This window comes from Dysgonomonas mossii DSM 22836 (assembly GCF_000213575.1).
Taxonomy (GTDB): Bacteria; Bacteroidota; Bacteroidia; order Bacteroidales; family Dysgonomonadaceae; genus Dysgonomonas; species Dysgonomonas mossii.
In genome coordinates this window covers 672,846-730,516 of the sequence record NZ_GL892004.1, presented here as the reverse complement: position 1 = coordinate 730,516, position 57,671 = coordinate 672,846, and the positions used below count along the sequence as shown (strand labels likewise).

Genomic DNA, 57,671 nt, shown 5'->3' with positions numbered 1-57,671 from the left:
ATCTTTTAATACCATTTTCACAGGTTTATTCTGATTGTTCTTCACTGTGAGCCTATACGTAAAAACCTGTTTCACATCATTACCCAAAAATCGGGTACTGCTATAATCTTGCATTTTCTCACGCTTAACAGGCACTCTCCTATCCGATCCAAGAGTGAGAGTCAGCTTTGAATGAGTGGATCGAGTATCGATAAACGACTCACCTACATAAGTTCCATCATAGGTAATATTCGCTTTTCCACTTAGCAGATTAAGTTTCTCCCAATCCGATATTTCTGCCAAAAGATAAGTTTCAGTATCAAGCTTTGGTGCAGAATAATATTTGTATTCAGCTGTGGTTTCTTTTGCCTGTAAATCTATTGTTTGCTCTTTGCCATTACCGGGAATTGTATACGGCATATCAATATTGTAAACGACATTCAGCTCATTATCTTTTTGAGTAATAAAATCGTCCATTTTGCTTTTCAGCGTTATTATCACTGCTCCATTCGAAGCACGAGAACCGTACATCCCTGTTGCAGAATTGCGATCCAAAACCTCTGTATTCTTTATCGATAAGGGATCGAGTGACTGAGCATAGCGGGCATCGACAGGTACACCATCCATTATATAAAGGGGCAATTGAGCTTCTTTTTTCAACATATCTCTCCCACTTTCTTCCGCTACCATACTTCCATTAAGCACTTCACTCACTTCTAAAGACCGAGCTTCTTTCATTGCATAGGAATAACTATTCTGCGCCATTTCGGCACTCAAGCGTGGTTCAGGTCTATAATTTTCGAGAAACCAAGCACTGAACAATGGTGCTACTTTTCCATTACTCGGAGTAGCTGTAGAAAGCGTCAACTTTACCCTTTCCCAATCCAGTCCCGTCGTCTGACGCACTTTCGATTTTGATAGTATTTTTATAGGTTTATCTGTCGATTCTATATTAATATCGTAGAATGGCACCCAACTAGCAGCTGATGTATAATAAGATATCGTAAAGTTACAAATACTAGCCAATGGCGAAGCTAGACTCAATTTGAGCACACCTGAGGTCTTATCGTTTTTCAAAGCCTCCTGGCTTAGTTGTTTATTTAATCGAGTTATTGCAATATCACAATCATTTTTCTTCTTATTATTTACAGCTTGCACAGCCTGCAACTCCGCCGACTTTGTTTTATAATAGTCCATCGTTTTTACCAATTCATCTATACCCAAGCCTTTTTCCGAACCGGCAACATTTTTATCCGTGCCCTTTTGCAATAGCGCAATAAGGTTTGTCGTGATATTGATGTCTGTATTTACCTGCTGCAGCTTCTTTTGATAGAAGTCGATAGAATCCTGCAATTTTCGGGCAACAGCACTTGTCGATTTATTCTCTGTGAGAAAATCAACAGAAAATTCATAAGCTGATACAATAACGCCATTGGATGCTTTGATTTTCAAACTATTTTTATCAATATTGGAGCTCAGTCCTTCTATATAAATTTCGTTATCGCCTTTCAACAAAGAATAGGACGCCGTGTGTACCAATTCTGCTCCTTGAAAAAACACAGTTGCATCCTCCAGTTTTGACTTTACGGTCTTCTCATCCTGAGCCCAAATGTGAAGAGAGAAACAGACTGATAAAGCCGTAACGAATAGTAGTTTTGTTTTCATAGATATTTATTTTTTACAAAAGTTGTGTTTAGACTTTATTTAATACATTATTTATGCGAACGTCCCAAATAATAAGATACAACAAGCGAACCAACCTGCAATCCCATTAAGAGCCAAAATGCATTTCTCCTCCTATTTTTACGCTTCAGAGCCTTTAATTCCTGGATCTGCTTTTCATTCAATAAGTCACATTCATGATTTTCCATATTCTCTATTTTTTGTATATTAACTATTTATGTAACAAAATAAGGCTCGATTTGATTGCCTATTTTTGATAATTTATAAAATTCCAACCATTCTTTATCTTCAGGCTATTCATATCATTTTACCAAAAGAGCTATTGCCACGGCAGGAACAACAAACTTAACTACATTAAATATTTTTTTACTCATTGGCACCTGCCTTGTTGGAGCTATCCCCGATCCTTGATAGTACGTCTCCATATCCTGAGCAAAATTTTCATCCCAAAATTCACGGGTGGTAGAGTCGGGAAAATAAAACAGCTCTTGACAGAAACCCGACAAACGCCGATTGCGCATCTGCTTTTTTTCTACGACACCTTTAAACTCAACATCACAAAAGTAAGTGATCTCATCTACTTTGCCAAATTCATCCCGGGTCTGAAAACGATAGTAAGTATAGCAATCAGACATATAATACTTATCTCCTATCTTTTTGAAAGAGAAACGACCGACCTTTCTCTTTATTTTAACCCGGTTTCCCATATACCGCTTATACGGCTGACTAGCCAAGACAGAGTCGATAGATTCTATCTCCATAGAAGCAATAGTCATATCATCCTTATTAATGAATATCTCGCCTCTTGCCCAGCCATCCTTACCTTGCAGAGGCTCTATTTGCAAAACGATATATGAACTATCAGATGTGAAAGAACGTGTAGTTTCATTATTCTCACTTTTACCAAAAGTAAATAGATGTGAAGCATGATATTCTGCCCCGTACAATTCAGAAGTGGGAGTCACTGTTCGTTGCACACGCTTTATATCAATAATATTGAGCACGTAAGGAACTCTCTCTCTTTTCATATTTTTCTTCAGATCCTTCTCTTTCAGAGTCGTTGCATACTTCATATATATTTCGTTCTGCAATGTATCCGACTTTTTTGTCTGTAGAAAATGCAATAAGTACCCCAAATGGAGATCGAGCAAAAGTCTCTTTTTCGTGTTTTGCATTGCCTCATCCAACAGAGCATCTGCATCTCCCGGGCTAATAACAATCGGGTTAAGATATACAGGATTCAACTCCATCCGAACAACAGCGTTTATCAAAAGTGAACTTTTAGCAACAGATTTCAGTTTATAACCAATACATTGGAAATGAATAACATCTTCGCTTACAGTCGGAATAGTATATCTGCCTTTCGTATCTGTATTAACATAGTCTCGCGAAGTGGCTCCATACTGTACTATCACATCCGCTATAGGTTTGTTGCTATCTTTATCGATGACTGTTCCTTGAATTAAAGTTTGTGCAAAAAGGTAACTACCCGTAAAAGTCAACACGGCTAGCAAAAGACATTTTTTCATATAAAAGTTTTGAGTAAGTTATGCATACATGGAACCCTATTTATAAAAACGCGATTTTCAATCGAATCATATATTTACACAGCAAACAGACAGTAAAAAACATTTAACGAAAACAAATTCATATATTTTAGTATGGAATACAGTAAATGTACATTGTATTTTTGTACCTTTATCGCGCAGTTATTAAAATTCTATTTTTAATAGCATTTTTTAATAAATCGCTATACATAAAACTATCATACAGTTACCATGTCTATACTCTATCAAGCAGAGGAAGTAAAACTTCCGTCTATAAAGAAACGTAAAACTACAGACTGGATAAAACTGGTTGCCACATCTTATGGTAAACAGGTTGGAGATATTTCATTTGTTTTTTGCTCCGACAAAAAAATACTTGAAGTAAATAACCAGTATTTGCAACACGACTATTATACTGATATTATTACATTCGACTATACTGAAAATGATATAATATCGGGGGATATCTTCATCAGTGTGGATACAGTCAAAAGCAACTCTGAAACGTTCGGAACGAATTACGAGGAAGAGCTTAACCGTATTATAATACACGGAATACTACATCTGTGTGGGATCAACGACAAGGGCCCCGGAGAAAGAGAATATATGACCGAATGCGAAAACAAAGCATTAAAAATATTGGAGGCATAGATAATCGTGCAAAAGTTTCTGAGCAAATTATATTATATCGTACCAATCTGCTGTTTCTTCCCGTTCTTCTCAGCACCGTTGGCTTTATTTCTCGGTATAATACTCGCTTTTTTTTATAAAGGGGAAGAAGTTGTTAAAACAGGAAAGCTAACAAAATACCTACTGCAAGCATCTATTGTTTGCATGGGTTTTTCCATGTCGATGCATGAGGTTATTCAAACAGGAAAAACAGGATTTATGATCACTGTGGGCTCTGTTGTGATAACGGTTTTGGCAGGTATCGGACTCGGATTATTACTCAAAGTAGGAAAAAACACAACATTACTTATATCCAGCGGAACAGCTATTTGTGGAGGAAGTGCCATTGCTGCCGTAGCTCCGGTTTTGGGTGCAAAAAACAATGAGATAAGCTTTTCGCTCGCTGTTGTTTTTGTATTAAATGCTGTAGGGTTATTTATTTTCCCGGCTATCGGGCATCTGCTTCAAATGGATCAGATCCATTTCGGATATTGGGCTGCCATAGCGATACACGACACCAGTTCGGTAGTAGGAGCATGTTCGGCATACGGAGAACAGGCTCTGCAAGTGGGTACAACGGTAAAACTAACACGTACACTCTGGATTATACCGCTTGCGCTATGTATTGCGTTCTTTAATAAAAATAAAACCTCGAAAATAACAATCCCTTGGTTTATATTTCTGTTTGTTGTTGCCATCGTTATAGGAAACTATATTCCCGGAATGACAGAAACAAACGAGCACTTAAGCTGGCTTGGAAAAAAAGGAATGATGATTTCCTTGTTCTTTATCGGGGCCTCTATCAATCTGGAAGAAGTAAAAAAAACAGGCTTAAACACCTTTCTTCTAGGCATTCTTCTTTGGTTTATAATAGCTGTATTATCTTTATATTGGATTAAACTAATGTTTTAATGAATAAAATTGTAGACAAAGAGTATTTCTCTGAAAACGTAGTTAAGTTTGAGGTTGAAGCACCTCTTATCGCTAAAAGCCGTAAGGCCGGCCACTTTGTCATTGTACGTGTTGGCGAGAAAGGCGAGCGTATACCTTTAACCATTGCAGCATCTGACCTTAACAAAGGAACTATCACTATTGTTATTCAGGCTGTAGGAGCCTCGTCAAAAAAGATTTGCGAACTGAATGTGGACGATTACATAACCGATATTGTTGGCCCGCTAGGACAAGCAACCCATATCGAAAACTACGGAACGGTTATCTGTGCCGGAGGTGGGGTCGGTATTGCGCCGATGCTTCCAATTATAGAAGCGATGAAAAGAGCCGGAAATAAGGTTATTTCTGTCTTGGCAGCACGCACCAAAGATCTTGTGATACTCGAAAAACAAGTAGCCGAATACTCGGACGAAGTAATAGTAATGACCGATGATGGTTCGTACGGACACAAAGGATTGATTACAAATGGTGTTGAGATGGTAATTAATCGTGAAAAAGTAGATCTATGTGTAACCATAGGCCCTGCTATTATGATGAAATTCGTTTCTTTACTAACACAGAAATACAACATTCCTACAATGGCTTCATTAAATACCATTATGGTAGATGGTACGGGCATGTGCGGTGCTTGCCGTGTATCGGTAGGAGGAAAAACAAAATTTGTATGTGTTGATGGTCCCGAGTTTAATGCTCACGAAGTAGATTTCGACGAAATGCTAATGAGACTAAGAGCTTATAGTTAAATCAATTATTGGGTAAAATAAAAACATCAGCTCAGTCTTATAGCCTACAACTAATTACTTACAACTTACGACTAAAAAATGACAGAACAAGAATATATACAAGCACGCCGAAGCGAACCATGGAGAGAGGAACTGCGTAAAACCATGAAGGCTAAAGAACGAGGAGAGAAATCTCGTGTACACATGCCTGAGTTGGACGCTGAATACAGAAGTCATTCCCTGAAAGAAGAGGTTAATCTAGGACTTACTGCCGAACAAGCTATGGCAGAAGCGGCACGATGCCTCGACTGCGCAAATCCTACTTGTATGGAAGGCTGCCCGGTGGGAATCCAGATACCAACCTTCATAAAAAACATAGAGCGTGGCGAATTTCTCGAAGCAGCTAAAGTGCTGAAAGAAACAAGCGCCTTGCCTGCTGTCTGCGGACGTGTATGTCCACAAGAAAAGCAGTGCGAAGCGAAATGTATCTATATACAAAAGATGAAAAAAGAGCCGGTAGCTATCGGATACTTGGAACGCTTTGCGGCAGACTATGAGCGTGAAAGCGGACAAGTAGCTATACCGGAACTAGCTCCTGCCAATGGTATAAAAATAGCGGCTGTAGGCTCAGGCCCGGCCGGACTTTCTTTTGCCGGAGATATGGCAAAACGAGGATATGACGTAACTGTATTTGAGGCACTACATGAGATTGGGGGCGTTCTTAAATACGGTATCCCTGAGTTCCGTCTTCCAAACGAAATAGTAGATGTTGAAATAAACGTGCTTCGTGATATGGGAGTTAAGTTCGTTAAGAACTGTATTGTTGGAAAAACGATTACCCACGAGGATCTAAGAGAAAAAGGCTTCAAAGGAATTTTTGCAGCAAGTGGAGCAGGACTTCCCAACTTCATGAATATTCCGGGAGAAAATCTGATTGGAGTGATGTCGTCTAATGAATACCTCACCCGTGTCAACCTGATGGATGCATCAAACCCGGAGAGTGACACTCCTGTGCAAATGGGGAAGAAAGTCGCCGTTATAGGTGCAGGCAACACTGCTATGGATGCGATACGTACAGCAAAACGTTTGGGTGCAGAAAAAGCATATATTATTTATCGCAGATCGGAAGAGGAAATGCCGGCTCGTATAGAGGAAGTAAAACATGCCAAAGAAGAAGGTATTGAGTTCTATACGCTGCATAATCCAATTAAGTACGAAGGTGATGAAAAAGGTCATGTAAAGCGAATGCTCCTACAAAAAATGGAACTTGGCGAACCGGACGCATCTGGTCGTCGTAAGCCTATCGCAATCGAAGGAGCTACTGAATGGTTCGACATAGATGAGGTAATAGTCAGTGTTGGAGTATCTCCAAATCCATTAATTCCTTCAACGTTTAAAGGACTTCAAGTTTCTAAGTGGGGAACAATCATAGTGAATCAGGAAACAATGCAGTCTGACCTACCGGATGTATATGCGGGTGGCGACATCGTTCGTGGAGGTGCAACAGTCATCCTCGCAATGGGTGATGGACGTAAAGCTGCCGCTGCAATGGACAAAGCATTAAAAGGATAAAAAGACCTATTTATATAAGTAAGCCCCCGTTGATAAAAATCAATGGGGGTTTCGTTTTTTATCAAAGAATACAGATAAGATTCTCAATTTATTCCCAGTATAAGTATTATAGAATAACATTCTTTCTCTAGGGAGTTTAATTTCACATTCAGAATCAAAAAGATTGCTCACTTTTATCTTCTTTGTGCAACCCATATAGGTAGTGAACAAAAAACAGAAAGGTTACGTTTTTTTTATGACAAATTGACAATTTTAATATTGTTTTTGTTTATTTATTCGGATATAAAAAGCTAAATTTGTGAGGCTATTAAAGGATTGATATACAATTAATGAATTAATATATTTAGAGTATACATAGCCTGCATTTTATGTTACTCTTATCAGTATAATACCTAAAAAAAGTTATGGGAAGAGAAATTAAATTCAGCCTCGTTTATCGTGACATGTGGCAGTCATCGGGAAAGTACCAGCCGCGTGTTGACCAATTGACACAAGTTGCACCGGTTATTATTGACATGGGATGTTTTGCTCGTGTTGAAACGAATGGTGGCGCTTTTGAACAAGTAAATTTGCTTTACGGAGAAAATCCAAACAAAGCAGTTCGTGAATGGACAGCTCCTTTCAACAAGGTTGGCATCCAAACACACATGCTTGAACGTGGATTAAATGCTCTGCGCATGTACCCTGTTCCAAAAGATGTTCGTCAATTGATGTTTAAAGTAAAACATGCACAAGGGACTAACATCTCTCGTTCGTTTGACGGATTGAATGACCCTCGCAACCTTGAACTTTCTGTAAAATATGCAAAAGAAGCCGGCATGATTTCTCAGGCTGCTCTTTGTATTACTTCGTCCCCTATCCATACTGTAGAATACTATGTAAACTTTGCAGACAAATTAGTAGAGTTTGGAGCTGACGAATTATGTTTAAAAGATATGGCCGGTGTAGGACGTCCTGCTTTCCTTGGTAAATTAGTGAAAGCACTGAAAGACCGCCATCCAAATATTCCGATTCAGTATCATGGACACACAGGTCCGGGCTTCTCTGTGGCTTCTATGCTCGAAGTTGCACGTGCAGGTGCTGACTATGTAGATACAGCAATCGAACCTTTAGCATGGGGAATGGTGCATCCTGATATTATCACAATACAGGCAATGCTCAAAAACGCAGGATTCTCTGTACCTGATATCAACATGAGCGCTTATATGGAAGCCCGTGCATTGACACAATCATTCATAGACGACTTCTTAGGATATTGGATCGACCCTTCAAATAAAATAATGACGTCTCTGCTTGTAGGCTGCGGTCTTCCGGGAGGTATGATGGGATCAATGATGGCCGACCTTAGAGGCATGCATTCGGCTATCAATATGGCTCTTCGCAACAATGGTAAAGCTGAAGTTACACTGAATGATCTTGTAGTACAACTATTCGAAGAAGTAGAATATATATGGCCTAAACTTGGTTATCCGCCACTCGTAACTCCATTCAGCCAATATGTGAAAAATATCGCATTGATGAATATATTCTCGATGGCTCAGGGACAACCTCGTTTCTCTAACATCGACAAAGACAGCTGGAATATGATACTTGGTAAAACAGGTACGCTTCCCGGCAAACTGGATGAAGAAATCGTTGAGTTGGCTAAAGCAAAAGGACTTGAATTCTATACAGGTAATCCTCAAGATGAATATCCTGACGCTCTTGATTCATATCGCAAAGAAATGGATGAAAACGGTTGGGATTACGGACAAGACGACGAGGAATTGTTTGAATTAGCAATGCACGACCGTCAATACCGCGACTACAAATCAGGATTGGCAAAAGAACGCTTCAATATAGATCTTGAAAAAGAAAAGGAAAAAGCCGGAGCTCCAATCATCGTAACACGTCAGGTAGTAGAAGTACCGGCGTTTGATGCGGAAGCGATTAAAGCTAAATACCCGGAAGCAAAACCTCTTCAAGCGACTGTTAGCGGACAGGTTATCTGGCAAGTTGATGTAGACGACGTTTCTACTGCTCCTGTTGTTGGCACATCTGTAAAGGAGGGTGATGTTGTATGTTTTGTTCAGACTTATTATGGTATCGAAGAAGTAAAAGCGCTTACTTCAGGGAAGATTATCCAAATAGAAACAAAACAAGGCGCAAAAGTTCAAAAGAATCAGGTTTTAGCATATATAGACTAAAAGCATCTGATTTCATATATAAAAAAGCATCATTAATAATGATGCTTTTTTTGCATATACCCCATTGAAAGAGATGAACAGACATTATGTGTTATTTAACAATATTAAACCCGAAATAAAGTTATCACAATAGCTCGAAAACATTTATCTTTGGCGAAATTTTGAAAGAAAGTTTCGCGGAAAAATAAAGGGAAAAATGAAAAAGCTATTATTATTTACAATTTTGTTAGGGGCATTAAACATCTACGCCCAGTCTCCAGAAAAAAACAAATACACTATCTTATTAACAGGCGCATCGTTTGCCTCATCAAACAACGGTTGGTTCGAATTAGCTTGCAAAACGCTCGATGCTACGCCCATAAACAAGGCTATAGGGGGAGAGGCTATTGCTGATGCGGCAAATAAATTCTCAGCCGATACGCTTTATACAAAACAGCAACTAGAAGATATTGATGCTTTTGTAATAATGCATGTACACGATGAAGATGTTGCCAGTGAAAACGGTCTTAAAGAAAACTATAAAGATTATAAGACACCGTTCGACAGGTCAAATTACGCAGCCGCATACGATTATGTTATCAAGCATTATATTACAGATTGTTACAATTTGAAATTTGATAAAAATTCAAAGTATTATAATACCCCGAGCGGCAAACCTGCAATCATAGTTCTATGCACGCACTGGCATGACGCACGCATAATATACAATTCAGCAATACGCAAGCTGGCAGACAGATGGGGTTTTCCGGTTGTAGAATTCGATAAATATATTGGTTTCTCTAAAAATCACCTCCACCCCGTTACCGGAAAGCAATATAGCATTTTATATGCTCATAATAACGAGAAGGTAAATGGTGTAGAGTATGGATGGCATCCGTACAACGGGGAAGACAAGTATATACAACAACGTATGGCTGCTATATTCACCGATTTGATGAAAAAAGTTCTACCTTTGAAGTAGAATTATGCTATATTACAAAGAATATATAACTGACTCAACCCTATTGGGAATATGGAAGATAGAGGAAACCAGCCAAGAGCTGTTTTCTCTACTTGCCCATCACGAATGGATTCAGAATATATATACAGTAAAGGTAGAATCGAGAATACTTGAAATATTATCGACGAGGATATTGATAAAGGCACTTACTGGAGAAGAAAAGGAAGTGCGCTACAACACTACGGGAAGACCATTCCTTGCCGATGAATCATATCACATGAGTGTATCCCATACCAAAGGTTATGTTGCTGTAGCTATCAATAAAAAGAAATCCATAGGGCTGGATGTGGAGTATATATCAGAAAAGATAAGAAGAGTACAAAGCCGTCTTATTTCTGACAAGGAATATATTGACAAGGACAATGAACTCATCCACCTCCTACTCCACTGGTCTGCAAAAGAAGCTATGTTTAAGTACCTTGATACCGAAGGTGTTGATTTCCGAAAAAATTTATTTATAAGTAAGTTTACTCCTGAAGAGAAAGGAACATTCAATGCAAAAGAGACTCGTTCGCCACAACATACCCAGTTTAAGGCATATTACAAGGTCGAAAAAGAGTTTGTGTTGGTATGTATTGAGGAGAAAAGCTAAAAGTCATAATATATATAGCGTTTTTTATATTCACCTTTTTTTATAACCCAAATAACGATATATCCTCCAGCCCCATCGCTATTCATACTCTGTAAATAAAGTATATCATTTACTCTATCATAGTTTGCTCTTGTATATCCTAAGGTAGGTTCATACAAATCATCAAATGCAGCTTCGGGAATTTCAACATTTTGCTTTTCCAAACTGATCTTTATTGATTTGTATTCGGTTCTTGGGATATCTCCATCTGTGCCCCAAAACTTTCTGTTGTTTATTTTATAAACGAAACCGTTTTCTTTGCTTATTTTATTTTGCTGGGGAATAAAATCTTTTTGAACTAAAGTAATAACAATAGAATCTTTTTGCAATATAGCTTTATGCTCAGAATTAAAAGTAAGAGGAATTTTCTCCAAACAAGAAAGGGGCATCAATCTGGATTTATGAATATAATACTTACATTCATTTTCTCCCTCTTTAGTAGTATAATAAAGACTCACCCAACTATCTTTTTCTTCAAAAAAACAGACAACCTCGCCCGAAGACAATGTATCTACGACCTGCTTATCCTTGTTACGTACATTCACACGGCCATCTTTATCCATAACAACGGCTAGTTGTTGAGAACATACAATTTGAACACAAAAGAACATTATAAATAAAAAGAGAGATTTCCTCATACAATATCGGTATATATAGAGCTATTCAATAAATATCCTAACTCAAACGACTCACCTCCTTCACACCTTTCACTGTTTTCAGTTTCTTTATCAGCCCGTTGAGCATATCTGTATTATTCAACGTCACCGACATATTACCTTGAAACAGACCATCATTTGAGTCGATGCTGATAGAACGCATATTTATACCCTGTTCTTTGGCTATAATAGAGGTCAAGTTGTTAATAATACCGATATCATCATTCCCTATTATCCTCAGCGTAACAGTATAGGTAGAGCCCGATTTACCCGACCACTTGGCAGGAATCACACGATAAGCAAAACGTGAAAACATATCATGAGCATTCGGACAATTTATTCGATGGATCTTTATTCCCTGCGATGACACAAAACCAAATATCTCGTCACCATATATTGGATTACAGCATTTTGCCAACTTATAATCTACTCCTGTCAGATTTTGATCTATAATTAACTCTTCTTTGCTCGAAGAATCTTTTTTTGTTTCGGGAGTATATACAACGTAATTTTCGGCACTTATAGCCTCATGCTTATCATGCTGTTCTGTTTCTTTTCTCTCTAGGTCAAGATATTGATCTATAACAGAATTGACATCAAGACTTTCTTCTGCTATCTTAATATAGAAGTCGGTGATTGTCTTGAAACCAAGCTTTTTGATCAAACGCATCATTATCGACTCGTTGATCTCTATCTTCCTGTTTTTTACCCGACGCTTCAGTTGTTCCTTGGCAATCTCTACTTGTTTATTCGCTTCTTCCTTGAGGCTTTGGCGTATTTTGTTCTTCGCTTTCGAAGTAGTTACAAAATTGAGCCAGTCTTGTTTTGGAGACTGATTGGGCGAAGTAAGTATTTCTATTTGATCTCCGTTCGACAACTTATGGCGGATAGAAACATTACGTCCATTCACTTTACCCGAAACACAGGTAGAACCAATCCGAGAGTGTATAGAAAATGCAAAGTCTAGCACCGTTGCTCCATTCGGTAATTTATGCAAGTCTCCCTTTGGAGTAAATACATAAATCTCGTCATCGTAGAGATCTAGCTTAAAGTTCTCTAATTTCTCACCCGAATCAAGACTTTTATTTTCGAGCATTTCACGCAACCCGGTCAACCAATCGTCCATCTTCGACTGACTTTTCACACCTTTATACTTCCAGTGTGCTGCCAATCCACGCTCAGCAATCTCATCCATACGACGGGTACGTATCTGCACCTCTACCCAACGGGATTCATGCCCCATAACGGTAGTATGCAACGACTCGTAGCCATTGCTTTTGGGAATAGAAAGCCAGTCTTTCAGCCTCTTTGGATTCGGTGTATAAAGATCGGTTACAATCGAATAGGCTTGCCAGCACTCAGGCTTTTCTTTATCTAAGGGTGAATTTAGTACTATGCGAATAGCAAACAGATCATAGATTGACTCAAAATCTATCTTTTGCTTTTTCAGTTTATTATTAATGGATGAAATAGACTTTACTCGCCCCTTTATATCATACTTCAGCCCGGTCTCTTTCAGTCTGGCATCTATCGGTGCTATAAATTCGGCAATATATTTATCACGAGAGGCTTTACTTTCACTTATTTTCTCTACAATATAGTCATAAGACTCTCTGTCGGTATATTTCAGATAAAGGTCTTCAAACTCCGTTTTTATATTATACAGCCCTAACTTGTGTGCCAATGGAGTATACAGAAACGAAACTTCTACAGCCAATTGCAATCGATGCTGTTCGCTATATTTTTCGGCATTTCGGATACGATGGAGCCGGCTCGCTATTTTTATAAGAATTACCCGCATATCCTCGGCGAGTGTTATCAACAGCTTTATGTAATTGTCCGAAGCCATAGCCGACTCGTTCATTTCCAAAGCATTGATTTTCATCAACCCCGACACAATATTCACTATATCTTTACCAAACATCGCAGATACCTCATCCAGCGATATTGACTTGTGCATTACAGGACGATAGACTAGTAAAGCCAGAATTGCAGGGCTTTTCAGTCCAAGTTCTTCCATAAGGATAATAGATGAACTCACTGTAAGATCTGTAATACTGCCAATCTTCTCATCTTTAGCATAGACTCCATCAGTCAATGCCTTCTTTATGACTTTCCTTATTTTCTCAAATTCATCAGGAGACAGAGTTGAATCTAACCCTCTCTTCAGTCTTTTGAACTTAGAATAAGTCAGGTCTTTATCGTTATATGTGGGGAAATTGTCATTCATTTTCTCTACAAAATATGAGTATATATAATTAAATTGACAAAGACAGGAAAAAATAAATCATATTAATCTCGTATCTGTCTGTAAAATTAACGCTTTTTTGAAAGTGACACGTCTTTTTTATAACAGATGTTTTAATTTTTTCATATTTAGAAACTTTATGCTTTTAGCAGACGTTTTAATAGTCAAAGCATTTTAACTTTGCCTATATTAAATAAATAACCCTGTTTCTTTGTGACAGAAACGGTATAAATTAAAAAAAATCAATTTAGATAGAGCAAATATGAAGGCAAACGACTATGCTAAACTCGAAAAAGACTATGACTTCAAGAGGCATTACTTTAATAACACATTCTGGTGGAAAACGTTACTGATGGTTCCACCTATATGTTTCTTGTTTGTCGGACTTGTAGGAATAATATACTTATTCAACAGTGATATGCTCGTATCATGGTATATTATCCCATATCTTTTGTTATTTACGGTTGGTACTATTTGGCTAAAAGCTCTGAAAAGACACATATTCAAAGCTGCGATGACCACAGAAGGTGCTTTTCATATTAGTCTTGCCGCACCATTGGGAGACAAGGGCGACTATACTTACGCCGCATTTGTAAACAATACACGCAGACATGATAAATACTATATCACAAATCTGGTAAAAGATGTATCCCTTCACGACCTTTTAGCGAAGCATGAAGTATCTTTCAAAAAAGAAGCGATTCTTATACATGACGAAGAAAGCGACAGTGATATATATATAAAAGCCTATCCTAAAAAAGAAATAAACAAACGAAATGCAGGATGGAGCATAAGCGAAGGTTATTTTCCGGTGTTATATATAAACGACAAAAATGTTCCGATAATAAGAAGAAAAGATTTAGTGAGGAAATCATAATTCAATTTCATCTTAACAGGATTTTCACAAGTCTTTTATACCTTTGACACTCAAAATATCAAAGAACGTAATTCATGGTTGAAAAAGACTCCAAAAACAAGAAATTTTCCACCCGCATTATCAGTGAAAAATTTTTCAAAAAAGATGTGCATGGTGCAATATCTATGCCTATTTATCGCAATGCGGCTTTCGAGTTTGCCGACTCTGAAAGTATAGCGGCTGCTTTTCAGTACAAAGAAGAGATCCCTTCACATACATATACACGCATAACGAACCCGTCTGTAGAAAATCTGGAACGGAAGATTAAAACAGCATCAGGAGCAGAAAACGTAATGATGGTAGCATCAGGAATGGCTTCAATTTCAAACACCTTCCTTACCATTGCTTATGCCGGAGGTAATATTGTGACATCACCTCACTTGTTTGGTAATACATTTTCGCTATTTAAATTTACCCTTGCGGCATTCGGAGTTGAGGTGCGCTTTGTAAACACCGACAATCTGGAAGAGATTGCTTCGGCTATAGATGAAAATACATGTGCTTTCTTTTGCGAATTAATAACGAATCCGCATTTAGAGATCGCCAACCTACCCGAAATATCAAAGATATTGAGAGTTAAAAATGTTCCGATGATCGTTGACAGCACTATTATTCCTTGGTGTGGCTTCGACGCCAGAAAAGCAGGTGTAGATATCGAGGTAGTTTCTACTACAAAATATATATCAGGTGGAGCTACGAGTATTGGAGGAGCAATCCTCGATTACGGTACGTTCGACTGGACACACAACAAGCGTTTAGCAAATGTAGCAAAAACAGAAGGTGTATCTCAGTTCTCTTTTAAGCTGAAGCGTGAGATAGCCCGTAACATAGGAGCTGCAATGGACCCAGATACCGCTTATCAGCAATCGTTAGGTATGGAAACGCTGGAATTACGTTTCGAAAAAATGTCTGAAACAGCATACGAATTGGCACAATTCCTTTCTCAACTGGCGGATGTTGTTAAAGTAGGTTATCCAAAATTAACGGGCTCTGCATATAAAAATATATCGGATTCCCTGTTTGTTGGTAATCCGGGTGCTATGCTTACATTTAGCCTGAAAGACAAAAAAGCTTGTTACGACTTCATGGATAAACTTTGCATTATCCGCAGAGCAACAAACCTGTTCGATAATAAAACATTAATTATACACCCGGACTCAACCATCTACGGCACATTCACTCCAGAGATGAAGGAGATAATGGGTATAGAAAGTAATCTTATGCGCCTCTCTGTAGGTCTCGAAGATCCGGATGACCTTAAAGCTGACATATTGCAAGCTTTAGGTAAACAAAACTAATCTTGATTTTTAATTGTTATAAGATTATATGATTCAAAGAAAAAGTAGTACTTTTGTGCTCTGATTATTCGAAACGCAAATAATTGGGGCTAAATAGCTGATATAATGAAGATATTGATACTAAATGGACCAAATTTGAACCTGTTGGGAAAACGTGAACCGGAAGTTTACGGAAACATTTCTTTCGAAAATTATTTTACCCAATTGCAACAAAACTATCCAAATTGTGAATTATCTTATTTTCAGTCCAATCACGAAGGAGCTATTATAGATAAAATACATGAAACCGGATTTACATACGATGGCATTGTGCTCAATGCGGGAGCATATACGCATACTTCCATTGCCATACATGATGCCATAAAGGCTGTAACAACTCCGGTAGTTGAGGTGCATATCTCAAACATTCATACCCGTGAGAATTTCCGACACAAATCAATGATTGCTGCAGCCTGTAAAGGTTCTGTCGTTGGGTTAGGTCTGTTATCATACGAATTTGCTATCGATTATTTTCTAAAAGCAAAGAAAATATAAGATTGCAAGTGCAAATCTTTTAAAGAACTATATATTAAATAAAATTCCATTTATGACTCAGAAAAAAACGAAAATTGTAGCTACAATTTCAGACATGCGTTGTGATGTTGATTTTATTCGTGCATTATATAACGAAGGGATCAATGTTGTAAGGATGAACTCTGCCCACATGACAGAGGAAGGGTTTATCAAAGTAATGACTAATGTACGTGCCGTATCTTCACACATTGGTATTATGATGGATACTAAAGGACCGGAAATACGTACAACAGCTACAGCCTCAGGAGAAAAAATAGTTGTTAAAACCGGAGACAAAATCAAAGTTATCGGTGATATCAACTTCCTATCTACTCCCGAGCAAGTTTCACTTTCATATCCAAGCATTATAGAAGACGTACCTGTAGGTAGTCTATTATTGATTGATGATGGAGAAACTGCACTAAAAGTAATCGACAAAACTCCAGAATATCTACTTTGCGAAGTACAAAACGATGGTACAATCGGTAGCCGCAAGAGCGTTAACATACCTGGAGTAAAAGTAAACCTTCCTTCAATCACAGCAAAAGACAGAAGAAGCATCGAAATCGCTATCAAAAACAAAGCAGACTTCATCGCTCACTCTTTCGTAAGACATAAACAAGACGTGTTGGACGTACAAAAGATTTTGGACGAATACAACAGCCCTATCAAAATTATCGCTAAGATTGAAAACCAAGAAGGTGTTGACAATATCGACGAAATCTACGAAACAGCTTATGGCGTGATGGTAGCTCGTGGAGACCTTGGTATTGAAGTTCCACAAGAAAAAATACCTGGAATCCAACGTTTACTTATCCGTAAAGCCGTAGAATACAAAAAACCGGTTATCGTGGCAACTCAAATGTTGCACACAATGATCGAAAATCCACGTCCTACTCGTGCAGAGGTTACAGATATTGCGAACGCAGTATATTACGGAACAGATGCAGTGATGCTTAGTGGAGAAACTGCTTATGGTAAATATCCGGTTGAGGCTGTTCGTGCTATGGCTCAGATTGCTGCTGCCGCCGAACAATCTAAACTAGAAGAAAAAGCAATGCCGGTTCCTTTCAAAGATAGAGAATACGGAAGAACATCATTCCTAGCTAAGCAAGCTGTTAAATCTTGCAACCAACTTGGGGTGAAAGCTATTGTTACAGACAGTATGACCGGACGTACAGCACGTACCCTTGCCGCATTCCGCAGCAAATGTCCTGTATATGCATTCTGCAACAAAGAAGAAGTTGCTCGTTGGTTATCTTTGAGTTACGGTGTAGATCCTCACTTCCAAGAAGATGCAGGTCTTACTAAGAACCACAAAGAATATTTCGTTAGAGCATTAAACCAACTTCAATTAGACGGAGTATTAAGCTCAGGTGACTATGTTACTTATTTGAGTGGTACTTTCTCTGACGGTAAAGGTGGAACATCTTTCCTTGAAATCGAAAAAGTTGGTGCTGTAATGGAACAAGGCGAAAAATTTTTCGTTCCTGTAGACTAATTAAGGATATAATTCCGAATGAATGATAAAAGGGTGCAATCGCACCCTTTCTTTTTTATTCACAATCTGTTCGGTCATTCGTTGAATCATTATCAGGCTGAGAGACAAGAAGGAAATCGATAGGCTCTGAAGTCTCATTGGCAATATAATGCTTCACCATAGGCTCTATCAAGATGCCTTGCTGCTCGTTAACAACTTCACGTTCGCCTTCAACGTAAAATATTGCTGTTCCTTTTGTCACAAAGAAGAATTGCCTTGCAAGAGAGTGGTAATGTAAAGTTTCTCTTGTATTTGCCGGCATGGTTTCAATTTTCACAGATAAAGAATCCCTACTCATTAGGATCCAACTGCTACATTTATCTCCCCAAAAATAATGGGGCGCTGAATTTTTATCGACTGCTCTTCCCATGATAATTAAATTTAGATGTAACAATATGCTAAATATAAAAAATAAATCGCATAAGAATGCTTTTTTAAGCAACAATTTATAAATAAATATCTTAGTTTTGCAGAATACACCGATATCTGCAGGCTATGACCAGAAAAGAATTGATACAATTAGTAGAACAAATTCTGGATGTAGAGAAATACACAGAAGATCAAATGAATGAGATGTTAGAGTTATTACACAGAAATGTGCCTCACCCTGCAATATCTGATTTGATCTGCTATGAAAATTTATCTTCGGAAGAAATTGTAGACAAAGCGTTAAATTATAAACCGATTCAGTTATAAACCATGTCATTGGAAAAGGACGAAGCTATAGAAAGCTATATTCTTTCTCGCATCGATGAAGAAAGCGAGCTGCTCAAACAATTAAACAGGGACGCCCACGTAAATTTATTAAAGCCAAGAATGTTATCGGGACATCTGCAAGGACGTATGCTCAAGATGTTTTGCAGAATGATGAATCCTAAATATATTCTCGAAATAGGAACTTATACGGCATACGCAACCCTATGCTTGGCAGAGGGAGTAGATGACGATGCTGAAATACATACCATAGAAGTAAACGACGAGCTCGAAGACTTCATTTTAAAGCACCTGCACAAATCGAAACTTAAAGATAAGATACATCTTCATATAGGAGATGCAATGGAAATAATCCCTCAGATAGACCGCACCTTCGATCTCGTATTCATTGATGCAAACAAACGCCATTACATTGAATATTATAATCTCGTATTCGATAAGATACGTCCCGGTGGACTTATCATTGCCGATAACACATTGTGGGACGGGCATGTACTGGAAACTCCAAAACCATCGGACAAACAAACAATCGGGATACAACAATTCAATGACATGATAGCGAAGGATGACAGAGTAGAAAAAGTAATTCTGCCGATTCGCGACGGCTTGACATTGATATGGAAAAAATAAGAGTCAGATCCTTATAGACTCGAATGTACGGATAGATATATTAAAGTTGCTAACGCTTTAAATAGCTTGCTACTTGTAACTATTTTGTATTACCTTTGTAAGCTAAAATAATTAAGGATGGATACGACCAGACAACAAAAGATAAACAGGCTCATCCAGAAAGAGCTAAGTGAGATTTTCAGAAAACAAACCCAACAGATGAAAGGTGTACTTGTAACAGTGAGCACTGTACGTGTAACACCCGATCTTGGACTAGCAAAAGTATACCTGAGTATTTTCCCTTCCGAGAAAGGAAAAGAATTGCTTGAGAATATAAGAACCAATGTAAAAAGCATTCGTTTCGACTTGGGACAAAAAGTAGGGAAACAACTACGTGTAATTCCCGAACTGGCCTTTTATCTGGACGACTCGCTCGATTATCTGGAAAATATAGACAGGCTTCTGAATAAGGATAATAACGAAGTAAAAGAATAAGCTTGAATCTTGCGCTGCACATAGCCCGCCGTTATCTTTTCGCAAAGAAATCGCATAATGCTATCAACATCATATCGATGATCTCGGTATGTGGGATAACTGTTGCCACAATGGCGCTGGTATGTGCTTTATCGGTTTTTAATGGTTTTACGGATGTGGTAGCAAACACATTCAGCGCTTTCGACCCCGAACTACAAATTACTCCGGCCAAAGGGAAAGTATTTGACCCGACAAGTAAGAAGATAGAAGAAATCAAAGCTTTACCCGAAATAGAATTCACATCCAAATCGCTGGAGGACAATGCTTTGATTAAATTCGCAGACCGACAAGAACCGATTATACTAAAAGGTGTATCATCCAACTTCATCAACCTCGCCAACGTAAATAATCTGATTATAGATGGAAAGTTTTCGTTATGCGAAGGTGATATCGAAAATGGAGTTATAGGTGCAGGCATGGCCATGTTTCTTGGCGTAAGAGCCGGATTCCTCGACCCGGTAGAACTATATGCACCCAAACGAAACGAACGTATCAATCTGGCAAATCCGGCAACAGCATTTACTCAGTCAGAAGTATTCGTATCGGGTGTATTTGCACTCAATCAGCAGAAATATGACGATCAGATGTTTATTGTTTCAATAGACTTGGCACGCGAACTCTTCCACTACGACAAAGAAATATCATCCCTTGATATAAAAGTAAAAGACGGCTATAATGTAGACAAAGTACACAATAAAATAAAGTCGATACTTGGGAAGGATGAATTATTGGTAAAGAACAGATTCGAACAACAAGCAGATCTTTATCGGATGGTAAATGTTGAAAAATGGGTTACATTTCTCATTTTATGCATCATTCTTATAATAGCAGTATTCAATGTTATTGGTTCGCTTACGATGCTCATCATAGAGAAAGACGAGGATGTAAGGATATTAAAAAGCCTTGGAGCAAATAATACATTGATTACACGAATTTTTCTCTTCGAAGGTTGGCTAATCACATTTGTAGGAGCTATTGTTGGTGTAACTCTCGGTCTCACGCTTTGCCTGCTACAGCAATACTTCGGATTATTGAAATTAGGCAATACTCCCGGGGCCTTTGTTATAGATGCATACCCTGTGTCGGTACAAGCTTTGGATATTGTACTGATATTTGTTACAGTGAGTATCATTGGATTCCTCGCCGTAATCTATCCTGTAAACAATCTAAGGAAAAGACTATAAGATCAGTTGCCAGAATTCGACATCAATCAGTTTTCCGAATTTGACTCCCGACTCCCTGAAATTACCGACCAACTCAAAGTTAAATTTTCGATGAAGCTTTCGGCTTGGATCATTGGGCAATGATATTACACCAATCAGTGAATGTATGTTTATATTTCGGGCTCTGTTTATTAATTCCTGATATAAAATACTGCCCACTCCGCTTCCTATGGCATTACGATCAAGATATACGCTTGTTTCTAGCGTTATATCGTAAGCTACACGCTCACGCCAATTGTTGAGATAGGCATAACCAATTATTCGCCCATCTTTCTCGTATACAAAATAAGGAAACCCTTTTGCCTGCACCTTATCTATCCGCTTCCGTATATCTTCGGCAGTAACAAGATCATACTCAAAGGTCACAACTGTTTCCTCAATATAATAATTATAGATAGCTGCTATCTGTGCAGCATCAGCGGGCGTTACATCTCTTATCATTCGATATAAAATAAATAATCCTTACTCTCCGGTATAAGGAGGAATTTCTTGTCCTTGACTTTGAATAGCAGGACTAGCAGCCACAATACTGTCTACAATAAACTTTGTATATCCCCGCCAAGGCAAAGCCCCATAATATTCTTTGTAGTGTAGCTTCACATTCTGTCCGCTGAGAGACATCAGTTTTATAGCCAACTCTTTATTCTCTATCGAAAATTGAAACTCATTGGATTGCAAACCTTGCTGCCCGGGACGAAATCCCGATTGAATCAGCTCTCCTTCGTAGGTCTTGAATATAATCCCCTTATGCTTTACATTATTAAGCATGCCGGCTTTCACCCCCGAATCACTATAAGGCACATAATACCGGATATACAGGAAGGTAAAAAGACCTGCTACAAGGACTGCTAAAATTATAAGAACAACTCTTTTTGCCATAATATTATAAGATGTAAGATGGAACAAAAATTGTAGATGTTTTATTCTGAAAACAAAGATATTCATATTTTTAAACTATTTTTGTTCTACAGTTTAAAAACATAACAGTAAAAACCGAATATTCTATGAATATAGAAGAACTCAGAGAATACTGTATATCTGTAAAGGGCGCATCGGAAAGCTTTCCTTTCGATGAATCTACTTTAGTCTTTAAAGTCATGGGAAAAATGTTCGCATACACAGGCTTAGATCCGAAAGATGGGCTCTTCAAGGTAAATCTGAAATGTGACCCCGAAAGATCGGCTGAACTACGTGCAAGATACGAAGGAATAACACACGGAACTCATACACGAGGCCTCTTATGGAATGCCGTTTATCTTGCGAGTGATGTACCCGATAAACTGATAAAAGAATTAATAGATCATTCTGTAGAAGAAGTTATAAAAAAGCTACCGAAGAATAAACAAGCAGAATATCGAAGTTTGTAAAAGAAATATAAAGCAATGATAATAAAAGACGCTCAATTCGTAATAAGCAATACCGATTATAGAAAATGTCCTCAAGACGGTAAGCCCGAATATGCATTTATTGGACGCTCCAATGTCGGTAAATCATCCCTGATAAATATGCTTACCAACCGCAAAGGACTGGCTATGACATCGTCCAAACCGGGAAAAACTCAGCTCATCAACCACTTCATAATCAATAACGAGTGGTATCTGGTCGATTTACCGGGATATGGATATGCACAACGAGGAAAAGACGGAAGAGAACAGATTCGTAAAATAATAGACAATTATATACTTAAGAGAACTGAGCTAACCTGCCTCTTTCTATTATTAGATTGCAGACACGAACCTCAGAAAATAGACCTTGATTTTATCAATTGGCTGGGCGAAGAAGGGATACCTTTTGTTATTGTATTCACCAAAACAGACAAAATAAGCAAGGGACGGCTAAAAGACAACTCCGAAGCATACATCAACAAATTACATGAAACATGGGAGGAAATCCCGACAATATTTTACACTTCTTCCGAGCAGAGAGCAGGAGGCGATGAGATATTGGATTATATAGACAACATAAATAAAAGCTTGAAAGGGAAATAAAATTTGACTTAAGCCCTGAAAAGGATAGCATACGAAATTAACAACTATTCCATAATACGAAATTCATAAAAAGTCAAGATATGTTATCTGTACCTTTAATAAATATAGCAGATATAAACAGAGCCGATCTGATTTTGGAAAAGATGCAAGATATACAAAAGAATAAAATCTCTACTGTCAACTGGCCGGATCTATACCCTTCCAAGCCTGAAGTTGCATTCAAAATAGCACACGATGGGAGCCATATCTTCTTGCAATTCTTTATTGAAGAAAATGAGATTCTTGCAAAAACAGCAGAAGATAATGGGCATGTATGGACCGATTCGTGCGTAGAATTTTTCATTTCTTTTGATGGATTATATTATTACAATACAGAGTTTTCTTGCATCGGAAAAGCATTGATGGGTTACCGTAAGGAAAAGAAAGACTCACGGCATGCAAGCCAAACAATATTGGACTCCATTAAACGATACCCGAGTCTTGGCATAGAACCCTTTGATAAAAAACAGGGGAATTTCAAATGGAACTTACTGCTCGTTATTCCCGTTACGGCATATTGGATGTCTGACCTAAAATCTCTAAATGGAACAAAAGCCCATGCAAATTTCTATAAATGTGGAGATAATCTGACTATTCCTCATTTTTTATCATGGAATCCTATCCACACAGAGAAGCCAAACTTTCATGTTCCACAATTTTTCGGAGAACTTAATTTCGAATAAAACTATAGGATAGCACTATACTTAAAGAGCAAGAATAGAGGAGAATACTCGTTATTACTTTTTTGTTAAAAAAATGTTACGACCGATTTTTTTTTCTATCTTTGCGGGACAAAAGCAGTTGGTACTGTTTTTCTTGATGAATATATTTTTAATCTTTTATGAAAAATAACTTATTCGATAGGTTTAAACCTAAAGAAAACAAATTCTTCCCTCTTTTGAGCGGAATGGCAGAAGTAATAGTCACCGCATCGGATCTCATCATTGAATGTGTTCAAGTAACTAACCACAACGAAGCTGTAGAGTATTACAAAAAAATCAAAGATCAGGAAAGAAAAGCCGACACTATCCAAAATCAAATCTTCGAAGAGCTCAACCAAACATTTATTACTCCTTTTGACCGGGAAGATATAAACCATCTTTCGTCAACAATGGATGATGTTATTGATCTTATCAATAGTTGTGCTAAGCGTATCATGCTTTACAGCCCGAAAGTAATGCCCGAGAGTGCTGTAAGACTCGCTATGTTTGTAAGAGAATCTTCCGGCTTCCTTATTCAGGCAATCGGAGAACTTGATGTATTGAAAAAAAGTACATCCCGAATAAAAGAATACTGCGAGCAGCTGGGTGTGATTGAAAAAAAGGCCGACGATGTGTACGAACATTTCCTTATCGACCTGTTTGAGAATGAAAAAGATGCCATTGAGGTTATTAAACTAAAAGATATTCTTCACGAACTCGAACGTGCTACCGATGCGGCAGAAGCAGTAGGAAAAATCATCAAAACAATGATCGTTAAGTATTCATAATAAGAAAGAAATGACATTATTAATAATAATCATTATTTTAGCGATCATATTTGATTTCATAAATGGCTTTCACGATGCTGCCAACTCAATAGCAACCGTCGTATCTACGAAAGTTCTTACACCAACCCAAGCTGTAATTTGGGCTGCCTTTTTTAACTTCGTAGCTTATTTTATCGCAAAATATATTATCGGCGGATTTGGTATTGCAGACACTGTATCCAAAACTGTGGATATGGGATATATCATCCAAAACTTTGGAAACCCGTCACTGGTTATCATTGCCGGACTGATAGCTGCTATCTCTTGGAACCTTATTACATGGTGGTTAGGAATCCCTTCATCTTCTTCGCATACACTAATCGGAGGATTTGCAGGAGCCGGTATCGCCGCTTCAGGCTTTCAGGCTGTTCATTCAGGCGTTATTGGTATTATCGCTCTATTTATAGTGGTAGCACCCCTCATTGGTATGGTTTCGGGTAACATCATCACGCTGATCACTCTCCACTTTGTAAAAAAGATAAAACCGAGTAAAGCCGACCGTTGGTTTAAGAACCTACAGCTCGTATCATCTGCTGGCCTTAGTATAGGACATGGATTGAACGACTCACAAAAAGTAATGGGTATCATTGCAGCGGCATTGATTTCATATACAGCAACTACCCCCGACGTTCACCCTTGGCTATATATGAATGACATGAACGATATGCACGATTGGGTGCCATTGGTATGTTTTACAGCCATTGCGATAGGTACAGTTTGCGGAGGATGGAAAATTATGAAAACGATGGGGAACCGTATTACAAAAATAACTCCTATCGAAGGGTTCTGCGCTCAGACAGCAGGCTCTATCACCTTATATATATCCGAAATGCTACACGTGCCGGTAAGTACAACCCACGTAATCACAGGTAGTATAATAGGTGTAGGCTCGGTGAAACGACTTTCAGCTGTTCGCTGGGGGGTAACCAAAGATTTATTGATAGCATGGATACTGACTATTCCTGTTAGCGCCCTGATGGCTATTATATTCTATCACGTTCTGGGACTGATCGTTCGATAAGAACACGCTCTATAAAATAAAAGCGGATGGTTAAAATTAATCATCCGCTTTCTTCATTTAAATTTTTCTATAAAAACATTGCTTTATACATTGAAAAACAATATCTTTGCACCGCTTTTCGAAGCAATAATGTTTAACTTTTTAATGATACTGATCAGGACTGGTGCCAGATCTAATTTTGAATGATTGATAACTTAAAAAATGTACAGCCGGTTGCAGATTTCGACTGGGATTCGTACGAAAAAGGAGACTCTTACACAGGTAAGAGCAAAGAAGAGCTTGTAGAAACCTATGACCAGTCGTTGAACAAAGTAAATGACAAAGAAGTGGTAATGGGTAAAGTAACTGCTATGAACAAACGCGAAGTTGTTGTTAATATCGGTTACAAATCAGACGGTATCGTTTCTATGAACGAATTCCGCTACAACCCGGATCTAAAAATTGGTGACGAAGTAGAGGTATACATCGAAAGCCAAGAAGACAAAAAAGGACAACTTATCCTTTCTCACAAGAAAGCACGTGCTACACGCTCTTGGGATCGTGTTAACGAAGCTCTTGAAAAAGACGAAATCATCAAAGGTTATATTAAATGTCGCACTAAGGGCGGTATGATCGTTGATGTATTTGGTATCGAGGCGTTCTTGCCAGGATCTCAGATCGACGTGAAACCAATCCGCGACTATGATGTATTTGTAGGTAAGACTATGGAGTTCAAGGTAGTGAAAATCAACCACGAGTTCAAAAACGTTGTTGTGTCTCACAAAGCTCTTATCGAAGCTGAACTTGAACAACAGAAAAAAGATATCATCTCTAAGCTTGAAAAAGGTCAGGTACTTGAAGGTACAGTTAAGAACATCACTTCTTACGGTGTATTTATCGACCTTGGCGGCGTAGACGGACTAATCCACATTACAGACCTTTCTTGGGGACGTGTACAACACCCAGAAGAAGTGGTTAAATTGGATGAGAAAATCAACGTTGTTATTCTTGACTTCGATGATGACAAGAAACGTATTGCATTAGGATTGAAACAATTGACTCCTCACCCTTGGGATGCACTTAGCGCTGAGCTTAAAGTTGGCGACAAGGTGAAAGGCAGAGTTGTGGTTATGGCTGACTATGGTGCATTCATCGAAATCGCTCCGGGTGTAGAAGGCTTGATCCACGTTTCAGAAATGAGCTGGGCTCAACACTTACGCAGTGCACAAGACTTTATGAAAGTTGGCGACGAAGTAGAAGCTGTAGTGCTTACACTTGATCGCGACGAACGTAAAATGTCTCTTGGTATCAAACAGTTGAAACCAGATCCATGGGAAAATATCGAAGAAAAATATCCTATCGGAAGCCAGCACACTGCAAAAGTTCGCAACTTCACTAACTTCGGTGTATTTGCTGAAATAGAAGAAGGCGTAGACGGACTAATCCACATTTCAGACCTTTCTTGGACTAAGAAAATCAAACACCCTAGCGAAGTTACTGCTATAGGTGCTGACATCGAAGTACAAGTACTTGAAATAGACAAAGAAAACCGTCGCTTAAGCCTTGGTCACAAACAACTTGAAGAAAACCCTTGGGATGTATTCGAAACTATATTTACTGTAGGTTCTGTACACGAAGGTACTCTTGTTGAAATGGTTGACAAAGGAGCAGTAATCTCTCTACCTTATGGTGTTGAAGGTTTTGCAACTCCTAAGCACTTGGTAAAAGAAGATGGTTCTCAAGCTAAGATCGATGAAAAACTTGATTTCAAAGTAATCGAGTTCAACAAAGACTCTAAAAGAATCATCGTATCTCACAGCCGTGTGTTTGAAGATGAAAAGCCGGAAGCTAAAGAAGCTGCTGCTGAAAAAAGAGCAAAAAAATCTTCTAAGAAAGAACAAGCTGAAACTTCAACTCAATCTAACGTAGAAAAAACTACATTAGGCGATATCGAAGAGCTTGCAGCATTGAAAGAAAAACTTTCGGGAGATAACAAATAAATATCTTTTTGATATTCTGATAAAAGGGTTCACTCATTAGTGAACCCTTTTTCGTTTAAAATGTTAAAATAAAAGTGAAAGTTCTCTGTACATTTTGTATATATGAAAAGACTATCTAATTTTGCAGTTTAGTTGCATAAGCAATCAACACATAAAACCACTATATGAATACTAAGAGTTTAGGATTAGCCTTATTTTTCTTTTTTAGTATAGCATCTACAGTTTCGGCACAACAGTTTCTATCGCTGGAACAATGCCGACAACTTGCAATAGAGAACAATAAATCGCTCAAGATAGCTTCTGAGCAAGAGAGAATAGCATATTATGAGAAAAAGGATGCACTTACCAAATTCTTCCCCGAAATATCGTTTACGGGAGCATATTTGCGCAATGAGAAGAATTTGTATCTCATTCCATCTTCTGCCATACCTACATCCATACCTCTCCCAATAGAGATTCCCGGAATAGGCAATAACATTCCGATAGACGACAAAATCCGTAATAGCATTCACGATCTTGGAAAGGTAGACATTAAAAACGTATGGGCGGGAGGATTTACGCTTACACAACCGTTGTTTATGGGAGGAAAGATCGTTGCATACAATGATCTGAGATCTTATGCCCAAGACCTAGCCAAAACGATGAAAGAGACTCAGATGACAGAAGTAATCGTGGAAGTAGACAATGCATATTGGCAGGTTGTATCAGTTGCCAATAAGAAGAAGTTGGCAGAGGCGTATGTCAAACTCATGCAAAAGATGGACTCTGATATTTCAGCAATGGAACAGGAAGGCGTAGCCACAAAAGCCGACAGGCTATCAGTGAACGTAAAACTAAACGAGGCAGAGATGACTCTTACAAAAGCTGAAAACGGACTGAGCCTTTCAAAAATGCTATTGGCTCAAATATGCGGACTGGAGATTAACGATCAGCTTACTTTGAAAGATGAAAATATAACAAGCATTGCAACCGACGAAAGTGCAGACACTATGCCCAACATAGACGAAGCCATATTGAGCAGGACAGAAATAAGAAGTCTCGAGCTAGCGACAAAGATATACGGTAAGAAAGAAAAGATTGCAGTAGCCGAGTTTATGCCGAATGTTGCGCTCACAGCAAACTATTTATGGACAAATCCGAACCTGTTTGATGGTCTGGAAAATAAGTTCGCCGGAATGTGGAATGTAGGAGTACTGCTAAAAGTCCCTTTGAATTTCGCTTCTAATTCTGCAAAACTGAATGTAGCGAAAGCCGAAACCCGTATCAAAAAATTTGAAATGGAGGACGCAAAGGAAAAAATTAAATTGCAAATAAACCAATCAGCATACAAACTGTCGGAAGCAAACAAAAAACTAAAGACTGCACAAAAAAACACAGAAAAGGCTGATGAAAATCTAAGATACGCAAACGTAGGATTCGAAGAAGGAGTAATCCCTTCGTCGGATGTTATAGCAGCACACACAGCCTGGCTATCGGCTCACTCGGATCTGATAGATGCTCAGATCGACATTATATTATGTCGAATATACCTGAACAAAGCATTGGGTCGTAAGTTTTAAAAACATCTTATATTTATCTATATATAAGGAACTAAGATGATAAAAAGTATACAATTGGGAAAACAATAATAAAGTGTCACTTTTGTCACCTTTTAGACCTAAAACAACTGATTAACAAATCGATATATATTTGAAAAAAAGTAACAAATAAAGATATGGATACAGAAAACAAAAAAACAGGTTCTAAACTCATACCTATTCTGATTTTTGCCGCCGTTATTATTCTAGTTGGCTTATACGGTTTCTTCTTCCTCAACCAAGAAGACAACATCATACAAGGAGAAGCGGATGTAACCGAAGTACGTATATCCAGCAAAGTACCCGGACGTATAGCAAAATATATGGTAGACGAAGGAAGCTATGTGAAAAAAGGTGACACTCTTGCTATACTAAGCATTCCTGACATCGATGCTAAGCTGGCACAGGCAAATGCGGCACAACAAGGAGCTGCAGCACAAAACCAGAAAGCAATAAAAGGCGCACGTGTAGAACAAATCCAAGGAGCATACGAAATGTGGCAAAAGGCTAAAGTAGGAACAGACATAACGCAGAAGTCGTACAAGCGTGTTCAAAACTTGTTTGACAAAGGTGTTGTAACCGCACAAAAGAGAGATGAAGCCGAAGCACAATACAACGCATCAGTTGCAACAGAAAAGGCCGCGAAGTCTCAATACGACATGGCTGTAAACGGTGCAGAAAAAGAAGACAAAGAAGCAGCCTTTGCCATGTTGGAAAGAGCAAGAGGTGCTGTAGCAGAAGTATCATCTTACATCTCAGAAAGCTATTTGATTTCGCCGATTGACGGAAAGGTTACCGAAAAATTCCCGAACGAAGGTGAGTTGGTAGGTACAGGAGCTCCAATAATGAATGTTGCAAAACTAGACGACAAGTGGGGTTCATTCAACATCAGAGAAGACCATCTAAAAAACTATAAAGATATAGGTAAGACATTCAAGGCATACGTCCCGGCACTGGATCAGGAAGTAGAGATGACCGTATATTATGTCAAAGATTTGGGATCGTATGCAGCATGGAAAGCCACCAAAACAACAGGACAGTACGATAGAAAGACTTTTGAGGTAAAAGCTCGATTCAACGATAAAGCCATCGATGTATTGCCGGGAATGTCACTTATCATTAAAGAATAACAAATGAGCTCTAAAACCGGTATACTAGCCATATTCAAAAGGGAGTGGATACGTATATCCTCATCCAAAATATGTATATGGGGAATATTCGTTGCTCCGCTATTATCCATGATTATTTTGATGTGGATGATGAGTGCAGGGCTACCCTCACGTATACCTATTGCGGTGGTAGACTTAGACAATACAACTACAACACGCTCTTTGATACGCCAGTTGGATGCTTTTGAAAAAACGAATATACAGTATAAAAGCCTTTCGTTTAAAGAAGCAAGACATCAGATGGAGCGAATGGAAGTATATGCTGTACTGACGATTCCGAAAGATTTTACGAAAGATGCAATTTCAGGCAATCGCCCCAAATTGGTTTATTATACCAACAATGCTTTTTTAATATCGGGCTCTCTGCTATTTCAGGACTTGAAAACAATATCTACGCTGGCTTCGGCCTCAGTAGGACTAAAGACCGCAACGGCAAAGGGCTATACAGAAAACCAAATCATGCCGATCTTGCAACCGATTACCATAGATGCGCATCCCACAGGAAATCCCTGGCTCAACTATTCGGTATATCTGAATAATGTTCTCTTGCCGGGTATATTGCAATTGATTATCCTGATGTTTACCGTATCGGCATTGGGCTCCGAAATAAAAGCGGGTAACGGGCCAAAACTTATGTCTATGGGAGATAATTCCATCATGAAAGTAATGATAGGAAAACTACTTCCGTACACGATCATATATATGGGGATAGCGCTATTATTTATGGCAGTCCTTTATTACATCAATCGATTTCCATTGCATAATGGTTTTTGGCCTATGTTCTTTAATTATGTATGCCTCATTCTGGCAGCACAGGGAGCAGGCATCATACTTTTGGGAATATTCCGCAATTACCGGTTTGCCCTAAGCATAGCCAGCCTCATCGGAATGGTATCATTCTCCATCACAGGATTTTCATTTTCTACATTGGCGATGGATGGAAGCCTCAGCGCATTGAGCAACTTATTCCCGCTAAGGCATTTTTTCCTTATCTATGTAGATCAGGCATTAAATGGTATAGCGGTAGGCTACTCCATGTATCATTATGCGGCACTGCTTGGCTTTGTGTTGCTATCAATATTCTTCTTCGGTACTATAAAAAAATTACTGAAGGATAACGTATATGAGCTATGAAAAGATTACTACTTGACATATATTATGTTTGGATCAACGAGCTAAAGGTCATATTCAAAGACCCGGCGGTTATATTGTTGTTCTTTATAGTACCGCTGGCATATCCTGTACTGTATAGCTTTATATACAATAACGAAACGGTACATGAGGTAAAAGTTATATTTGTAGATGATTCAAACTCTTCGCTCTCAAGAGAATTCAAGAGAAAGGTAGATGCCACAGCCGATGTAAAAGTAATAGGGTATGCTTCGGACATGGAAGAAGCCCGTGAAGCTCTCCGAAGGAAAGAGGCTTACGGGATAATGTATATCCCCAGAGACTTCAGCAAAGATATACATACTCAGCAGCAAACGAAAGTTAGTGTGTATGCCGACATGAGCAGTCTACTGTTTTATAAGGCAATGATACTCAGTGCTACCGAAGTATCGCTGGATATGGGTGCGGATATACGCGTGGTTGAAACCGGAAGCGGCAGTCAGGAGGAAGATGCGACTACCCGACAAACAGTAGAGAATGAATGGGTTCCGATGTATAATCCACAGAATGGATTTGCAAGCTTCCTTGTTCCTGCAATACTTATATTAATTATACAGCAAACAATGTTTCTAGGTATAGCTACTATTGTTGGTACGCATAACGACAAGAAACGTTTTACAATAGCATCGCACACGGCCCAAGGCAAAAATGTAGGCGCCATAAAGCTAACGATAGGCAAAGCCTTTTGCTATGCCTCTTTATACATGCTGATCTCGGTATGGGTGCTGAGAGTAATACCATATATTTTCAAGTTTCCGCAGATAGGAGACCCACTGACAATTGCAGCATTTCTTATGCCGTTCCTGTTGTCGGCTACATTCTTTACAATGACACTCTCCTACTTCTGTTCGCAGCGTGAATTCGGAATGATGTTGTTTGTATTCACCAGTGTCATATTCATATTTATCTCGGGTATATCTTGGCCTTGGACAGAGATACCTACAGCCATAAAGGCGATAGCATACATTGTTCCGTCTACACCGGGTATTCACGGGTTCATTAAAATAAATACAATGGGAGCTACACTCAATGATGTGTGGTTCGAATATATAGCTCTTTGGATACAGGCAGGAATATATTGTATTACGGCAACCATAATGTATAAATGGTGGATACAGAATTACGACCCGGAATACAAAGGTATGATAAGAAAAAGAGTTGAATAAATCTTCAACTCTTCTTCATCTTCTATTGATATTTCTCGAAGTCAAAATCTTCTCGCTTGGCAAAGCCCCCTTCTATAAGTAGCTCTGCGGCACGCCTGTAATCCTCTGATCTGACCTGCAATCTGGCAGTGCCTAATCCTGCAGTGTAAACAGTAAGATATTCTCCATTTACAACACAGTCTATGCCATTATCAATCAGAAATGATTTTGCTATAGCCAAATTAGCTTCAAAGTCAGCGCTTTTTAAAGTAACCAGTTCATCCATAATCTTTAGATTTATTATCCACTTATAAATGTAGATATAATCAACAAATTAGACAAGACGAATAAAATTTATTTCAATTATTTATAAAATAATTTGGTTTATAATATAAACTATTTTACATTTACAGAATAAAATATTATAAATCACTTTAAGGAAAAAAATATGATACTCCGGTTAACTCTAATAATAATTCTATTAACAGTGACTATCAACATATTCAGTCAGTCTCAAATACAAGGATATGTAAGAGATGAAAACTGCAAAGGTATAGCCTTCGCAAATGTTTATATAGAAAACACAGTAGATGGAACGAGCACTGATGAGAATGGACACTTTGTTTTAGAAACTGAAGAGAAAGGGTCTGTTACACTGATAGCTTCATTTGTAGGATATAAACCGTTCTCTATCACTTCCGATGTTTCGAAACTGAACAACCTAACTATTAACCTCAAGCCCGACTTAACAAACTTAAATGAAGTAGTCGTTACGGCAGGTAGTTTCCAGCTAAAAGGAGGATCGAATCTGGAGAAAAAGAATGCTATCGATTTAGTTACAGCTGCAGGCTCGGAAGGAGATTTATACAAATCGATAACAAACTTACCCGGCGCTCAAATATCGGGTACAGACGGCAAACTGCAAGTAAGAGGCGGAAGTAGTTATGAGACTCAGACCTATATAGATGAGATGCACGTAATGTCGCCATATACATCTATGCCGGCAAACACAGCAGTGAGGGGAAGGCACTCTACATTTATATTTGATGCGATAAATTTTTCAACAGGAGGCTTCTCGCCCGAATATACGCAAAGTTTGTCCAGCGTACTACCTCTGTCAACAAAAGACGAAAGCACTATTACGAAAATAGGAGCTAGCCTGACTAGTGTAGGCTTGGGAACGGGAGGCACAAAATCGTGGGATAAAGGATCAGCTTCTTTTGATGTAAATTATACAAACCTTGAACCATATACAAAACTTATATTCCCTGACGAAAAGCCGGATTGGGATAAGTATTATCAAGGAATATCGGCAGCGAATCAGTTTCGCTTTAAGCTAGGAGACAAAACATATCTTAAAACATATTTCACTTACGACAAAACCCTTTTTAAGAAAAGAGAGACTCCCGCATTCTGTAATATTGACCGCAAACTAGATTTTGATGAAGATAACTTATATCTAAACAGCACATTCAAAAAGCGATTTAGCAATGGGATCAATTACTTCGCCGGAGTAGCTTATTCTTGGAATAAGAAGAATATAAATAATGCCAAAGTACAGAATGACTTGTTTAAGTCGGATGAAAGTGAGCTCCATTTGAAAACAAAGGCAGAGAAACGGTTCTCAGGTTTGTATAAGCTTGGAGTAGGTACAGAGGCGTTGATTAGAAAATATGAAATGACTTATCTCGACGAGAAGAGTGTAGAAAGAAAAGTAAATCATAATATCGAAGGATTATTCGTCAGCAATGATTTTAACCTATCAGACAAACTGCTCTTAAACGCATCATCACGTATCGAGTATGCTTCGTTAGACAAGTCTTTTGCTCTACTTCCCCGCATTGCCTTAAACTACAATATAAAGAAAGACATTGTATTATCGGCTGTCGCAGGAAAATATCAGCAAACTTCCCCCAACGAAAATTTGATTTACAACAATCACCTCTCTCAAGAGAATACAACACAATATATACTGAGTGCACAAAATACAATTACAAATTATCGAGTATTCAGGGTAGAGCTTTATCACAAGAAATATAACAAACTAACTACCATATATGACGACTTTTATAACTCTGATGGACATGGATATAGCCAAGGTGTAGACCTAATGTATAAAGATGGGTTCAGAACAGGAAGCAAGCAATCCTTAGAATATATGCTATCGTATTCATACAATGATTCGAAGCGAAAGTATGCCGAATACAATGAAAAAATTATGCCTCCATTTGTTACAAAGCATAATGCATCGGTCATTCTAAGATATTCGAACGAAAAGTTAAAAAGCATAATCGGAGTTACAAACCGTTTTGCCAGTGGGCGTGCGTATCACAATCCAAATCTGCCCGGAGTGATGAACGAAACGACTCCCGCTTACAACTCTTTGGATGTTAGTTGGACTGTATTGGCACACAAAAGACTAATCATATATGCGAGTGCCTCAAACATTCTTGGTAGAACCAATATATATGGGTATGATTATAATCCAAACCCTAATACGTCAGGCAGATATGAAGCAAAGCCTATAAAGTCGTATCAAAATAATTTCTTCTTTATCGGCTTCTTCTGGACGCTAAGTGGAAAAGTAGCATACGACCCGGCAACATTCTAAAATAAAACATTAACCCTTAATTATATTCTTATGAAAACGATTAAATTTTATCTTTGTATAGCAATACTAATTGTACCAATGGCTTTATCAGCAATAACAAATACTGATTCAACCTATTTGAAAGTAATGGAGAAGACAGTATTAAAATTAGATTCTGCCAAATCGGTAAACGAGTTACAAACAATCCGGAATCAATTTGAACGGATATCTTTGAAATATGACAAAGAATGGCTGCCTCTTTACTATGTCGCATACACAGGGATACAAATGGCATATTACAATCCGAAGGCAGAAAATAATGAGGCTATTCTCGAAACGGTAAAAGCAAGTCTTGACAAGCTAAATTCATTTACCGATGCCGACAAGTCGGAAGTCAGGACTTTGTATGGGTATTATTACAATGGATTATCGATGACCAACCCGGCAGTAAATGGACAAAAATATTTTAATGATGTGATCAGCAACTATGAAAAGGCTATAAAGTTGAATCCCGAAAATCCGAGACCAATCTTTTTACTGGCTTTTTATGAAAGTTTTTTACCTGATTTTATTCGCTCGAAACGTGATTTTTGTGAGGAGATAAGTAAAGCAAAGTCATTATATCAGAAAGAACAAAAAACAATAGACAAACCGCATTGGGGCGAAGCCTTTATGATACAAATTTCGGCCAAGTGCAATAAATAAAATAATACCGGCATAATGGAAAATAATTTCTCAGAACAAGATAGCTTGAGAGTTATCAATGAGATGATCTCACAAGCAAGGAACAATTTTCAAAGAGGGGGTATCAGGACTAGTATATTTAGTGGATATGTGGTGGCAGCAACCGCTTTTGCCAATTTCATCCTCATCCATACATTGGAAAATTCAAACCAATCATTTTGGGTTTGGCTAACAATGATTCCAATGATGATAATCTCAAGAATAATAAACAGAAAATATTCGAAAAGTGCCACAGTGAAAACCCACATAGATAAAATAGTGAGATACATCTGGAATGCATTTGCCATATCGGTTGCGATCTTCCTCATAACTATCTACGGAACAGCATACGCCTTACAGTCCGGCTTTCTGGGAATCCTTATAACTCCCATTATTTTGACAATGATGGGTGCAGCACAATTTACAACCTCTATCGCTTGCCGATTCAAACCATACCTTTATGGCGCATGCATTTTTTGGGGAGGAGCCTTAATGTGCACATTAAGTTATATTTTTGCTAGTGGTGATATTCAATTTATTATCTTGGGCATATGTGCTATCCTTGGACTTTGTGTGCCGGGGCATATAGCAAACCGTAAAGCTATTAAAAATGTTTAAAGACCTTGATCCTCTCTTACACTCCCAACTCCGGCTGGCAGTAATATCATTGCTGCTGTCGGTAGAAGAAGCTGACTTTGTCTTCATCCGAGAAAAGACAGGAGCAACTGCGGGTAACCTGAGCGTACAAATAGAAAAACTAAGTGAAGCGGGATATATCAACGTCCGCAAATTCATTGATGGGAAGAAACCCCGAACGGTTTGCAAAATAACTCAAACAGGCATAGATGCATTTGACAAATACGTAAAAAATCTGCAAAGTTATATTAAGAAATAATACAAGAAGCAAACCATATCTTTATTAAGCGTGTTATAAAAGGTAGAGTTCAATTTTATTAACATAAAAAATAAAAGAGTATGGAATTCATTTGGTCAATAATAATAGGTATAGCTGCCGGATTTATAGCCGGCAAGATTATGAAAGGCAGTGGCTTCGGACTTATACTAAATCTTATAGTCGGTATTGTCGGAGGATTACTCGGTGGATGGATATTTACGCTGCTCGGGTTGGATGTAAACGGTATTCTAGGCAACCTGGTAATGTCTACTATAGGAGCAATCGTACTGCTTTGGATAATATCCTTATTTAAGAAAAAAGAATAAAGTATAAAAAGAGATAATTCTTAAAAGCTAAGAAAGAGGTATATTCCAACGAGTATTATCTCTTTCTCTGCTTTTAACTAATTCTTATTTCTTCACCAGCAATACTACATTCTCTACATGATGTGTATGAGGGAACATATCTACAGGCTGTACTTTTTCCACTTTATATTTTTCGTCCAACAAAGATAAGTCACGTGCCTGAGTAGCCGGATTACAACTAACATACACTATACGCTCGGGCTCGGCAAAAAGAATTGTCTTTATCACATCATCATGCATGCCTGCACGTGGAGGGTCTGTGATAATCACATCAGGACGTCCATGCTCATTGATGAAATCTTGTGTAAGAATATCCTTCATATCTCCCGCATAAAACAGCGTGTTATCTATCTTATTTATTTGAGAATTAACTCTCGCGTCCAAGATAGCATCCTCTACATATTCTATCCCTATCACTTTCTTTGCCTTACCGGCTACAAAGTTGGCAATAGTACCTGTACCTGTATAGAGGTCATATACAAGCTCATCGCCCGATAGGTTTGCAAAATCACGTGCTATTTTATACAAGTTATAAGCTTGTTCGCTATTTGTCTGATAAAAAGACTTAGGGCCTATCTTAAACTTTAAGCCTTCCATCTCTTCATAAATGCAATCATTCCCTTTCCATACCAGAACTTCCTGATCTGTTATAGTATCATTCGCTTTCTGATTGACAATATAGAGCAACGACGTTATTTGAGGAAACTCTGTAGCAACAGCCGTCAATAAGTATTGTTGTTGATCTTTTTCATCATCATAGAAAACAACAATCACCATCAGTTCGCCCGTTGTGGATGTCCGTACAATAAGGTTGCGCATCAATCCTCCTCTATTTCTTAAATCAAAGAAGGTATAGTTTTTATCGTAACAGTATTGACGTATAAAATTGCGGATCTGATTAGAAATATCTTCTTGCAGCCAACATTTGTCTATATCCAACACCTTATCAAACATACCCGGAATGTGAAAGCCCAACGCATTCATATTATCAAAACTTTCGCCGGAATTAATTTGCTCCAAGGTAAGCCATTTTTTATTCGAAAAAGTGAACTCTAATTTGTTTCTATAAAACTGTGTCTTTTCCGAGCCTAATATATGATGAATACCGGGTAACTCTATTTTTCCAATACGCGTCAAATTATCCTCAACCTGCTTTTGCTTATACTTTAATTGCTCCGCATAGGGCAGAACTTGCCACTTACAGCCGCCACAGATACCGAAGTGTTCACAGAATGCTTCTGTGCGGTTTGGTGAGTATGAGATAAAACGGACAGGCTTCCCTTCCGCATATTTATTTTTCTTGCGGGTTATTTGTAAATCGATCACGTCGCCCGGCACAACGTATGGTATAAACACAACCAAATCGTCTACCTTGGCTATCGCTTTGCCTTCTGCGGCTACATCTACGATCTCTACATTTTCTATTAACGGAAGTTCTTTTTTCTTTCTGGCCATTGATCTTTATTTGAGTATAAAATGCGTGCAAAGATAATTTTATTTTTTCGCTTTTTGATGATAGCAACACCGGCTATCTCGACATCTTTAGAAAAAGGTGACAAAAGTGACACCTTTTTGCATATATTTCATTGTCACTTTTCCATATTAAGCTATAAAAAGGATATCCATATCACAGATCACTTATATAAGATAAATTAGAACAAAAGATATAACCTGATGGCCTCTGCCCTATTTTTTCTTCATTTCCTTAATAGTCTTGTAACAGACAAAAGTCAGAAATAAACCAATTAGAATAATAACCGCCCATAAGAAAAGAGGCTTTTCAATCAGTGACGGCTGCCTATCAGGCGGAGCAGCGATTGCTATATCTATCTGAGATAGATTCTCAGTTTTAATAATAGGTAAATCTACAGGAATATCATTCTTAAAGTGATCTATGTCATAATCAGGTGATGATTTAGACTTCAGTCCAACCTCCAAACAATACTTTTCACCCTGCTCTAGGTAAGCACACAAATAACGATTCAACCCATACGCTTTGATTGAAGTAATATCTAACGGGAGATTATTGTTATTCTCGATAGCTATAAAAGTTTGCTTGCCAAGAGGAAAATAATCGACGATGAAAGAGTTATCCGTTTTGGACGACAAATCGAACCTTAAAGTCTTTCTGTTGATTGTATCAGACAAAAGAACATGCCGCAAATAATGAGCATCACTTTGTACCGATATCTCCAGTCGATTGATCTTATATGTGTCGTGCAAATCGGGAAAACTGATATATGTCTTTTTGTTTATACTATCTTTTGCCACAAACCGCCCTAGACTGATTTCAGAAAACTGTCCATAAATATTTGAGCTTGCATAATCACCTACCCTTAATATTTTCAACGGACTGTTTTGATCATTTTCAATCGTTATCTCATAATACTTATAGTTTCCTTGGGGAATATCGAGCAGTAAGGCTTCTTCGTTATTATCCGCCTTGTGCCCCAAGCTATAAATATGGGTCTTCTGCTTTACAATATACCATTGCGACATATCATTACTCCCTCTCACCGAAGCATATTTATTGACGTCGGCACTACGTATAAAAATATAAAAACGACTTATATCATCTAGCTTTGTATTATCTATAACAACAATATTAAGACTATCCTTTTCAATATTCTGCTTTAATGAATAGCTTTCAAATCGACTTACTTCCTGCACCGGACTCACCGCTCGCAGAAAATAAGGGATCTCTTTATTTTTACTATTGTATATCCTCAAATCGGACAAGTCAAACGCAACAGACTTCGCTATTATATGCTGATCTAGTTCTATATTATAATAGCCTTTTTCCTGTACAGGCTTTATTTCTGCACGCCAAAGTGACTGCCCAGAGACTTGAAAGAGAAAAAGAGAAAGCAGATATGTAAATATTATTCTTTTCATCAGTCTTAGTTTTTATTCCTTATTTTCTTCAATTTCTTCTACTTCATCAGCTTTTACCAATGTTTTTATCTTCTGTTGCAAGAAGGATACCGACAACAGGATAACTCCCAAAATAATGAACGACACAATCCGACCGGCCTGTGACATACGCCACACATCGTAAGCATAAAACTTGAGTATAATAACACCAAAGAATATCAGTGATATTTTACGCAGCAACACCTCTTTTCCATTCAAGCCCCATATCATCAAAATCATTGCCAAAACACCCCACAGCATAGGATAACCAAAGGTATGGACATCGTATAACAAGAAGTCATAACTCTCTGCATTACCAAACAATGCGATGATAGTATGATCGGTTTCTATACTTAATATCAGTACACACAAGACAACCAACACCCAGCATATAGAAGAGAACCATTCTTGAGGCAATGATTTTATATTTCTCACAAGCAGGTAAGCTATATATATAACCGCCGGCAGCGATAGGTAATGTATCAGAAAGTGAGCTGTACTATACATTCCGCCATAGAATATATCGAAGCGCAGGTCTATAGCCATATATGAATAAAAAACGGCATAACAAATAACAGAAGCAAGCAGTAAAACATAAGTAAAAGCTGCCGACGCTTTCTTCCTGTATATAAAAGCCAATAATGCGACATACAAGGCTGTATATGTAGCCATGCTCAAATACCTAAAACTCGAGTAAAACTCAACATCTGTAAAACGTTCTAATTGATAATTTAATTCTAGGAATGGCATCACATAAGCCAAGGTGATAAGAACATATTTAAATACCTTGACTACAGCACCTACGGATAATAAATCAAATCCTCGTATTTCGATTTCCATATCAGGATCTTCTTTTCTCAAGATAAACAAACAAATGGCAGAAGCTACTATTACCACTATTCCTGTGATAAATATCCTATTCAGCAATATTGGTAATTCGGGATCGTAAGAATAATTATTGTGAATATCCATCACATAAGAAATCACAGTCAGCAAACAGATAATACCAAAGCCGAACCAAAACACATTAATACGTGATCTACGCCACAGCAATAACAAGACAACAGCCTCAGCAGCCCAAAACATGGTAATAACATGCCCATTGAGCTGTATCGGAATAGCCAGACTGACAAAAGTCATCACTACAGCTATAATCACATATATGAGATTCCGATCCACTTCGCTACGTCGGAATAAAGTGAACATAACAATTGCATTAAACACTGCCAAAACTATTGTTATTAGCCCCCTTACATCGTATTGATATTGATCCCAAGCATATAAACAGGCAAGGAATACAAACAGATTATTGGATAATATAAGTAAACTCTGATAGGCCGTAACCTTTTTTTCTGTCCTCAGGTGATCTATTATAGCCAATAGATAAAACTGCACGAAAAACAATACAGCAAACAGCGTAACAAGTACTAAACTATGATCTCGATAAGCGGTTAACAACCAACTCCAAAAGAATCCCAAAGTAAGTATATAACACATAATACCTATAACACGCCACTTCTTAGCAAAAGAAATGACAAGCATACCTGTATTCAGAATTAATATATAAGAGAACAGTACAATATAATTTCCTGCGCCGGTACTTATCATCAGTGGTGATGCAAAGCCACCAAGCAAAGAGAATATGGCCAATTCTTTGCGGTCATATAAGAGTGAGAGAATAACAGAGAAAGTTGTTATGGCTATAAGCAATACAAAAGCAATGGGTTGGCTAAACAATTCATATTCTCTGAATGCCAATGTTATTGTAATATAAAAGACCGAAATACTACCACCTACCAGTATAGAAGAAAAGACATGGTACTGTCTCTTGAGCTTATGAGCTATACCGATGATTATACCTCCGGTAAGCAACCCTATACCTACACGTCCGATTTCGTTGATCCAATCACGGTCTATAGCATACTTTACAAAGAAGGCAATACCCAATACCAAAGTCACAATCCCTACTTTACTCAACCAGTTTTCACCAAGAAATCTTTCTACAAGGTTTCGCTCAGGCTCTATAGTCTCATTTGTAAAAGCAGGCTCGGATGATTGAAATATCCTCTCTACAACAGCTTCTTCATTTTCATGACTGATAGAAGCGGCAAACGAAGGAATAGTTTCTTCTTTCGGCTCATCTACCACTCGTGTTCTCTCCTCTACAGGGTGATCTTCGAGTATCTTCTCTTGAAAAGCAGCGATATGAATATCCGGAAGAAGAACTTCTTCTACCGCCTTCGGCTCTTTGACTTCTGTGCTTATTGGTTCTACGTTCTCCATAGCCGACAGTTCATTAGTGGCTTCCTGCCTTTCTTTTACTGCTTCCTGAGAACCAGCTTCTTTGAAAAAACGTGTTAGTTTAGAGTTCAGATCATTGAAACTATTGTTCAAATATTCAATATCATTGCGGATAGAACTTACTTTTGAATAAATAATAATAGGAAATACAACTATGACGATTAATATAATGATAACTAGTAATATCAGAAAGCCTTCCATAAGATTGTTGTTAAGTTGATAATAGCTTAATAATACTGTAAAAATACATGTAATATCGAACAATCGCACTTTTTTAGATAAAATATGATTATTTAGCAAATAAAAAGCTCATTACAGCGAATCATCTCTATAAAAGATTCTTCTAATTTGGTTCTACCCATTTATCAGCCTTTTATATGTTAGTCGACAAGATTTTACGAAAATGGCACTTAATAGGAATTTTAACAAAAAAATCCCCAGAAAAATGCTTCTGAGGATTTATATATTTTCACTATCTATAAATTATTCTATCACTTTCTTTGCATCTATTCGTCGCACTACTATGCCGTATATAACCAAAGCAATAGCCGAAACAAGCCCTATGGCAAAGAATACATACCAGAGGTAATGAGCGTTGGCTGTGGCTGCCGCATAATCTGCCGCAAAGTTAGTAGAATTGGCAAAGCGCTCCGACAGCGGATCGGGACAGAATCGTTCCAGTAAGAACCCAGCAACAATAAAGCTGACCAACGAGGATACAAATGAGTGTAAATGGCTGAACCCAAGATAAAGCCCCTCTTCTCCTTTAGGCGATTGCAATGAGAAGTATTCGAGAAAACGAGGAGAGATAAAACATTCAGCTATGGCCTGGAAGGCGATACCCACGATAAGGGTAAGCGTTACAGGATGTATGGTCGTAAGTCCAAATACAGAAATAGGATCACCACCCATCATATTTCCAAAGGACATGATCAGTGCTGAGAAAGGTATAATAAACATCCCTACCATGATAGACGATAACGGCGAACGCTTTTTCATTATCGTGGTAATCAGGTTTACCAATAGGAAGACGAAGAAGGGGTTTACGTTAGCAATCCATCCCGGAGAAGCATCTGCTCCTACCATACGGATAACATACTTAGGCATAGAGGCATACATCTGCTGCTGCACAATCCAGAAACCGCTGGTGATAAGTATCAAGGCTACAAGGCGTCCGTTCTTACACACCTTTATCAAGGCTTGCCATATCTCCGAAAGGCTCTTGCCTTGCCCTGCCGTTTGTGTCGACTTATACATAAAGAAAACGATAATAAGAGCAATCAAAGTCATTGTTCCCGAGAAATAGTTCAGGTAAACTAATCCCTGATCTCCAATACTTTTACGCAACGGATCTACAACCGTCTTACCTGTAAAAGCTCCGATGTTCACCATCATATAGAAAATAGCAAAACCTCTTGCTCGTGTTTCTGTAGTCGTTTCTTTGGCCACAGTACCCGAGATTACGGATTTTATAAAAGCTCCACCCACAACAATCAACAACAATATAGGGACAATTGTCCATTGTTGCATACTGTCTCTGAGACCTGTAAACGTAGTGTATCTGTCAAAATTACCCACCCCTAAAGAGTTAAAAAAGGAACGGAAAGTTTCTATTACCAACCCGCTATCTTTAGAGCCTGGTTCTAATCCGACTGCATTGGCAGCACCATATTGTACAAGCCCCGCACTCTCCAAAAGAGTAGGAACTAAGCCCAGCCCGAAATACCCGACGGTAAGAAGAGCAAAGGCAACCATTATAGCTTTACGGAAACCGATTCTGTCGGAATATGCGCCAACAAATGTGGGCAAGAAATACAATAATGCAGAAAACGAACCGGCGATAATACCGGCCTCAACATCATTGAAGCCCCATACATTAGATAGATATAAGGTTAATGAAATAAAAATTGCGTAATACGCTAGCCGCTCCAACAACTCAACTGTGTTGGCGACCCAAAAGGCTTTTGAGAATTTAGTCATCAGTCTTTATAGAATTATTAAAAATAAATTGAATTGCGGCAAAAATAAGAAAATTATCCGATCTAACAGTCAAAAAGTTGTCTGGATGACACTATTCAGCCTTTTTTAACTCAATACAGAATGTTGTTCCCACTCCAATTTCTGACGTTTTCACATAAATGCGCCCCTTGTGATAAGACTCAATGATACGCTTGGCTAACGATAGTCCGAGCCCCCACCCTCTCGATTTTGTTGTATAACCGGGATTAAAAATAGTTCTGAACTTAGATTTGGGGATACCCTTCCCCGTATCTTGTATATCAAGAGATACAAATTTCCCCTTATCGGACAAACGATATATTATTTGCCCTTGTCCACCCATGGCGTCCACGGCATTTTTGGTAAGGTTTTCTATTACCCAGCTTAACAACGGCTCATTCACGTATGCATAAAGAGGTTTATCTGACAATTCGACAACAAAAACAACCTTCTTTGATATCCTTTTTTCGAGATAAACAATCGAATTATGAATTATATCTGTCATATTCTGAGGATCTAAGGCGGGAACTGATCCTATTTTAGAAAACCGATCCGTAATCATTTGCAGTCGGTCTACATCTTTCTCCATATCTCTTACAATAGACTGATCCGTTTCTTTGAGTTTCAGATATTCCAGCCATGCCAGCAAAGACGATATAGGTGTACCCAACTGATGCGCCGTCTCTTTCGATAAGCCCACCCACAAGCGATCTTGCTCCATCCTCATGGTAGTAAACAGAGAAAAAAAAGCTGTGATCATAAATATAAACAGCACTCCCAATTGAACATAAGGGTATAACTGCAACTGTTTCAACGTGTACGAATCATCATAATATATGTACTGGTCGAACCCTTCAGCTTCAATAATGATAGGCTCATGCCTTTTCTTAAAAGATTCTGCTCTTTGCTTCAAAAAGATCTGGTCGTCAAGCTCGGGAAGATCTATATTTGCCGAAGTATAAAAATTCTCTTTTTTATCGTATAGTATAACAGGTATTGTCGTATTGCTTTTCAGTATCTGAGCAACCAGATTCATATTCATATTTTCAGCATTGCTTGCCATTTCTTTGGTAGCCTCAGCCCAGATCTCAATTTTGTTTCTCTCTTCTTTCGACAGATTCTCGACCAAAAAATGTGACACGATAAGAGATGCCACCACAATAAGAAGAGCTATGGCTACAAACAAATACCTGAATAATATTTTATTATTTTCGAATAATTTCATTCAATATATGCTTTATTATACATCTAACACTTTATACGCCTATTATATTTGATTTTAAACGACTTACCAACATCTATCTCACGAAAAGGTGACAAAAGTGACAGTTATTCGTATGTTTTTAAGTGTCACTTTTCTCTTTGCAGAAACAACAGTATATATAGATAAGATTTAATATTTCTTATATGCGATATACAAACAGACAATATTTTTATTCACTCCCCTTAAAGAAAAAATCTTCCTCTGAAAGATTATGTTTTTTCTGCATCTAAGATACAAACTAGCTTTTACATCAAGAAAATAATTAAAGAAAAGACTACGATATAAATTACTAAAATAGTTACCTTTGCCCGATGATTTATTTACCTCATAATTTTATCAGTTTATGAAAAGAGACACAGCCATTTTTGATATTATTGAAAAAGAGTATCAACGACAACTGAAAGGGATTGAACTTATCGCTTCTGAAAACTTTGTCAGTGAACAAGTGATGGAGGCTATGGGATCATGCTTAACAAACAAATATGCAGAAGGGTATCCGGGCAAAAGATATTATGGGGGATGCGAAATTGTAGACCTTAGCGAACAGCTAGCTATAGATAGGCTAAAAGAAATATTCGGGGCAGAGTGGGCTAACGTACAACCACACTCAGGAGCTCAGGCAAATGCGGCAGTATTCCTTGCTTGTATGCAGGCCGGAGATAAATTCCTTGGACTGAACCTTTCACACGGAGGACACTTATCACATGGTTCGCCTGTCAACTTCTCAGGATTGATGTTTCATGCATTAGAATACAATGTAAAACAAGATACAGAGCAAGTAGACTATGAGCAAATGGAAGAAGTTGCCCGTGCAGAAAAACCTAAAGTTATCATCGCCGGAGCATCGGCCTATTCTCGCGACTGGGATTATGCACGTATCCGCAAAATAGCAGACGAAATAGGTGCTATATTTATGGTAGATATGGCTCACCCGGCAGGACTGGTTGCAGCAGGATTGCTTAACAATCCTCTTCCTTACGCACACATTGTGACTACAACAACTCACAAAACATTGCGTGGACCACGTGGTGGTGCAATTATGCTAGGCAAAGACTTTGAAAATCCTTGGGGCAAGAAAACTCCGAAAGGTGAAGTACGCATGATGTCTGCATTGCTAGACTCGGCAGTATTCCCGGGCATTCAAGGTGGCCCACTAGAGCATGTAATTGCAGCTAAAGCGGTATCATTTGGCGAAGCTCTCGACCCTTCATACAAAGTTTATCAGGCTCAGGTGAAGAAAAATGCGGCTGTTATGGCTCAAGCTTTTATGGATAAAGGCTACAAAGTAGTATCAGGAGGAACAGACAATCACTCTATGCTTATAGATTTACGTCCCAAATTCCCTGAATTGACAGGAAAGCTTGCCGAAAAAGTTCTTGTAGAAGCCGATATCACCACCAATAAGAATATGGTTCCGTTCGATAGCCGCAGTCCATTCCTTACATCAGGTCTTCGATTCGGTACTCCGGCAATCACTACACGTGGAGCGAAAGAGCCTTTGATGGGAGAAATAGTGGAATTGATAGATACAGTTCTTTCTAATCCGGAAGACGGAAAAGTAATAAAAGCTGTACGTGAGAAAGTAAATGGAATAATGAAAGATTATCCATTATTTGCTTGGTAAAATACTATTCCTGTTTGATAGAACTTAACTAATATACAAAATAAGAAGCTGTTTAATAAGGCAATTACACCTCATCGTGTTTGCTTTTAAACAGCTTCTGTATGTATTCCGATGAAAAAAATCAAAATAAGCATTCTATATGTATTGTCTATACATATAATGGCATTAATCATAATGTCACTGCAACGTACCTTATTATTACTTACAAATCTGCAACATATAGAAAGTGTAACCTCAAAAGCCAGTTGGATTTTCTCAGCTTTGCTCCGAGGTGTCTGGTTCGACAATGTCATTGCATGCTACATCTCTGCACTACCTCTTGTCGTGCTTTGCATTGTAGGACTTTTTAATAAAGTAAATAAGATTACGTTCAGTTCATTCAACGTATACTATATACTGATCTATACTGTGGTTTTTGCGATTGGTTTTGCAGACATTCCTTACTTCGCTTATTTCTTTAAACATCTGAACAGTTCTATCTTCAATTGGAATGAAGAAAGTAGTACAACCGCCAAAATGATATTCGAAGAAACATCATATTACATATATATGGGTGTTTTTCTTCTGGTGGTCATCGCTTTTGGATATTTGGCTTTCAAGATGAGCAAAAGGCTTTTAAATCTACAGCAAGAAAATATAAAAGGAAAAGAATATTTCATTTACATTCCCACTTGTATTATCCTTGCCATACTATGCATGTTGGGTATCAGGGGGCGTTTCGGATACAATCCGATAAAAACAAGCCAAGCTTACTTTTGTAATAATTCATTTTTGAACCAGTTGGGAATAAACCCCTCTTTTTATTTCTTGCGGGATGTTATCGAATCATCGAAAACTCATCATAGCATAGACAATGTTATTTCAGAAAAAGATGCTATTTCATATACACAGAAGTTTTTTGGCCTAAACCCGGCTGATGAGCAAAAGTCGCCTATTGCCCGATATATTAAAGCAGAAAGTCCGGAAAAAGATATGAATGTCGTCGTCATACTCATGGAATCGATGTCTGCCGATCTGCTAAAAGTAACAGAAAACGAAAAAGAAATAACTCCATTTCTCAACCAGCTTATAAAAAAATCATACTATTTCGATCATTTCTATTCAGCCGGCACACATACCAATCATGGTATCTTAGCCACACTGTACGGACTGCCGGCCTTGTTTGATAAGAATATGATGAAAAATGTAACAATCCCACTATGTCAGGGGTTGCCAAATACGCTACAAGAGCAAAATTATAAAACGATGTTCTTCATGCCACACGAATCCCAATATGATAATATGAATGCTTTCTTATTGGAAAATGGATTTGAAGAAATATATTCTCAAGAAAATTATCCACCGCAAATGCGAAAAAACAGCTTTGGTGTTGCAGATGACTTTCTACTCAGTTATTCGCTGAACAAAATAAATGAAAAGGCTCCGACATCTTCTCCTTTTTTTGCAACAATACTCACCGTAAGTAATCATCCTCCATATATTGTACCTGAAAAATTTGAAAATGTAAGCACAAAACCCGAATTCCAAATAGTTGCATTTGCAGACGATGCCATACGGCAATTTTTTGCTGATGCCGAAAAACAAAGCTGGTTTAAAAATACAATATTTGTACTGCTTGGAGACCATGGGAAAATAGTGGGCACACAAACCTATGAAATGCCTCTATCGCTAAACCATATTCCACTGATCATATACTCTCCGGCCTTTACGGATATGCCCGCAACGATTTCCAGTCCGGGAGGACAAGTTGATGTATTCCCTACCATTATGGGTTTACTAAACCGTTCGTACATGAATAATACTTTTGGGGTAGACATGTTTAAGACAAAACGTCCGTATATGTTTTTCTCTTCTGATAATGCGCTTGGATGTATCGATGAGAAATACTTTTATACTTACAACTTCAAATCGAAGATAGAAGGCTTGTATGAATATAGCGAGAATAACAGCGATAATGTTCTTTCTCAATTTAAACAGAAAGCAGATAGCATGAACTTATATTCAGCAGCCATGTTTCAAACAGCGAATTATATGCTCAAACATGAATTGACAAGAGTAAAGAAATAAAAAACAAACATTCCATAACTACCTAGAAATCATTAACTTAACAACATAGTATTTTCACACTAAAACATTGATGGCTTTATCACTGTCAAATAGGTGGAAACCAATACCATATCGTGTAATATAGACAATTATTAAGCAATAGTAATGTTAAATTGAAAATTAATTTGTAATTTAGCCTAAAATTACATGAGTACAATTTCCCAGAATACTTATACAGAGTGTAGTACGATGAAAACTTATTATAGAAGTATATTTATACTTTTGTCATTTTTACTATTAGCTTGTACATCTGAAAACGAAGAAGCTCAAAGACAATTAAATACAGCCCGACAGCTTTATTCGCAGGCTGAATACGCTTTAGCAAAACAGACTCTTGATAGTCTGAAAGTAAATCACCCGAAAGCTTTTCCCCAGTTGCAAGCAGGTATCTTGCTGCTAGATTCAATCCGCAGAGGAGAGAACGAGCAAATAATAGCGCAATGCGATTCGCTTATATCATCTTTTGAACCAAAAGTTGAGCAAGAGAAAACAAAGTTTAGCTTTCAACAAAACAAACAATACCAAGAAACAGGAAGCTATATCCCAAAAGAGAGCGTAACCTCATCTATTACTTCTACTACTCTTCGTTCGGGAGTAGAAGAAAATGGCCAGTTATATATTGAAAGTGTATTTATTGGTGGACAAAAACATAATAAAATAAAGATTTTGTCTAAAGATGGCTCATTTGCTGAATCCATACCAGTAAATGACGATGGCTTGAATTATCGTTTCTCAAACATGGGCAAAACGTATGAAGTAATCCGATTTTCAGGTAGTAAGGAAAATGGAATTGCGAAGTTCATTTTCTCAAATACCAATAGCCCTTTATCTGTCACCTTAGAAGGACAAGGAAGATATACATATACTTTATCGCAACAGGTAAAGTCTGCGATTTCAAAATCGTATCAGTTATCAGTAATGATGTTGCAGCTCGATAGTCTTAAAACAGCTAAAGAGAAAGCCGCATTTCACATCTATTACCTGGATAATAAAAAAGACAGCACAAACACTTACAACACAAAACTACAATAACTCTAATTTTTATGAAAAAAGAAAAATCTACTGCTGAGCCTCATGGAAAAGAGAAAGATATTTTCAATCTTAATATCTCTGTCGATTGTACAATATTCGGATTTCACTCAGGAAGCCTCAAAGTTTTACTATGCAAACCCAGTGCCGGCGAAAAATGGATGCTTCCCGGAGGTCTTATAACAAGAGATGAAATACCGGATGAAACGGCACGCCGAATCTTAAAAGCAAAAACAGGATTAAGCGATACCTATCTGAAGCAGTTTTCATTCTTTGGGAGAAAAGATAAAAAAAAAGGAGAAAAGGAGAACCCCGAAATACTTAGTGAAATTAGTCTGGCCTATTTTGCCCTTATCAAATCAGGAGATGCACAACTTGTCGAAGATAACGACTCTGAACATATCGAATGGTTTGAAATAAATAACATATCAGATTTACACCCGGAACATAAGATTATTTTTGAAACCGCTCTTTCCTCCCTCCGCAAACAAATTGGATTCATACCTATCGGTTACGAACTTCTACCCGAAAAATTCACAATGCCGGAATTAAGAAGTATCTACGAGGCAATATTAGGAAGAGAACTAGACCGTAGAAACTTCCAGCGCAAAATGCTCTCTATCGGCTTCATAAAAGCACTGAATGAAACACGAAAAGTAGGAGCTCACAAATCGCCCAATTTGTACTCTTTCGACAAGAAAAAATATGAAGAAGCCGAAAGACTTGGAATTCAGTTAATGAGCAACAACTTGTAATCGTAAAAGGAAATAACCCAGAACATTAATTTATAATCATTCAGCAAAACCGAAGTCCAGAAGGGATTGCCTCACATCAGAAGAAATATCAGCATTTATTTTATAAGCAAAATACTCTCTACGCAAAGGATAGTTATTTCGTTGCTGCTTGAAAGTGGCAGGAGATGCTTTTAGTCTCTCGAAGTCAGACATGGGGTCGTATGTGTGCAATATAGCATCAAAGAGAAGATTGTCAGAGCTTTTAAACCCGGTGAGATCTATTATCGGGTTTACAGGATCAGGCGCTATTATGCGAGACAGGGGCTCTTTGCTCATCCCATAGAAATCGGCGACAGACTCAAGAGACATACGTGTCGCATTGGCTTTTCCGTCTGCCGAATAACCTGCAATATGTGGCGTGGCAATATCAATCATCGCCATATATTCAAGGTCTATATCGGGTTCTTTTTCCCAGCAATCGATAATTGCTCCCGATATAAGATTGTTGGCTATAGCAATTTTTATAGCTGCTGTATCTGCAATCGCACCTCTTGCCGAATTTATTATAACCGGCTTTCTCTTGAGAGACGAAAAGAACTCGATATCAGCTAAATGATAAGTCTTATATTCGCCTTCCTTTGTTAAGGGAGTATGGAAAGTGATAATATCAGCTTTATCTATTATTTCGTCCAGACTTACAAACAAATCACTCTGTTCTGCTTTTTGACGTGGTGGATCATTTAGCAAAACCCTCATACCTAACATTTCGCAAGCTTTGGCTACCTTTTTCCCTACGTTGCCGACACCAACAATACCTATCGTTTTATCTTTGAGTTCAAAGCCTTTCTGGCGGGAGATTCTTATCAATGAAGAAACGATATATTGCTGCACCGAACCGGAATTGCATCCCGGAGCATTATGCCACACGATATCATGAGCATCACAGTAATGGGTATCGATATGATCATAACCAATAGTAGCGGAGCATATAAGCTTTACATTTGTATTTTTTAGTATTGCTTCGTCAAAGCGAGTAACTGTACGCACGATTAAAGTATCAGCCTCTTTGATCGCATCATGCGTAAAAGCAGCACCATCGAGGTAAGTAATATCTCCGTAATATTCGGCTACACCTTTGAGATAGGGTATATTTTTGTCAGCTATTATTTTCATTGGTAAGAGTATGAAACGTATTTTCTATAGAATCTATTTCATCTATATTTTTATCTATCAGCAACTTTCCTTTATCTAAAAAGATTACACGAGAGCAAATAGCTTTTACCTCAAATAGAATATGAGTAGAAAAAAGTATCATCTTATCTTTCGACAGCTCCTTGAAAAGAGCATTAAGACTTTCGCGTTGATTGGGATCTAAGCCGGAAGTAGCCTCATCCAAGATAAGAAATTCAGGGTTATGAACCAATGCCTGAGCAATACCAACTCGTTGACGGTTTCCTTTCGAAAGAGCCTTTATTTTTTTCTTGTATTCTTTCTCCAATCCCGTTTCTTGAATAACACGAGAAACAGCGTCGTTCCCTACTTTGTAGATTCCTGCAACATATTCCAGATATTCCTTTACGTACATATCTTCGTATAAAGGATTATCTTCCGAGAGATAGCCTATACGCTTTTTAACCTCTAAGGGGTTAGAAAGAATGTCTTCTCCTGAAAAAGTGACACGTCCCTTATCGGCAGTCATACCACCTGCAAGAATTTTCATCAAGGTCGATTTTCCCGCTCCATTCACTCCGAGAAGCCCTACTATATCACCCTTCTGTATCGAAAAGCTCACATCAGATAAGGCTACCTGATCTCCATACGTTTTGGATATGTGCTCTATTTGTATCAAATGGAAAATTGTTATGATGGTGTAAAAATAATAAATCTCCCCGGAATATTCCGGAGAGATTTACATTTATAATTTAGACATTGCTTTTAACCTGCTACTGGAGAATAAGATCTTGATTGCAATTCCTTATCCATTGTATAGATTCCAAAACCGTTATCTTTAATCATTTTCAGTGCGTCGATATAGCCTTGTGCTGTAGCCTCTTCTTCCACTTGCTCGTCTACAAACCATTTCAACATACTTTCGGTAGCATAGTCTTTTTCTTCCTTAGCCAACGCCACCAAGTCATTGATTCGCCCTGTTACGATCTTTTCATGTCTCAAAGTTTCTTCAAAAGCATGAAGAGGAGATTCCCAAGTCAAATCCACCTTTTCAATTGGCTTCAATTCTACTTTTGCGCCTCTATCAGTAACGTATTTGAAAAATTTCATTGCGTGATCTTGTTCTTCCTTAAACTGGATTTCGAACCAATTTGCAAAACCCGGTTTTCCGTCTGCTGCAAAATAAGCAGCCATAGACAGATATAAATATGCTGACCAAAATTCAGCATTGATTTGTGCATTTAATGCAGCTTCTAATTTTTTACTTAACATAATTGATGATATTTTTTGATGTTAGTTTATTCTTTCAACACTTGTGTAATGGCAATTGTTCAATAGTTCGTCTACTACACAAATATGTTATGCAATATTACAAAATATAATTATTATTTCAAAAACTATTTATAATCATTAATGAGTTATCGAGAAAACCTATAATACAAAATCAAGTTTATTCTTATATTAGGGAGTAGCTTTTATCACTTTCAAAATATACCCTCTTTTCTTAATTGAACTAATAAAGAGTGTCCTATCTATTTTTAACATTTTCCGCAGATATGTAATCTGAACATTTAGCGACAATGAATTTGAATAACTATCACACCCCCAAATCTTATCAAGGATATAGTTGCGATCAACAACAGAGTTAATATTATCAGCCAATATCTTTAGAATGTCAGCTTGCCTCACAGACATCTTTTGGGATATTGAATTCAGCTCTATCATACACAAAGAATAATCGAAAATTATATAGCCAAGCTGATATCTGTAGTTATTCTCATTATCATCCAAATCGCCCAATCTTTCTCTTATCTTAGCTATCAACTCTTCGGGATAAAATGGCTTGGGAATATAATCATTTCCTTTCAAACTAAACCCTTTTAGACGATCAGATATTTCTGTTCGATCTGTTAGAAAAAATATAATAACACTTTTATCTTTTTCTCTTATTTTACGAGCAACTTGAAAACCATCCATTTCTGGCATATTAATATCTAATAAAACCAAATCAGGTTTTAAAGGCTGAAACAATTCCCATGCCTCTTTACCATTATTCGCATAAGTAACCCTATAGTCTTCCTCCTCCAAAAATCTTTTCAGTAACATTGAGTTTCTCAAGTCATCATCAACCAGCAATATTTTAAGCTTCCTCATTGTTCTTAGGTATTTCAACAACAAAAACAGTCCCTTTATCGAGTTTACTCTCCACCGACACTTTTCCTTTATGAGCATCTATCAATAGCTTCACATAGCTTAGCCCCAACCCCATACCCAATATACCTTTACCCGTAACACGTACACTGCGAAAATAAGGTTCAAAGATATGAGATAGTTCGGCAGGATCTATACCCCAACCATTATCCGAAACTATAACTTTGTACTGGTTATTTACAGAACAACAATCAACATTAATAAGGACATCTCCAGATGAGTACTTTATCGCATTTTCTAAAAGATTACAGATTATATTGTTAATATGCATTTTATCTGCTACTATTTGAGTCTTATCATTATCAAATCGGGCTGCAATAGATACCTCGCGATCAGAGGGAACATTTAGTTTCTGAATACATCCTTCGATTAATTCCTTCATATTAAAAACAGAAAAACTCAAAGGTATTTCTTCCATTTCCAGACACGTCATGTCTCGTAACTTTGAGAAATAAGAAGAAAGATTATCTAACTCATTCTGAGAGTTCTGTATAATATCTTCCCTCATCGACCGATCGTGCATCATCTTATCATTCTTCATGAATGAAACACTCATCTTCAATGCAGAAAGAGGACGCTTGAGTTCATGTACCATCGTCTTTATAAAACTTCTCCTCAATTCTTCAATTCGTTGCTGTTTATGTAGCGTTTTAATTTGGTAAATCAAACAAAATACAAGTAAAGAGAATAGCATGACAGAACATATAAGAGAACCAAGCATTCTACCTAGTATTGGTGATATCCGTAATTCATAGAGAACCTTTATTTGTTCTTTCCGTAGAATATCAATAGGATATATTATTTCTATCACAGGATTTACTAAAGAAGTATGCCTAACGACACATGGACTCCAAAGAATCGAATCCCTTGTCTCCACCTCTACTGATGAGGCATACAAATTTCGGTTTGCAAGCATCAAATCAAGATGCTCCACAGAAAACGGATTTAACTTATTAGTAGTATAGAGATTGATTGCTCCTTGGACATCGAATTGACAATTTGATTCTTTGATGAGAAAAAAATGTTTTTCTACACCTACGTTTAATGATGATAGTGAATCAGCCCGCTGTAAAGATATCGTGTCCTTTATCTGTCGTTTATCAACAGTATAAATACAAACACCCCACTCCGTATCGGTTTTACCTTCAACCCCATCTCTCTGTTTTACATTCATCTGCCATTGGGAAATAATTTGTATATCCATACTCCGGGATTTACTCCGTAAATCAATATCCGCAACAATGGCATCTAATAAAGCCCGAGATAATTCATCTTCATATTGCCTAAGAGTATATACATATTGATTGTAGAGCCAATTACCCTGAAGCACCATCAATCCAAGCAAGGCAATGACCGTTAGCCTATAAATCATTTTTATATGTTTTTCCACCTGTTCTCTTCGCGGTTTTGGTATACTGCAAAATTATAAAATCTATTGGCCTAACAACTGCTTTTACCCCAATAACCCTGCAACCAATAATAATTTAATAATAATGACATAACATTTGAATAATAGTATTTAAATAGAATATGATGTATTCCAAAATACCTTTACGGACAAGTATTACTTTTAAATTAAAAAAAATGAACCAAACGAAATCAATAATGCTGATTACAGCACTATCTCTATTAACTTTCTTGAGGGCTTATAGCCAACAGTACTCTTGCGTGGAAACACTTGAAGAAAGTTTACAGCGAACCGCGAATATACTAAATGAAGAGAAATCAAAAGCCTTGTGGGGAGTTTCATTGAATGCACCGATAATCATTGTTGACCATACTACGAATAAAATGTTTGTTACAGCTATCGAAAATGGAGTTGTGCTGCCTCCTAAGGAGGAATCATGGGATCATAAAATACCTTTGTCAAATAGCTTTTTTGAATATAATGGTAAAACATATGTAACTATAATTTATGCTGCTATTATGAATATACCATGTGAACAACGAGTAAACTTGTTGAGTCACGAAATATTCCATTATCACCAAAAAAGCCTTGGCATTAAAAACGAAATGTCACGAAATTTTCACTTGGATGAAATTCAGGGTAGAGCGTTACTACAAATTGAAATGAAACTTCTGCAAGAAGCTTTAGAGGGGAATGAAAGTAGTCTATTTGATGCCATATATATACGAAAATATAGACAAAAACTATTTCCAGACAACAATGAAGACTTGTACGAATTGAATGAAGGGTTGGCTGAATACACCGGAGCAAAATTATCTACAGAGAATATGAAAGAATATGTAAAACAACGATTAAATTACAATATTTCTCAAGGATACACAAATGCTTTCGGGTATTTTACAGGAGCTGCTTATGCAACGATACTAGACAAAATTTATCCTAAGTGGCATTACGACAAAGATCTAACAAAGGGATTAATCTATTTGATAAAAAAGAGAGATTCTCGTTATGAGAGTGTAATTAAAGACGATTATATTGAACAACTTTTAACAAAATACAATTATAATCAAATAACCAGAATTGAAGAGAAAGAATTAGATTCTTTTGGCAACATTGAAGATTTTAAGAGGCTATTGAAGACAAATACATCCAAATTAATAATAAAAAACGAAAAAATAAATTTCACATATAATCCTAATGATAAAATTGTTTCATTAGGGGATGCTGTATTATTACGTAATTTGACCATAACTGCAGAATGGGGACGAATGAAAGTTCAAAGTGGAATCGTACGCCTTAATAATTGGTCAGCCTTCTATCTTCTTCCCCCAACAAGTATAACATCAGACACTGTAGAGGGGGATAATTATGAGATTAAAATCAATCAAGGTTGGAAAATTATCGAAGAGAACGGACTCTATGAGATCGTTAGATTATAATCCACAACAATATAAATAACAAGAAAAGCAAAAACAAGTAAAGTAATTAACTTAG

At 37.6% G+C, this 57,671-nt stretch carries 54 protein-coding genes (1 of these 54 only partly in view); 35 read left to right on the top strand and 19 right to left on the bottom strand.

The genetic code is table 11. The features are described from left to right. The 3 genes from HMPREF9456_RS03160 to HMPREF9456_RS03155 all read right to left on the bottom strand — a co-directional run. A protein-coding gene (locus HMPREF9456_RS03160; protein WP_006842009.1) for a DUF4139 domain-containing protein crosses the window boundary here: on the bottom strand, positions 1–1,644 show its 5' portion. It extends 189 nt beyond the left edge of the window; 1,644 of the gene's 1,833 nt are visible here — the first part of the coding sequence; it begins with the start codon at positions 1,642–1,644; its stop codon lies beyond the left edge, outside the window. A gap of 47 nt (positions 1,645–1,691) precedes the next feature. Next, the gene (locus HMPREF9456_RS17335; RefSeq protein WP_006842008.1) at positions 1,692–1,850 is read right to left on the bottom strand and encodes a hypothetical protein; all 159 of its coding nucleotides are present in this window, start codon (positions 1,848–1,850) and stop codon (positions 1,692–1,694) included. A 114-nt stretch (positions 1,851–1,964) separates the two neighbouring features. Beyond that, on the bottom strand, positions 1,965–3,191 hold the full coding sequence (locus HMPREF9456_RS03155; RefSeq protein WP_006842007.1) for a peptidase associated/transthyretin-like domain-containing protein: 1,227 nt from the start codon (positions 3,189–3,191) through the stop codon (positions 1,965–1,967). A gap of 249 nt (positions 3,192–3,440) precedes the next feature. Between HMPREF9456_RS03155 and ybeY the strand changes: the two genes are divergently transcribed. The 7 genes from ybeY to HMPREF9456_RS03120 all read left to right on the top strand — a co-directional run bounded on the left by ybeY (position 3,441) and on the right by HMPREF9456_RS03120 (position 10,901). Next, positions 3,441–3,860 (top strand): rRNA maturation RNase YbeY, encoded by a 420-nt coding sequence (gene ybeY / locus HMPREF9456_RS03150; RefSeq protein WP_006842006.1) that lies wholly within the window; start codon positions 3,441–3,443, stop codon positions 3,858–3,860. A 6-nt stretch (positions 3,861–3,866) separates the two neighbouring features. Continuing rightward, positions 3,867–4,790, top strand: coding sequence for a YeiH family protein (locus tag HMPREF9456_RS03145; protein WP_006842005.1), 924 nt, complete (start codon positions 3,867–3,869; stop codon positions 4,788–4,790). Continuing rightward, on the top strand, positions 4,790–5,572 hold the full coding sequence (locus HMPREF9456_RS17455) for a sulfide/dihydroorotate dehydrogenase-like FAD/NAD-binding protein (RefSeq protein ID WP_006842004.1): 783 nt from the start codon (positions 4,790–4,792) through the stop codon (positions 5,570–5,572). Before HMPREF9456_RS03145 ends, HMPREF9456_RS17455 begins: the two co-directional genes overlap by 1 nt. 78 nt (positions 5,573–5,650) lie before the next feature. Further along, positions 5,651–7,123, top strand: coding sequence for an NADPH-dependent glutamate synthase (gene gltA, locus HMPREF9456_RS17450; RefSeq protein ID WP_006842003.1), 1,473 nt, complete (start codon positions 5,651–5,653; stop codon positions 7,121–7,123). Positions 7,124–7,527: 404 nt separating this feature from the next. Beyond that, positions 7,528–9,309, top strand: coding sequence for a biotin/lipoyl-containing protein (locus HMPREF9456_RS03130; protein WP_006842002.1), 1,782 nt, complete (start codon positions 7,528–7,530; stop codon positions 9,307–9,309). 196 nt (positions 9,310–9,505) lie between these two features. Beyond that, positions 9,506–10,270: a DUF5040 domain-containing protein gene (locus HMPREF9456_RS03125; RefSeq protein WP_006842000.1), complete on the top strand. Its 765-nt coding sequence runs from the start codon at positions 9,506–9,508 to the stop codon at positions 10,268–10,270. Between the two features lie 4 nt (positions 10,271–10,274). Then, a complete protein-coding gene (locus HMPREF9456_RS03120; RefSeq protein WP_006841999.1) occupies positions 10,275–10,901 on the top strand; it encodes a 4'-phosphopantetheinyl transferase family protein in 627 nt (208 codons plus the stop codon). Here HMPREF9456_RS03120 and HMPREF9456_RS03115 read toward each other — a convergent pair. Next, a complete protein-coding gene (locus HMPREF9456_RS03115; RefSeq protein ID WP_006841998.1) occupies positions 10,898–11,503 on the bottom strand; it encodes a hypothetical protein in 606 nt (201 codons plus the stop codon). The genes HMPREF9456_RS03120 and HMPREF9456_RS03115 overlap by 4 nt on opposite strands. A gap of 112 nt (positions 11,504–11,615) precedes the next feature. Further along, the gene (locus tag HMPREF9456_RS03110) at positions 11,616–13,826 is read right to left on the bottom strand and encodes a RelA/SpoT family protein (RefSeq protein WP_006841997.1); all 2,211 of its coding nucleotides are present in this window, start codon (positions 13,824–13,826) and stop codon (positions 11,616–11,618) included. A 280-nt stretch (positions 13,827–14,106) separates the two neighbouring features. Between HMPREF9456_RS03110 and HMPREF9456_RS03105 the strand changes: the two genes are divergently transcribed. From HMPREF9456_RS03105 to pyk, 4 genes are all read left to right on the top strand, one after another. Continuing rightward, positions 14,107–14,721: a hypothetical protein gene (locus tag HMPREF9456_RS03105; RefSeq protein WP_006841996.1), complete on the top strand. Its 615-nt coding sequence runs from the start codon at positions 14,107–14,109 to the stop codon at positions 14,719–14,721. A 74-nt stretch (positions 14,722–14,795) separates the two neighbouring features. Further along, entirely contained in the window at positions 14,796–16,058 is a 1,263-nt protein-coding gene (locus tag HMPREF9456_RS03100; RefSeq protein WP_006841995.1) for a PLP-dependent transferase, read from the top strand. Positions 16,059–16,163: 105 nt separating this feature from the next. Further along, the gene (aroQ, locus tag HMPREF9456_RS03095; RefSeq protein ID WP_006841994.1) at positions 16,164–16,592 is read left to right on the top strand and encodes a type II 3-dehydroquinate dehydratase; all 429 of its coding nucleotides are present in this window, start codon (positions 16,164–16,166) and stop codon (positions 16,590–16,592) included. 52 nt (positions 16,593–16,644) lie between these two features. Then, positions 16,645–18,111, top strand: coding sequence for a pyruvate kinase (pyk, locus tag HMPREF9456_RS03090; RefSeq protein ID WP_006841993.1), 1,467 nt, complete (start codon positions 16,645–16,647; stop codon positions 18,109–18,111). A 55-nt stretch (positions 18,112–18,166) separates the two neighbouring features. On the opposite strand, the gene HMPREF9456_RS03085 is transcribed toward pyk, so the two are convergent. After that, entirely contained in the window at positions 18,167–18,412 is a 246-nt protein-coding gene (locus HMPREF9456_RS03085; RefSeq protein WP_245530981.1) for a cupin domain-containing protein, read from the bottom strand. A 233-nt stretch (positions 18,413–18,645) separates the two neighbouring features. Between HMPREF9456_RS03085 and HMPREF9456_RS03080 the strand changes: the two genes are divergently transcribed. From HMPREF9456_RS03080 to HMPREF9456_RS03065, 4 genes are all read left to right on the top strand, one after another. Further along, positions 18,646–18,846 carry a bacteriocin immunity protein gene (locus HMPREF9456_RS03080; protein ID WP_006841991.1) on the top strand — a complete coding sequence of 67 codons (201 nt, stop codon included), beginning with the start codon at positions 18,646–18,648 and terminating at the stop codon, positions 18,844–18,846. A 3-nt stretch (positions 18,847–18,849) separates the two neighbouring features. Beyond that, on the top strand, positions 18,850–19,494 hold the full coding sequence (locus HMPREF9456_RS03075; protein ID WP_006841990.1) for an O-methyltransferase: 645 nt from the start codon (positions 18,850–18,852) through the stop codon (positions 19,492–19,494). Between the two features lie 117 nt (positions 19,495–19,611). Continuing rightward, positions 19,612–19,968, top strand: coding sequence for a 30S ribosome-binding factor RbfA (gene rbfA / locus HMPREF9456_RS03070; RefSeq protein ID WP_006841989.1), 357 nt, complete (start codon positions 19,612–19,614; stop codon positions 19,966–19,968). Positions 19,969–19,970: 2 nt separating this feature from the next. After that, complete coding sequence (locus HMPREF9456_RS03065) at positions 19,971–21,191, top strand: FtsX-like permease family protein (RefSeq protein ID WP_026176979.1); 1,221 nt, start codon at positions 19,971–19,973, stop codon at positions 21,189–21,191. Here HMPREF9456_RS03065 and HMPREF9456_RS03060 read toward each other — a convergent pair. Together HMPREF9456_RS03060 and HMPREF9456_RS03055 are read right to left on the bottom strand one after the other, a co-directional pair. Then, a complete protein-coding gene (locus HMPREF9456_RS03060; protein ID WP_006841987.1) occupies positions 21,186–21,671 on the bottom strand; it encodes a GNAT family N-acetyltransferase in 486 nt (161 codons plus the stop codon). The two genes, HMPREF9456_RS03065 and HMPREF9456_RS03060, sit on opposite strands and share 6 nt — an antisense overlap. Before the next feature lie 21 nt (positions 21,672–21,692). Beyond that, positions 21,693–22,109 (bottom strand): hypothetical protein, encoded by a 417-nt coding sequence (locus HMPREF9456_RS03055; protein ID WP_018074655.1) that lies wholly within the window; start codon positions 22,107–22,109, stop codon positions 21,693–21,695. A 125-nt stretch (positions 22,110–22,234) separates the two neighbouring features. On the opposite strand from HMPREF9456_RS03055, the gene HMPREF9456_RS03050 reads away from it, so the two are divergent. From HMPREF9456_RS03050 to HMPREF9456_RS03005, 10 genes are all read left to right on the top strand, one after another. Beyond that, positions 22,235–22,597, top strand: a complete 363-nt coding sequence (locus tag HMPREF9456_RS03050; protein WP_006841985.1) for an MmcQ/YjbR family DNA-binding protein — start codon at positions 22,235–22,237, stop codon at positions 22,595–22,597. Between the two features lie 15 nt (positions 22,598–22,612). Then, a complete protein-coding gene (yihA, locus tag HMPREF9456_RS03045; protein ID WP_006841984.1) occupies positions 22,613–23,218 on the top strand; it encodes a ribosome biogenesis GTP-binding protein YihA/YsxC in 606 nt (201 codons plus the stop codon). 80 nt (positions 23,219–23,298) lie between these two features. Beyond that, the gene (locus HMPREF9456_RS03040) at positions 23,299–23,940 is read left to right on the top strand and encodes a carbohydrate-binding family 9-like protein (protein WP_006841983.1); all 642 of its coding nucleotides are present in this window, start codon (positions 23,299–23,301) and stop codon (positions 23,938–23,940) included. 158 nt (positions 23,941–24,098) lie between these two features. After that, on the top strand, positions 24,099–24,746 hold the full coding sequence (locus HMPREF9456_RS03035; RefSeq protein ID WP_006841982.1) for a DUF47 domain-containing protein: 648 nt from the start codon (positions 24,099–24,101) through the stop codon (positions 24,744–24,746). A gap of 10 nt (positions 24,747–24,756) precedes the next feature. Next, complete coding sequence (locus HMPREF9456_RS03030) at positions 24,757–25,806, top strand: inorganic phosphate transporter (protein ID WP_006841981.1); 1,050 nt, start codon at positions 24,757–24,759, stop codon at positions 25,804–25,806. Between the two features lie 185 nt (positions 25,807–25,991). Continuing rightward, entirely contained in the window at positions 25,992–27,785 is a 1,794-nt protein-coding gene (rpsA, locus tag HMPREF9456_RS03025; protein WP_026176980.1) for a 30S ribosomal protein S1, read from the top strand. Between the two features lie 164 nt (positions 27,786–27,949). Further along, the gene (locus tag HMPREF9456_RS03020) at positions 27,950–29,344 is read left to right on the top strand and encodes a TolC family protein (RefSeq protein ID WP_006841979.1); all 1,395 of its coding nucleotides are present in this window, start codon (positions 27,950–27,952) and stop codon (positions 29,342–29,344) included. 155 nt (positions 29,345–29,499) lie between these two features. Next, positions 29,500–30,492, top strand: coding sequence for an HlyD family secretion protein (locus HMPREF9456_RS03015; RefSeq protein WP_006841978.1), 993 nt, complete (start codon positions 29,500–29,502; stop codon positions 30,490–30,492). Positions 30,493–30,495: 3 nt separating this feature from the next. Beyond that, positions 30,496–31,665 carry an ABC transporter permease gene (locus tag HMPREF9456_RS03010; protein WP_006841977.1) on the top strand — a complete coding sequence of 390 codons (1,170 nt, stop codon included), beginning with the start codon at positions 30,496–30,498 and terminating at the stop codon, positions 31,663–31,665. After that, entirely contained in the window at positions 31,662–32,867 is a 1,206-nt protein-coding gene (locus HMPREF9456_RS03005) for an ABC transporter permease (RefSeq protein ID WP_006841976.1), read from the top strand. Before HMPREF9456_RS03010 ends, HMPREF9456_RS03005 begins: the two co-directional genes overlap by 4 nt. Before the next feature lie 22 nt (positions 32,868–32,889). Here HMPREF9456_RS03005 and HMPREF9456_RS03000 read toward each other — a convergent pair whose 3' ends face one another. Beyond that, positions 32,890–33,132, bottom strand: coding sequence for a putative signal transducing protein (locus HMPREF9456_RS03000; RefSeq protein ID WP_006841975.1), 243 nt, complete (start codon positions 33,130–33,132; stop codon positions 32,890–32,892). A gap of 162 nt (positions 33,133–33,294) precedes the next feature. On the opposite strand from HMPREF9456_RS03000, the gene HMPREF9456_RS02995 reads away from it, so the two are divergent. The 5 genes from HMPREF9456_RS02995 to HMPREF9456_RS02975 all read left to right on the top strand — a co-directional run bounded on the left by HMPREF9456_RS02995 (position 33,295) and on the right by HMPREF9456_RS02975 (position 37,380). Next, positions 33,295–35,457: a TonB-dependent receptor gene (locus HMPREF9456_RS02995; protein WP_006841974.1), complete on the top strand. Its 2,163-nt coding sequence runs from the start codon at positions 33,295–33,297 to the stop codon at positions 35,455–35,457. Between the two features lie 30 nt (positions 35,458–35,487). After that, positions 35,488–36,141 carry a hypothetical protein gene (locus HMPREF9456_RS02990; RefSeq protein WP_006841973.1) on the top strand — a complete coding sequence of 218 codons (654 nt, stop codon included), beginning with the start codon at positions 35,488–35,490 and terminating at the stop codon, positions 36,139–36,141. A gap of 15 nt (positions 36,142–36,156) precedes the next feature. Then, positions 36,157–36,777: a hypothetical protein gene (locus HMPREF9456_RS02985; RefSeq protein ID WP_006841972.1), complete on the top strand. Its 621-nt coding sequence runs from the start codon at positions 36,157–36,159 to the stop codon at positions 36,775–36,777. Continuing rightward, entirely contained in the window at positions 36,770–37,054 is a 285-nt protein-coding gene (locus tag HMPREF9456_RS02980) for a winged helix-turn-helix domain-containing protein (RefSeq protein WP_006841971.1), read from the top strand. The genes HMPREF9456_RS02985 and HMPREF9456_RS02980 overlap by 8 nt, the downstream gene beginning before the upstream one ends. 80 nt (positions 37,055–37,134) lie before the next feature. Further along, complete coding sequence (locus HMPREF9456_RS02975) at positions 37,135–37,380, top strand: GlsB/YeaQ/YmgE family stress response membrane protein (RefSeq protein ID WP_006841970.1); 246 nt, start codon at positions 37,135–37,137, stop codon at positions 37,378–37,380. Between the two features lie 84 nt (positions 37,381–37,464). Here HMPREF9456_RS02975 and rlmD read toward each other — a convergent pair whose 3' ends face one another. The 5 genes from rlmD to HMPREF9456_RS02945 all read right to left on the bottom strand — a co-directional run bounded on the left by rlmD (position 37,465) and on the right by HMPREF9456_RS02945 (position 45,856). Next, positions 37,465–38,874: a 23S rRNA (uracil(1939)-C(5))-methyltransferase RlmD gene (gene rlmD, locus HMPREF9456_RS02970; protein WP_006841969.1), complete on the bottom strand. Its 1,410-nt coding sequence runs from the start codon at positions 38,872–38,874 to the stop codon at positions 37,465–37,467. 231 nt (positions 38,875–39,105) lie between these two features. Continuing rightward, positions 39,106–40,314, bottom strand: a complete 1,209-nt coding sequence (locus HMPREF9456_RS02960) for a hypothetical protein (protein WP_006841968.1) — start codon at positions 40,312–40,314, stop codon at positions 39,106–39,108. Between the two features lie 12 nt (positions 40,315–40,326). After that, positions 40,327–42,834 carry a DUF2339 domain-containing protein gene (locus tag HMPREF9456_RS02955; RefSeq protein WP_018074658.1) on the bottom strand — a complete coding sequence of 836 codons (2,508 nt, stop codon included), beginning with the start codon at positions 42,832–42,834 and terminating at the stop codon, positions 40,327–40,329. A 282-nt stretch (positions 42,835–43,116) separates the two neighbouring features. Continuing rightward, complete coding sequence (locus tag HMPREF9456_RS02950; RefSeq protein ID WP_006841966.1) at positions 43,117–44,613, bottom strand: MFS transporter; 1,497 nt, start codon at positions 44,611–44,613, stop codon at positions 43,117–43,119. Positions 44,614–44,704: 91 nt separating this feature from the next. Further along, positions 44,705–45,856: a sensor histidine kinase gene (locus HMPREF9456_RS02945; protein WP_006841965.1), complete on the bottom strand. Its 1,152-nt coding sequence runs from the start codon at positions 45,854–45,856 to the stop codon at positions 44,705–44,707. A 382-nt stretch (positions 45,857–46,238) separates the two neighbouring features. Between HMPREF9456_RS02945 and glyA the strand changes: the two genes are divergently transcribed. The 4 genes from glyA to HMPREF9456_RS02925 all read left to right on the top strand — a co-directional run bounded on the left by glyA (position 46,239) and on the right by HMPREF9456_RS02925 (position 51,409). Then, a complete protein-coding gene (glyA, locus tag HMPREF9456_RS02940; RefSeq protein ID WP_006841964.1) occupies positions 46,239–47,519 on the top strand; it encodes a serine hydroxymethyltransferase in 1,281 nt (426 codons plus the stop codon). A 159-nt stretch (positions 47,520–47,678) separates the two neighbouring features. Beyond that, positions 47,679–49,586, top strand: a complete 1,908-nt coding sequence (locus HMPREF9456_RS02935; RefSeq protein WP_157382304.1) for an LTA synthase family protein — start codon at positions 47,679–47,681, stop codon at positions 49,584–49,586. 228 nt (positions 49,587–49,814) lie between these two features. After that, positions 49,815–50,657: a hypothetical protein gene (locus HMPREF9456_RS02930; protein ID WP_245530980.1), complete on the top strand. Its 843-nt coding sequence runs from the start codon at positions 49,815–49,817 to the stop codon at positions 50,655–50,657. 11 nt (positions 50,658–50,668) lie between these two features. Next, positions 50,669–51,409 carry an NUDIX hydrolase gene (locus tag HMPREF9456_RS02925; protein ID WP_006841961.1) on the top strand — a complete coding sequence of 247 codons (741 nt, stop codon included), beginning with the start codon at positions 50,669–50,671 and terminating at the stop codon, positions 51,407–51,409. Between the two features lie 36 nt (positions 51,410–51,445). On the opposite strand, the gene pdxB is transcribed toward HMPREF9456_RS02925, so the two are convergent. The 5 genes from pdxB to HMPREF9456_RS02900 all read right to left on the bottom strand — a co-directional run bounded on the left by pdxB (position 51,446) and on the right by HMPREF9456_RS02900 (position 56,141). Continuing rightward, positions 51,446–52,561 carry a 4-phosphoerythronate dehydrogenase PdxB gene (pdxB, locus tag HMPREF9456_RS02920; RefSeq protein WP_006841960.1) on the bottom strand — a complete coding sequence of 372 codons (1,116 nt, stop codon included), beginning with the start codon at positions 52,559–52,561 and terminating at the stop codon, positions 51,446–51,448. Further along, complete coding sequence (locus tag HMPREF9456_RS02915; RefSeq protein ID WP_006841959.1) at positions 52,545–53,237, bottom strand: ABC transporter ATP-binding protein; 693 nt, start codon at positions 53,235–53,237, stop codon at positions 52,545–52,547. Before HMPREF9456_RS02915 ends, pdxB begins: the two co-directional genes overlap by 17 nt. Positions 53,238–53,323: 86 nt before the next feature. Next, positions 53,324–53,830 carry a ferritin gene (locus tag HMPREF9456_RS02910; protein ID WP_006841958.1) on the bottom strand — a complete coding sequence of 169 codons (507 nt, stop codon included), beginning with the start codon at positions 53,828–53,830 and terminating at the stop codon, positions 53,324–53,326. 189 nt (positions 53,831–54,019) lie between these two features. Continuing rightward, positions 54,020–54,712: a response regulator transcription factor gene (locus HMPREF9456_RS02905; RefSeq protein ID WP_006841957.1), complete on the bottom strand. Its 693-nt coding sequence runs from the start codon at positions 54,710–54,712 to the stop codon at positions 54,020–54,022. After that, the gene (locus tag HMPREF9456_RS02900; RefSeq protein WP_147591711.1) at positions 54,699–56,141 is read right to left on the bottom strand and encodes a sensor histidine kinase; all 1,443 of its coding nucleotides are present in this window, start codon (positions 56,139–56,141) and stop codon (positions 54,699–54,701) included. Before HMPREF9456_RS02900 ends, HMPREF9456_RS02905 begins: the two co-directional genes overlap by 14 nt. 212 nt (positions 56,142–56,353) lie before the next feature. Here HMPREF9456_RS02900 and HMPREF9456_RS02895 point away from each other — a divergent pair, with 212 nt between their 5' ends. After that, positions 56,354–57,616, top strand: coding sequence for a hypothetical protein (locus HMPREF9456_RS02895; protein ID WP_245530979.1), 1,263 nt, complete (start codon positions 56,354–56,356; stop codon positions 57,614–57,616). Positions 57,617–57,671: the final 55 nt, after the last annotated feature.

Excerpts from the sequence above, each read along its gene's own strand:
- HMPREF9456_RS17335 (WP_006842008.1), bottom strand. The coding sequence starts at position 1,850 with ATGGAAAATCATGAATGTGACTTATTGAATGAAAAGCAGATCCAGGAA.
- HMPREF9456_RS03155 (WP_006842007.1), bottom strand. The coding sequence starts at position 3,191 with ATGAAAAAATGTCTTTTGCTAGCCGTGTTGACTTTTACGGGTAGTTAC.
- ybeY (WP_006842006.1), top strand. The coding sequence starts at position 3,441 with ATGTCTATACTCTATCAAGCAGAGGAAGTAAAACTTCCGTCTATAAAG.
- HMPREF9456_RS17455 (WP_006842004.1), top strand. The coding sequence starts at position 4,790 with ATGAATAAAATTGTAGACAAAGAGTATTTCTCTGAAAACGTAGTTAAG.
- gltA (WP_006842003.1), top strand. The coding sequence starts at position 5,651 with ATGACAGAACAAGAATATATACAAGCACGCCGAAGCGAACCATGGAGA.
- HMPREF9456_RS03130 (WP_006842002.1), top strand. The coding sequence starts at position 7,528 with ATGGGAAGAGAAATTAAATTCAGCCTCGTTTATCGTGACATGTGGCAG.
- HMPREF9456_RS03125 (WP_006842000.1), top strand. The coding sequence starts at position 9,506 with ATGAAAAAGCTATTATTATTTACAATTTTGTTAGGGGCATTAAACATC.
- HMPREF9456_RS03120 (WP_006841999.1), top strand. The coding sequence starts at position 10,275 with ATGCTATATTACAAAGAATATATAACTGACTCAACCCTATTGGGAATA.
- HMPREF9456_RS03115 (WP_006841998.1), bottom strand. The coding sequence starts at position 11,503 with ATGGATAAAGATGGCCGTGTGAATGTACGTAACAAGGATAAGCAGGTC.
- HMPREF9456_RS03110 (WP_006841997.1), bottom strand. The coding sequence starts at position 13,826 with ATGAATGACAATTTCCCCACATATAACGATAAAGACCTGACTTATTCT.
- HMPREF9456_RS03105 (WP_006841996.1), top strand. The coding sequence starts at position 14,107 with ATGAAGGCAAACGACTATGCTAAACTCGAAAAAGACTATGACTTCAAG.
- HMPREF9456_RS03100 (WP_006841995.1), top strand. The coding sequence starts at position 14,796 with ATGGTTGAAAAAGACTCCAAAAACAAGAAATTTTCCACCCGCATTATC.
- aroQ (WP_006841994.1), top strand. The coding sequence starts at position 16,164 with ATGAAGATATTGATACTAAATGGACCAAATTTGAACCTGTTGGGAAAA.
- pyk (WP_006841993.1), top strand. The coding sequence starts at position 16,645 with ATGACTCAGAAAAAAACGAAAATTGTAGCTACAATTTCAGACATGCGT.
- HMPREF9456_RS03085 (WP_245530981.1), bottom strand. The coding sequence starts at position 18,412 with ATGCCGGCAAATACAAGAGAAACTTTACATTACCACTCTCTTGCAAGG.
- HMPREF9456_RS03080 (WP_006841991.1), top strand. The coding sequence starts at position 18,646 with ATGACCAGAAAAGAATTGATACAATTAGTAGAACAAATTCTGGATGTA.
- HMPREF9456_RS03075 (WP_006841990.1), top strand. The coding sequence starts at position 18,850 with ATGTCATTGGAAAAGGACGAAGCTATAGAAAGCTATATTCTTTCTCGC.
- rbfA (WP_006841989.1), top strand. The coding sequence starts at position 19,612 with ATGGATACGACCAGACAACAAAAGATAAACAGGCTCATCCAGAAAGAG.
- HMPREF9456_RS03060 (WP_006841987.1), bottom strand. The coding sequence starts at position 21,671 with ATGATAAGAGATGTAACGCCCGCTGATGCTGCACAGATAGCAGCTATC.
- HMPREF9456_RS03055 (WP_018074655.1), bottom strand. The coding sequence starts at position 22,109 with ATGGCAAAAAGAGTTGTTCTTATAATTTTAGCAGTCCTTGTAGCAGGT.
- HMPREF9456_RS03050 (WP_006841985.1), top strand. The coding sequence starts at position 22,235 with ATGAATATAGAAGAACTCAGAGAATACTGTATATCTGTAAAGGGCGCA.
- yihA (WP_006841984.1), top strand. The coding sequence starts at position 22,613 with ATGATAATAAAAGACGCTCAATTCGTAATAAGCAATACCGATTATAGA.
- HMPREF9456_RS03040 (WP_006841983.1), top strand. The coding sequence starts at position 23,299 with ATGTTATCTGTACCTTTAATAAATATAGCAGATATAAACAGAGCCGAT.
- HMPREF9456_RS03035 (WP_006841982.1), top strand. The coding sequence starts at position 24,099 with ATGAAAAATAACTTATTCGATAGGTTTAAACCTAAAGAAAACAAATTC.
- HMPREF9456_RS03030 (WP_006841981.1), top strand. The coding sequence starts at position 24,757 with ATGACATTATTAATAATAATCATTATTTTAGCGATCATATTTGATTTC.
- HMPREF9456_RS03020 (WP_006841979.1), top strand. The coding sequence starts at position 27,950 with ATGAATACTAAGAGTTTAGGATTAGCCTTATTTTTCTTTTTTAGTATA.
- HMPREF9456_RS03015 (WP_006841978.1), top strand. The coding sequence starts at position 29,500 with ATGGATACAGAAAACAAAAAAACAGGTTCTAAACTCATACCTATTCTG.
- HMPREF9456_RS03010 (WP_006841977.1), top strand. The coding sequence starts at position 30,496 with ATGAGCTCTAAAACCGGTATACTAGCCATATTCAAAAGGGAGTGGATA.
- HMPREF9456_RS03005 (WP_006841976.1), top strand. The coding sequence starts at position 31,662 with ATGAAAAGATTACTACTTGACATATATTATGTTTGGATCAACGAGCTA.
- HMPREF9456_RS03000 (WP_006841975.1), bottom strand. The coding sequence starts at position 33,132 with ATGGATGAACTGGTTACTTTAAAAAGCGCTGACTTTGAAGCTAATTTG.
- HMPREF9456_RS02995 (WP_006841974.1), top strand. The coding sequence starts at position 33,295 with ATGATACTCCGGTTAACTCTAATAATAATTCTATTAACAGTGACTATC.
- HMPREF9456_RS02990 (WP_006841973.1), top strand. The coding sequence starts at position 35,488 with ATGAAAACGATTAAATTTTATCTTTGTATAGCAATACTAATTGTACCA.
- HMPREF9456_RS02985 (WP_006841972.1), top strand. The coding sequence starts at position 36,157 with ATGGAAAATAATTTCTCAGAACAAGATAGCTTGAGAGTTATCAATGAG.
- HMPREF9456_RS02980 (WP_006841971.1), top strand. The coding sequence starts at position 36,770 with ATGTTTAAAGACCTTGATCCTCTCTTACACTCCCAACTCCGGCTGGCA.
- HMPREF9456_RS02975 (WP_006841970.1), top strand. The coding sequence starts at position 37,135 with ATGGAATTCATTTGGTCAATAATAATAGGTATAGCTGCCGGATTTATA.
- rlmD (WP_006841969.1), bottom strand. The coding sequence starts at position 38,874 with ATGGCCAGAAAGAAAAAAGAACTTCCGTTAATAGAAAATGTAGAGATC.
- HMPREF9456_RS02960 (WP_006841968.1), bottom strand. The coding sequence starts at position 40,314 with ATGAAAAGAATAATATTTACATATCTGCTTTCTCTTTTTCTCTTTCAA.
- HMPREF9456_RS02955 (WP_018074658.1), bottom strand. The coding sequence starts at position 42,834 with ATGGAAGGCTTTCTGATATTACTAGTTATCATTATATTAATCGTCATA.
- HMPREF9456_RS02950 (WP_006841966.1), bottom strand. The coding sequence starts at position 44,613 with ATGACTAAATTCTCAAAAGCCTTTTGGGTCGCCAACACAGTTGAGTTG.
- HMPREF9456_RS02945 (WP_006841965.1), bottom strand. The coding sequence starts at position 45,856 with ATGAAATTATTCGAAAATAATAAAATATTATTCAGGTATTTGTTTGTA.
- glyA (WP_006841964.1), top strand. The coding sequence starts at position 46,239 with ATGAAAAGAGACACAGCCATTTTTGATATTATTGAAAAAGAGTATCAA.
- HMPREF9456_RS02935 (WP_157382304.1), top strand. The coding sequence starts at position 47,679 with ATGGCATTAATCATAATGTCACTGCAACGTACCTTATTATTACTTACA.
- HMPREF9456_RS02930 (WP_245530980.1), top strand. The coding sequence starts at position 49,815 with ATGAAAACTTATTATAGAAGTATATTTATACTTTTGTCATTTTTACTA.
- HMPREF9456_RS02925 (WP_006841961.1), top strand. The coding sequence starts at position 50,669 with ATGAAAAAAGAAAAATCTACTGCTGAGCCTCATGGAAAAGAGAAAGAT.
- pdxB (WP_006841960.1), bottom strand. The coding sequence starts at position 52,561 with ATGAAAATAATAGCTGACAAAAATATACCCTATCTCAAAGGTGTAGCC.
- HMPREF9456_RS02910 (WP_006841958.1), bottom strand. The coding sequence starts at position 53,830 with ATGTTAAGTAAAAAATTAGAAGCTGCATTAAATGCACAAATCAATGCT.
- HMPREF9456_RS02905 (WP_006841957.1), bottom strand. The coding sequence starts at position 54,712 with ATGAGGAAGCTTAAAATATTGCTGGTTGATGATGACTTGAGAAACTCA.
- HMPREF9456_RS02900 (WP_147591711.1), bottom strand. The coding sequence starts at position 56,141 with ATGATTTATAGGCTAACGGTCATTGCCTTGCTTGGATTGATGGTGCTT.
- HMPREF9456_RS02895 (WP_245530979.1), top strand. The coding sequence starts at position 56,354 with ATGAACCAAACGAAATCAATAATGCTGATTACAGCACTATCTCTATTA.